The 57,331-nt window shown below is 58.0% G+C and carries 59 protein-coding genes (2 of these 59 cut by a window edge); 38 read left to right on the forward strand and 21 right to left on the reverse strand.

Annotated elements, in window-relative coordinates; genetic code table 11:
- From I5192_RS02245 to I5192_RS02255, 3 genes are all read right to left on the reverse strand, one after another.
- Positions 1–866, reverse strand: the 5' portion of a protein-coding gene (locus tag I5192_RS02245) for a type I glyceraldehyde-3-phosphate dehydrogenase (RefSeq protein ID WP_223117660.1). 124 nt of this gene lie to the left of the window's left edge; the window shows 866 of its 990 coding nt (coding positions 1–866); it begins with the start codon at positions 864–866; its stop codon lies beyond the left edge, outside the window.
- A gap of 54 nt (positions 867–920) precedes the next feature.
- A complete protein-coding gene (locus tag I5192_RS02250; protein ID WP_170397457.1) occupies positions 921–1,244 on the reverse strand; it encodes a hypothetical protein in 324 nt (107 codons plus the stop codon).
- A gap of 102 nt (positions 1,245–1,346) precedes the next feature.
- Entirely contained in the window at positions 1,347–2,180 is an 834-nt protein-coding gene (locus tag I5192_RS02255; RefSeq protein ID WP_170397455.1) for a bifunctional allantoicase/(S)-ureidoglycine aminohydrolase, read from the reverse strand.
- Between the two features lie 176 nt (positions 2,181–2,356).
- On the opposite strand from I5192_RS02255, the gene I5192_RS02260 reads away from it, so the two are divergent.
- The 5 genes from I5192_RS02260 (at position 2,357) to I5192_RS02280 (ending at position 6,627) form a co-directional block, all read left to right on the forward strand.
- Positions 2,357–2,713, forward strand: a complete 357-nt coding sequence (locus tag I5192_RS02260) for a hypothetical protein (RefSeq protein ID WP_170404458.1) — start codon at positions 2,357–2,359, stop codon at positions 2,711–2,713.
- Between the two features lie 222 nt (positions 2,714–2,935).
- Positions 2,936–4,171 carry an acyl-CoA dehydrogenase family protein gene (locus tag I5192_RS02265; protein WP_223117661.1) on the forward strand — a complete coding sequence of 412 codons (1,236 nt, stop codon included), beginning with the start codon at positions 2,936–2,938 and terminating at the stop codon, positions 4,169–4,171.
- A gap of 15 nt (positions 4,172–4,186) precedes the next feature.
- Positions 4,187–4,987, forward strand: coding sequence for a thioesterase family protein (locus I5192_RS02270; RefSeq protein WP_223117662.1), 801 nt, complete (start codon positions 4,187–4,189; stop codon positions 4,985–4,987).
- 69 nt (positions 4,988–5,056) lie between these two features.
- Complete coding sequence (locus tag I5192_RS02275) at positions 5,057–5,704, forward strand: DUF1007 family protein (RefSeq protein ID WP_223117663.1); 648 nt, start codon at positions 5,057–5,059, stop codon at positions 5,702–5,704.
- Positions 5,689–6,627 (forward strand): nickel/cobalt transporter, encoded by a 939-nt coding sequence (locus I5192_RS02280; RefSeq protein WP_223117664.1) that lies wholly within the window; start codon positions 5,689–5,691, stop codon positions 6,625–6,627. Before I5192_RS02275 ends, I5192_RS02280 begins: the two co-directional genes overlap by 16 nt.
- Before the next feature lie 2 nt (positions 6,628–6,629).
- Here I5192_RS02280 and truA read toward each other — a convergent pair whose 3' ends face one another.
- Positions 6,630–7,397: a tRNA pseudouridine(38-40) synthase TruA gene (truA, locus tag I5192_RS02285; protein ID WP_170397443.1), complete on the reverse strand. Its 768-nt coding sequence runs from the start codon at positions 7,395–7,397 to the stop codon at positions 6,630–6,632.
- Positions 7,398–7,504: 107 nt separating this feature from the next.
- On the opposite strand from truA, the gene I5192_RS02290 reads away from it, so the two are divergent.
- The 11 genes from I5192_RS02290 to I5192_RS02340 all read left to right on the forward strand — a co-directional run bounded on the left by I5192_RS02290 (position 7,505) and on the right by I5192_RS02340 (position 19,202).
- The gene (locus tag I5192_RS02290) at positions 7,505–8,920 is read left to right on the forward strand and encodes a YcjX family protein (RefSeq protein ID WP_223117665.1); all 1,416 of its coding nucleotides are present in this window, start codon (positions 7,505–7,507) and stop codon (positions 8,918–8,920) included.
- Positions 8,917–9,372 (forward strand): GNAT family N-acetyltransferase, encoded by a 456-nt coding sequence (locus I5192_RS02295; RefSeq protein ID WP_170424344.1) that lies wholly within the window; start codon positions 8,917–8,919, stop codon positions 9,370–9,372. Before I5192_RS02290 ends, I5192_RS02295 begins: the two co-directional genes overlap by 4 nt.
- The gene (locus I5192_RS02300; protein WP_223117666.1) at positions 9,365–10,354 is read left to right on the forward strand and encodes a YcjF family protein; all 990 of its coding nucleotides are present in this window, start codon (positions 9,365–9,367) and stop codon (positions 10,352–10,354) included. The genes I5192_RS02295 and I5192_RS02300 overlap by 8 nt, the downstream gene beginning before the upstream one ends.
- A gap of 54 nt (positions 10,355–10,408) precedes the next feature.
- Positions 10,409–11,119 (forward strand): VIT1/CCC1 transporter family protein, encoded by a 711-nt coding sequence (locus I5192_RS02305; protein ID WP_170404431.1) that lies wholly within the window; start codon positions 10,409–10,411, stop codon positions 11,117–11,119.
- Between the two features lie 86 nt (positions 11,120–11,205).
- Entirely contained in the window at positions 11,206–11,406 is a 201-nt protein-coding gene (locus I5192_RS02310; RefSeq protein ID WP_223117667.1) for an NAD-dependent epimerase/dehydratase family protein, read from the forward strand.
- 14 nt (positions 11,407–11,420) lie between these two features.
- Positions 11,421–11,699: a DoxX-like family protein gene (locus I5192_RS02315; protein ID WP_255612131.1), complete on the forward strand. Its 279-nt coding sequence runs from the start codon at positions 11,421–11,423 to the stop codon at positions 11,697–11,699.
- Positions 11,699–12,178 carry a DUF2269 domain-containing protein gene (locus tag I5192_RS02320; protein ID WP_223117668.1) on the forward strand — a complete coding sequence of 160 codons (480 nt, stop codon included), beginning with the start codon at positions 11,699–11,701 and terminating at the stop codon, positions 12,176–12,178. Before I5192_RS02315 ends, I5192_RS02320 begins: the two co-directional genes overlap by 1 nt.
- A 101-nt stretch (positions 12,179–12,279) precedes the next feature.
- On the forward strand, positions 12,280–14,988 hold the full coding sequence (locus I5192_RS02325) for a DUF2339 domain-containing protein (protein ID WP_223117669.1): 2,709 nt from the start codon (positions 12,280–12,282) through the stop codon (positions 14,986–14,988).
- Between the two features lie 164 nt (positions 14,989–15,152).
- Positions 15,153–18,062, forward strand: coding sequence for an isoleucine--tRNA ligase (gene ileS, locus I5192_RS02330; RefSeq protein ID WP_170733274.1), 2,910 nt, complete (start codon positions 15,153–15,155; stop codon positions 18,060–18,062).
- 137 nt (positions 18,063–18,199) lie between these two features.
- On the forward strand, positions 18,200–18,658 hold the full coding sequence (locus I5192_RS02335) for a methylated-DNA--[protein]-cysteine S-methyltransferase (protein ID WP_170397424.1): 459 nt from the start codon (positions 18,200–18,202) through the stop codon (positions 18,656–18,658).
- Between the two features lie 76 nt (positions 18,659–18,734).
- Entirely contained in the window at positions 18,735–19,202 is a 468-nt protein-coding gene (locus I5192_RS02340; protein WP_170397423.1) for a hypothetical protein, read from the forward strand.
- Here I5192_RS02340 and I5192_RS02345 read toward each other — a convergent pair.
- The 4 genes from I5192_RS02345 to fsa form a co-directional block, all read right to left on the reverse strand.
- Positions 19,187–19,900 carry a phosphatidylcholine/phosphatidylserine synthase gene (locus tag I5192_RS02345; protein WP_170397421.1) on the reverse strand — a complete coding sequence of 238 codons (714 nt, stop codon included), beginning with the start codon at positions 19,898–19,900 and terminating at the stop codon, positions 19,187–19,189. The genes I5192_RS02340 and I5192_RS02345 overlap by 16 nt on opposite strands.
- Positions 19,901–19,954: 54 nt before the next feature.
- On the reverse strand, positions 19,955–20,875 hold the full coding sequence (locus I5192_RS02350) for a tyrosine recombinase XerC (protein WP_170397419.1): 921 nt from the start codon (positions 20,873–20,875) through the stop codon (positions 19,955–19,957).
- Complete coding sequence (locus I5192_RS02355; protein ID WP_170397417.1) at positions 20,872–21,579, reverse strand: DUF484 family protein; 708 nt, start codon at positions 21,577–21,579, stop codon at positions 20,872–20,874. Before I5192_RS02355 ends, I5192_RS02350 begins: the two co-directional genes overlap by 4 nt.
- 197 nt (positions 21,580–21,776) lie before the next feature.
- The gene (gene fsa, locus I5192_RS02360) at positions 21,777–22,430 is read right to left on the reverse strand and encodes a fructose-6-phosphate aldolase (RefSeq protein WP_170404410.1); all 654 of its coding nucleotides are present in this window, start codon (positions 22,428–22,430) and stop codon (positions 21,777–21,779) included.
- Positions 22,431–22,518: 88 nt separating this feature from the next.
- On the opposite strand from fsa, the gene I5192_RS02365 reads away from it, so the two are divergent.
- The 4 genes from I5192_RS02365 (at position 22,519) to I5192_RS02380 (ending at position 27,414) form a co-directional block, all read left to right on the forward strand.
- On the forward strand, positions 22,519–24,714 hold the full coding sequence (locus tag I5192_RS02365; protein ID WP_223117670.1) for a primosomal protein N': 2,196 nt from the start codon (positions 22,519–22,521) through the stop codon (positions 24,712–24,714).
- Positions 24,715–24,793: 79 nt separating this feature from the next.
- Complete coding sequence (locus tag I5192_RS02370) at positions 24,794–26,026, forward strand: MFS transporter (RefSeq protein WP_223117671.1); 1,233 nt, start codon at positions 24,794–24,796, stop codon at positions 26,024–26,026.
- A gap of 66 nt (positions 26,027–26,092) precedes the next feature.
- The gene (locus I5192_RS02375) at positions 26,093–26,965 is read left to right on the forward strand and encodes a 50S ribosomal protein L11 methyltransferase (RefSeq protein WP_170397408.1); all 873 of its coding nucleotides are present in this window, start codon (positions 26,093–26,095) and stop codon (positions 26,963–26,965) included.
- Between the two features lie 104 nt (positions 26,966–27,069).
- Entirely contained in the window at positions 27,070–27,414 is a 345-nt protein-coding gene (locus tag I5192_RS02380) for a hypothetical protein (protein WP_170397406.1), read from the forward strand.
- Positions 27,415–27,522: 108 nt separating this feature from the next.
- Here I5192_RS02380 and I5192_RS02385 read toward each other — a convergent pair whose 3' ends face one another.
- On the reverse strand, positions 27,523–27,738 hold the full coding sequence (locus tag I5192_RS02385) for a DUF1127 domain-containing protein (RefSeq protein WP_170397404.1): 216 nt from the start codon (positions 27,736–27,738) through the stop codon (positions 27,523–27,525).
- A gap of 333 nt (positions 27,739–28,071) precedes the next feature.
- On the opposite strand from I5192_RS02385, the gene ruvC reads away from it, so the two are divergent.
- From ruvC to I5192_RS02475, 18 genes are all read left to right on the forward strand, one after another.
- The gene (gene ruvC / locus I5192_RS02390) at positions 28,072–28,569 is read left to right on the forward strand and encodes a crossover junction endodeoxyribonuclease RuvC (protein ID WP_170818083.1); all 498 of its coding nucleotides are present in this window, start codon (positions 28,072–28,074) and stop codon (positions 28,567–28,569) included.
- Positions 28,566–29,243 carry a Holliday junction branch migration protein RuvA gene (gene ruvA, locus I5192_RS02395; RefSeq protein WP_170424326.1) on the forward strand — a complete coding sequence of 226 codons (678 nt, stop codon included), beginning with the start codon at positions 28,566–28,568 and terminating at the stop codon, positions 29,241–29,243. Before ruvC ends, ruvA begins: the two co-directional genes overlap by 4 nt.
- A 16-nt stretch (positions 29,244–29,259) precedes the next feature.
- Positions 29,260–30,279 carry a Holliday junction branch migration DNA helicase RuvB gene (gene ruvB / locus I5192_RS02400; protein WP_170626478.1) on the forward strand — a complete coding sequence of 340 codons (1,020 nt, stop codon included), beginning with the start codon at positions 29,260–29,262 and terminating at the stop codon, positions 30,277–30,279.
- Positions 30,280–30,343: 64 nt separating this feature from the next.
- Positions 30,344–30,967 carry a hypothetical protein gene (locus I5192_RS02405; protein ID WP_170397395.1) on the forward strand — a complete coding sequence of 208 codons (624 nt, stop codon included), beginning with the start codon at positions 30,344–30,346 and terminating at the stop codon, positions 30,965–30,967.
- Positions 30,964–31,347: a tol-pal system-associated acyl-CoA thioesterase gene (gene ybgC, locus I5192_RS02410; protein WP_170404386.1), complete on the forward strand. Its 384-nt coding sequence runs from the start codon at positions 30,964–30,966 to the stop codon at positions 31,345–31,347. Before I5192_RS02405 ends, ybgC begins: the two co-directional genes overlap by 4 nt.
- A 105-nt stretch (positions 31,348–31,452) precedes the next feature.
- Positions 31,453–32,148, forward strand: a complete 696-nt coding sequence (tolQ, locus tag I5192_RS02415) for a protein TolQ (protein ID WP_170397391.1) — start codon at positions 31,453–31,455, stop codon at positions 32,146–32,148.
- Between the two features lie 2 nt (positions 32,149–32,150).
- Positions 32,151–32,621, forward strand: a complete 471-nt coding sequence (gene tolR, locus I5192_RS02420) for a protein TolR (protein WP_170424320.1) — start codon at positions 32,151–32,153, stop codon at positions 32,619–32,621.
- Positions 32,622–32,636: 15 nt separating this feature from the next.
- Positions 32,637–33,740, forward strand: coding sequence for an energy transducer TonB (locus tag I5192_RS02425; RefSeq protein WP_223117672.1), 1,104 nt, complete (start codon positions 32,637–32,639; stop codon positions 33,738–33,740).
- Complete coding sequence (tolB, locus tag I5192_RS02430; RefSeq protein WP_170466163.1) at positions 33,737–35,056, forward strand: Tol-Pal system beta propeller repeat protein TolB; 1,320 nt, start codon at positions 33,737–33,739, stop codon at positions 35,054–35,056. Before I5192_RS02425 ends, tolB begins: the two co-directional genes overlap by 4 nt.
- 86 nt (positions 35,057–35,142) lie before the next feature.
- Positions 35,143–35,646, forward strand: coding sequence for a peptidoglycan-associated lipoprotein Pal (gene pal / locus I5192_RS02435; RefSeq protein WP_170397385.1), 504 nt, complete (start codon positions 35,143–35,145; stop codon positions 35,644–35,646).
- A 4-nt stretch (positions 35,647–35,650) separates the two neighbouring features.
- Positions 35,651–36,481 (forward strand): tol-pal system protein YbgF, encoded by an 831-nt coding sequence (ybgF, locus tag I5192_RS02440; RefSeq protein ID WP_223117673.1) that lies wholly within the window; start codon positions 35,651–35,653, stop codon positions 36,479–36,481.
- A complete protein-coding gene (gene tilS, locus I5192_RS02445) occupies positions 36,478–37,731 on the forward strand; it encodes a tRNA lysidine(34) synthetase TilS (RefSeq protein ID WP_223117674.1) in 1,254 nt (417 codons plus the stop codon). Before ybgF ends, tilS begins: the two co-directional genes overlap by 4 nt.
- Positions 37,732–37,808: 77 nt before the next feature.
- Complete coding sequence (gene ftsH, locus I5192_RS02450) at positions 37,809–39,725, forward strand: ATP-dependent zinc metalloprotease FtsH (RefSeq protein WP_170397380.1); 1,917 nt, start codon at positions 37,809–37,811, stop codon at positions 39,723–39,725.
- A 94-nt stretch (positions 39,726–39,819) separates the two neighbouring features.
- On the forward strand, positions 39,820–40,395 hold the full coding sequence (locus I5192_RS02455) for a sulfurase (protein ID WP_223117675.1): 576 nt from the start codon (positions 39,820–39,822) through the stop codon (positions 40,393–40,395).
- A 166-nt stretch (positions 40,396–40,561) separates the two neighbouring features.
- Entirely contained in the window at positions 40,562–42,238 is a 1,677-nt protein-coding gene (locus I5192_RS02460; protein ID WP_170404366.1) for a formate--tetrahydrofolate ligase, read from the forward strand.
- A 57-nt stretch (positions 42,239–42,295) separates the two neighbouring features.
- Complete coding sequence (locus I5192_RS02465; protein WP_170404363.1) at positions 42,296–42,601, forward strand: chorismate mutase; 306 nt, start codon at positions 42,296–42,298, stop codon at positions 42,599–42,601.
- Positions 42,602–42,654: 53 nt separating this feature from the next.
- The gene (folD, locus tag I5192_RS02470; RefSeq protein ID WP_170397373.1) at positions 42,655–43,545 is read left to right on the forward strand and encodes a bifunctional methylenetetrahydrofolate dehydrogenase/methenyltetrahydrofolate cyclohydrolase FolD; all 891 of its coding nucleotides are present in this window, start codon (positions 42,655–42,657) and stop codon (positions 43,543–43,545) included.
- 329 nt (positions 43,546–43,874) lie between these two features.
- The gene (locus I5192_RS02475; RefSeq protein WP_255612017.1) at positions 43,875–44,504 is read left to right on the forward strand and encodes a LytTR family DNA-binding domain-containing protein; all 630 of its coding nucleotides are present in this window, start codon (positions 43,875–43,877) and stop codon (positions 44,502–44,504) included.
- 3 nt (positions 44,505–44,507) lie between these two features.
- On the opposite strand, the gene pdeM is transcribed toward I5192_RS02475, so the two are convergent.
- The 12 genes from pdeM to I5192_RS02535 form a co-directional block, all read right to left on the reverse strand.
- The gene (gene pdeM / locus I5192_RS02480; RefSeq protein ID WP_170733264.1) at positions 44,508–45,170 is read right to left on the reverse strand and encodes a ligase-associated DNA damage response endonuclease PdeM; all 663 of its coding nucleotides are present in this window, start codon (positions 45,168–45,170) and stop codon (positions 44,508–44,510) included.
- 40 nt (positions 45,171–45,210) lie between these two features.
- The gene (locus I5192_RS02485; protein WP_223117676.1) at positions 45,211–47,622 is read right to left on the reverse strand and encodes a ligase-associated DNA damage response DEXH box helicase; all 2,412 of its coding nucleotides are present in this window, start codon (positions 47,620–47,622) and stop codon (positions 45,211–45,213) included.
- A gap of 49 nt (positions 47,623–47,671) precedes the next feature.
- Positions 47,672–48,979, reverse strand: a complete 1,308-nt coding sequence (locus tag I5192_RS02490; protein ID WP_170397365.1) for an ATPase — start codon at positions 48,977–48,979, stop codon at positions 47,672–47,674.
- A gap of 116 nt (positions 48,980–49,095) precedes the next feature.
- On the reverse strand, positions 49,096–49,641 hold the full coding sequence (locus I5192_RS02495; protein WP_170404351.1) for a prepilin peptidase: 546 nt from the start codon (positions 49,639–49,641) through the stop codon (positions 49,096–49,098).
- Positions 49,642–49,644: 3 nt separating this feature from the next.
- Positions 49,645–50,496 (reverse strand): lipopolysaccharide assembly protein LapB, encoded by an 852-nt coding sequence (locus I5192_RS02500; protein ID WP_170397362.1) that lies wholly within the window; start codon positions 50,494–50,496, stop codon positions 49,645–49,647.
- A gap of 30 nt (positions 50,497–50,526) precedes the next feature.
- Complete coding sequence (locus tag I5192_RS02505) at positions 50,527–51,069, reverse strand: tetratricopeptide repeat protein (protein ID WP_370644360.1); 543 nt, start codon at positions 51,067–51,069, stop codon at positions 50,527–50,529.
- A 52-nt stretch (positions 51,070–51,121) separates the two neighbouring features.
- Complete coding sequence (locus tag I5192_RS02510; RefSeq protein ID WP_170397360.1) at positions 51,122–52,099, reverse strand: type II secretion system F family protein; 978 nt, start codon at positions 52,097–52,099, stop codon at positions 51,122–51,124.
- An 11-nt stretch (positions 52,100–52,110) separates the two neighbouring features.
- Positions 52,111–53,079, reverse strand: coding sequence for a type II secretion system F family protein (locus I5192_RS02515; protein WP_170397358.1), 969 nt, complete (start codon positions 53,077–53,079; stop codon positions 52,111–52,113).
- A 12-nt stretch (positions 53,080–53,091) separates the two neighbouring features.
- Positions 53,092–54,531, reverse strand: a complete 1,440-nt coding sequence (locus I5192_RS02520; protein WP_170397349.1) for a CpaF family protein — start codon at positions 54,529–54,531, stop codon at positions 53,092–53,094.
- A gap of 17 nt (positions 54,532–54,548) precedes the next feature.
- Entirely contained in the window at positions 54,549–55,781 is a 1,233-nt protein-coding gene (locus I5192_RS02525; protein ID WP_170424297.1) for an AAA family ATPase, read from the reverse strand.
- Positions 55,782–55,982: 201 nt separating this feature from the next.
- Positions 55,983–56,609 carry an OmpA family protein gene (locus I5192_RS02530; protein WP_170397345.1) on the reverse strand — a complete coding sequence of 209 codons (627 nt, stop codon included), beginning with the start codon at positions 56,607–56,609 and terminating at the stop codon, positions 55,983–55,985.
- Positions 56,610–56,626: 17 nt separating this feature from the next.
- Positions 56,627–57,331, reverse strand: partial view of a type II and III secretion system protein family protein gene (locus tag I5192_RS02535; protein ID WP_170397343.1) — the 3' portion only. The gene runs 702 nt beyond the window's last position; only the last 705 of its 1,407 coding nucleotides appear in the window; the start codon falls outside the window, past its right edge; the stop codon is at positions 56,627–56,629.

Here is a 57,331-nt window from a genome sequence, read left to right on the forward strand (position 1 = left end):
ACTACCAGTGACTCAGGGCGGGACCGCAAATCAGATGACACCAAGGGCAGATCGGTCCATCCCAGCACGGCAGAAGCTGCGACCGCGTCGCGAAAGGCTTGGTCGAACTGCTCAGCGCTCATGCCACGTTCAAGCGTGGCGACAAGATCAATGGCAGATACGCTGGCCGTCGGAACACGCACCGCGGCCCCCGACACACGACCGGCCAGGTCTGGCAAGACGATATCAATCAAATGCGTCGCGCTCGAGGTCGTGGGCACCATCGACAATGCCCCGGCGCGCGATCGGGCCAAATCCCCGCGTGGCGCATCGACCATCGGCTGGCTGTTTGTATAGCAGTGGATGGTGGTCATGTGCCCGGACACAAGCCCGCCGATTTGATCAATCAGCTTGACGAGCGGCGCCAGCCCATTCGTGGTGCAGGATGCATTTGAAACGATCCGTGCGCTGCCCAATTGATCTTCGTTTGCCCCCAGTACCAGTGTGACTTCGGCAGCGGGTGACGGACCGGAAATCAACACTTTATCCGCCCCAGCAGTCAAGCCCCGGCTGGCCACGTCGGATGTTCGCGCGACGCCGGTGCAATCGAGCATGACATCGACGCCGGACAGATCGACCTGTGCCAAATCGGCGCTGTGAGACATCAGAATAACGCGGCCATCGATATTCAGTGCTTCACCTTCAGTCGTGACCGAACCCTGATAGGGGCCAAACGTGCTGTCATATTTGAGCAGGTATGCGCATGTTTCCAGCGGCGCGATATCGTTGATCAGCACCAGTTCTACATCCGAATGCTGCGGCAGGCTTAGGACCTGACGCAGAATGGTGCGGCCGATACGGCCGAATCCGTTGATCGCGAGTTTCATGCGCAAGCTATGGCAGGCAGATCAGGCGATCTCAATCAAAGTATTGTACCAATTTCAGTTGCAGCTGACCTGCGAAAAGAACTGGCCCGAAATGTTCTGATACATGCTGGAATAGATCGCCTTGCAGCCAGTCGCCTTCTGTATCGCGGCCATTGCCTGGATGGTGCGAAGACGTGGCGGCGGGCCAAAGGGGTTCAGATTGTTATTATCCCGCGTCGCCCGATAAACCACAGGCGCGTCCGAGACCTGCGTCACCGCCCATGTGCGGCTCATGACGAAAACGGATTTGGTTTCTTCCTTGGCTGCGACCGGGGCGGCGTTGAACGCCGAAAGGCCAAGGGTGGCAACCAGTGCAATCATCGTACCGCGCAGTAACATCGAACAATCTCCAGTGCTGAAAACTCATTTGATTTCATCAGATTCCAGCGATTCTGTGAACCCCTTTACCAGAACTTGACCCGGTAAAGCCCCGATCGTCAGCTACCTAGACGGTACAGACAACGGCATGTGCCTATTCACATCCTTGTACAACAGATAGCGAAACCGTCCCGGTCCGCCTGCGTAACAGGCCTGCGGGCAGAAAGCGCGCAGCCACATGTAGTCGCCGGCCTCAACCTCGACCCAGTCCTGATTGAGACGATAAACGGCCTTGCCCTCAAGCACATAAAGGCCGTGTTCCATCACATGGGTTTCGGCAAAGGGAATCACGCCACCAGGTTCGAAATTGACGATGTTGACATGCATGTCGTGACGCAGGTCCTGCGGATCGGTGAAACGGGTGGTAGACCAGCGGCCTTCGGTGCCGGGCATTTCGTTAGGTACCACGTCGCGTTCATTGGTGATGATCGGGTCAGGGGCGGGCAGGCCGGGCACTGCATCATAAGCCTTGCGCACCCAATGGAACCGGGCAACTGAATCGCCATGGTTGTGCAGCGTCCAGTCGCTGCCCGGGGGGATATAGGCATATCCACCGATCTCAAGAACATGATCCGCTTCGTTCAGGGTCAGCGTGACGCTGCCCTCGACCACGAAGATCACCCCTTGCGCATTTGGGTCGGTTTCGGGCGTATCGCTGCCACCGCCGGGCTGCACCTCCATTATGTATTGCGAGAATGTCTCGGCAAAACCACTCAGAGGCCGGGATAAGACCCAAAGACGTGTATTCTCCCAGAAAGGCAGAAAGCTGGTGACGATGTCGCGCATCGTGCCCTTGGGGATTACCGCATAGGCATCGGTGAACATGGCACGGTCGGTCAACAGTTGCTCTTGCCCCGGATGTCCGCCTGTCGGTGCATAATATTTAGGATGTGTCATCAAATGCCTCTGCTTCGTCTGGGCACAATATGAGGCGATCTCACGGGCGGACCTAGCGCCCGCCTTGCGAAAGGTTTGTTCGGGATAATTTGAAGGTGGCCAAGTGGGGCTTGGCCGCACACGCATAGAGGTATATCTATGGACGTGAAAGTCATTCAAATCGGCGAGGCCCTTTGATGAAAGCCTTTGTTTACACAGCGCTGGTTGCTGCACTTTTTCTGGGGGTGGGTGGAATAGCACAGGCTAAACCACTTTCCCGAATCATCGCGGAAATGGGGTTGAGCCCCGCTGACTTTGAGGTGTTGAACGACACCTCAAACGCGTTGCTGTCGACGGGCACTCCATCCGTGGGGCAGGAGAGGGCTTGGCTCAATCAGGACACCGGCTCGAAGGGGACAATCCGCGTGCAAAGCGTTCAGGGCAATTGTGTGATACTTCAGCACTTTGTGCAGCCTGAAGGTGCTGCACAGGCCCGCGATATCAGAACGCGCCGCTGCAAGACCGCTGATGGGAACTGGATCCTGACACCTTAAAGGCCGTTGCCTTGGCCAGCACCCGAACTAGCACAGCTGCACCCTTGTGATTTGCTCCAGCTAATTTTACCGCAGGCCCCCTGCTGGGCATCGCATTGATGCTGGACCGGGCTCAATTTGCGTGAATGACGTTCCGTCAATTAGCTGGACACGCTCATGGCCACTAAGCCATCCTCGGACCAAAGCCAAAGACCCGCATTGCGCCACAGGGAAGGAATAGACATGACCATGACTTTCGGATTGCGTGAGGAAAACCGCGCCCTGTTACAGCGGGTGAGAGATATGATTCACGACGAGGTCATGCCGCTTGAAGATGAGTATCAGGCAGAAATCAATAAAGGCGATCGTTGGAAATATACCGAGCGACAGGCCGAGATTCTCGAGGGGCTGAAAGCCAAGGCCAAGGCGGCGGGGCTTTGGAACTTCTGGCTGACAGACAGCGACAAAGGTTTTGGCCTCAGTACAGTTGAATACGCCTATTTCGCCGAGGAGATGGGCAAGACGCCCTTGGGGGCCGAAGTTTTCAACTGCTCCGCGCCCGATACAGGGAATATGGAGGTGTTTGAACGCTACGGGTCAGGCGCGATGAAAGAGCAGTGGCTGAAGCCTTTGCTCGACGGGCAGATTCGCTCGGCTTATCTGATGACCGAACCCGATGTGGCCTCATCGGATGCCACCAACATTTCGATGTCCTGCGTGAGGGACGGGGCCGAATATGTTCTGAACGGCGAGAAATGGTGGTCGTCTGGGGCGGGCGATCCGCGTTGCAAGGTCTATATCGTGATGGTCAAAACCGGCGGGGACGATCTGCCAAAGCACCAGCGCCAGTCGATGATCGTGGTCCCAGCAGACGCGCCGGGTATTGAGGTATTGCGCCCGATGGAGGTCTATGGCCACGACGATGCGCCCCATGGTCACATGCACATCCGTTTCACAGAAGTTCGGGTCCCGGCCGAAAACATTCTATTGGGCGAAGGGCGCGGGTTCGAGATCGCGCAGGGGCGCTTGGGGCCGGGCCGTATTCACCATTGCATGCGCGCGATTGGTCAGGCCGAGTCTGCGCTGGAGCAGATGTGCAAGCGTTCACTACAGCGCCAGGCGTTTGGGAAGAAACTGGCGCAGCTGGGGGCAAACTACGACATCATCGCCGAATGTCGGATGGAGATCGAAATGGCCCGTTTGCTGTGCCTCAAGGCCGCCTGGTACATGGATCAGGGCGATGCACGGGCGGCGGCCCCATGGATCAGCCAGATCAAGGTCGTTGCCCCCAAGGTCGCGCTGAAGGTGATCGATGAGGCCGTGCAAATGTTCGGCGCACAGGGGATCAGTCAGGATACGCCCTTGGCAAATGCATGGATCCATGTGCGCACCCTGCGTCTGGCGGATGGGCCGGACGCAGTGCATCGCCGTCAGGTCGCTCGCGCCGAGTTGAAGAAATACACGCAGGAAAAAGTCTGAGGCGACAGAACCACAATGACATCGGATGTGTTGGGGCAGGCGTATTTCCACCAAAATGCGCAGGGTGTGTTTGTCGGAAATGACCCCGCGCGCGGGCCTTGGTCGGCCGATCATTGCCATGCTGGGCCAGTCAGCGGATTGATCGTGCGGGCGGCAGAAACCGAAGTTGGCCCTGAGAAGATGTTGACCCGGTTGACCGTCGATCTGCTGCGTCCATTGCCTCTGGCTGGTTTGCGAGTCGCGGCAGAGACGACACGCCATACCAAGACGCTGGCGACCACACGGGTCACCGTACATGATCTGGACGACACGCTTTGCGCCACCGCCACAACCATGCATATGGTGCGCAAAGACCTTGGGGCCGTGCCCAATGTCGAACTGCCCGCGCCCAGGGTCGAAGATATGGTCGATGGCCCGTTTCCGATCGGTGAGATGCGCCATCAGTTGTCCGGTTTTGCCCATCACTCCCAGATCGGCTATCCCGCTGATGGCAAGCAAGGGGCAGGTCCGAAAACCGTCTGGATGCGTACACCTGCCTTGCTGGAAGGAGAGGACCCGTCGCCGATCCAAGCGCTCTGCCCGCTTGCAGATTGCGGCAATGGCATATCGTGGAACGCGCCCACATCTGAGATGGGTTTCATGAATACCGACCTGACTGTGCAAGTCCACCGCGAGCCTGTCTCGGACTGGCTGGCCTCTGACTCGATCTCGCACTGGCAACCCTCGGGGATCGGTATGTCGCAGTCAGTTCTTTTTGATACACAGGGGCCAGTTGGGACGGCTTTGCAGACATTGGTCTTGTTCCCGCCGGAGTAAATGGCGGGATTCTGCAGCCTGGTGTTTAGTCGGATTGCCGATACCCGCTGCGCATTCTATCTTTGCAACATGCGCTGGCTTGCCTTCTCCTTCACCTGCCTTCTGCCGATACCGGCACTGGCTCATCCCCATGTTTTTATCGACACGGGGCTAGAGTTCATGGTCGATGACGCAGGCAACCTGACCCATGTGCGTGTGACCTGGGCCTATGATGAGTTCTATTCATTGCTGGTTCTGGAAGACATGCGACTGGATCAGGATGCAGATGGCGTGCTGACCGAGGCCGAAGAGCAGTTTCTAAGTGGCTTCGACGCGCAGTGGGTCGAAGGTTACAATGGCGATCTGATCATCCGCATGGGCGAAAATGTGATCCCGCTCTCTGGCCCGCTTGAGCCGCAGGCCACGACCGAGGATGCCCGCATCGTGACCACACATCTGCGCGCGATCGAAGGAGACCCCGTTCCCGCGGATGCGCTGTCGATCAAAGCGTTTGATGAGAGCTTTTATACCGCATACGAAGTGACCCGCCCGGTTCTGGTTTCAGGCCCCACGACTTGTAATATCGAACGCAACGATCCGGATATCGACAACGAACTGGCCCAGATGCAGGCTTTTTTGCTGACGCTGGATGCCGAGTATGACCTTGAAGAAAATGATATCCCTCTGGTCGGTGAGAAATTCGCAACCGAGATTCGGCTTTCATGTCCAAATACCTGATCGTTCCCGTTGCCATCGCCTGCGGGGTGCTGCTGTGGTTCTGGGGCAGCGGTGGTTTTGACCATCTGGCCGCTTGGGCTGCCGGAGAGCAGCGCGAATTCCAGAACCAGATCGCCCGCGCCCTGCGCGCAGCACGCGCCGAGCAGCCCGAAGCTGTGGCAACGCTACTGACGGTCTGTTTTGCATATGGGTTTTTTCATGCCATCGGACCGGGCCATGGCAAGGTTCTGATCGGAGGATACGGGCTTGGCCGTCGTGTCGCGTTTTGGCGGTTGTCTGCAATCAGTGTCCTGTCGAGCCTAGGGCAAGCAGTGACGGCGGTTGTGCTGGTTTATGCCGGGGTATTGGTATTCCAGATGTCACGCGAGTCGCTTGTAGGCACGACCGAACAGGTCATGGCACCGATCAGCTACGGCGCAATTGCCGCTATAGGCCTGTGGCTGGTTTTTCGCGCCATCCGCAGTTTTGCGCGGCGTCACAAAAACCAGGCCTCTCAATCGCACGACCACCATCACCATGCGCATGATCACGACCACCATCATCACGACCACGAGGTTTGCGCTGACTGCGGCCACCGCCACGGCCCGACGGCCGATGAGGTCGCTCAGGTCGGCAGCTTGCGCGAGGCGTTGATCCTGATCGCTGGTATAGCCGCACGCCCCTGTACCGGCGCGTTATTCGTGCTGATCCTGACATGGCAGATGGGTATCGCAATGGTCGGCATCGCGGGCGCATTCGCCATGGCTTTAGGCACCGCAACCATCACCACTTTGGTCGGTTGGACATCCTTTGGGTTGCGCGGCGGGTTGCTGGCCTCAGCCTCGGCTACGCGCTTTGCATCGGTACTGGCCCCGACCATCGAACTGGTTGCGGGTCTTATCATCGCCGTGATTGCAAGCGGGCTGCTACTGCGGGCCTTGTAGACTTAGCCAAACACCGGTTCGGGATATCCTACCCGTGCCAGATACAATCCTTGCGGCGGGCATACCGGCCCACAGGCCGCTCGGTCAACCGCCTCAAGCGCATCGCGAACATCCTCAGGCGTCCATGCCCCAGCCCCCACACGCTCCAACGTGCCAACAAAGCTACGTACCTGATTGTGCAGGAACGATCGGGCGCGAACATGGAAGTGGATTTCGGCCCCCGAGAAGCCCTGAACCTGTTCCACCCGCAACTCATCCAGTGTTTTGACCGGGCTGGCGGCCTGACAGATGGATGAACGGAAGGTGGTGAAGTCATGTCGCCCGATCAGCATATCCGCCCCGGCCTGCATCGCTGCAACGTCCAGAGAATGATTGATCTGCCAGACCTGCCCCTTGTCGTGGGTTGCAGGTGCGCGACGCATCAGGATACGGAACAGATATTGCCGCTCAAGCGCCGAAAACCGCGCGTGCCAATCATCATCCACTCGTGCAGCTTGCACGATCGCGACAGGCTGCGGTTTGAGGTGATAATTCAACGCCTCGGACAGGCGGAACGGGTCCCATTCTTTGACCAGATCGCAATGCGCCACTTGTCCTAGCGCGTGAACCCCCGCGTCGGTACGACCGGCGGCGGCGATTGTGTGGTCTCCGGGTTCGATCCGCGAAAGCGCTAATTCGATCGCGCCCTGAACCGAAGGCAGCTCCTTTTGCCGCTGCCATCCGGCAAACGGTTCCCCTTGGTATTCGACTTGCAGCGCGTATCTGGGCATGGGGCGCTGGTATCGCGCCTTGGTCGGACGGGCAAGGGGGCGAAAGCTCTGGCAAGTGCCGCAACCGCTACCTATCTTGGGCAAAACGATAATTGCGGGGCGACAGCTTGGTCATCTCATCTTTGGCAGACAGTCTGGTGCGCGGCGTCGAATCCGTGGGTGACCGTGTGTCTGAGACATTCTTCGAACCGGTCATCCGGCTGGGCGTCACGGGATTGGCGCGGTCGGGTAAGACGGTGTTCATCACATCTCTGGTCGCCAACCTGCTGGATCGGGGCCGCATGACCGGTCTTGTGGCGCAGCAAGAGGGGCGTGTCACCGCCAGTTATCTGCAGCCGCAACCCGACGACACCGTGCCCCGGTTCGATTTCGAATCCCATCTGTCCGCGTTGACCGGACCAGCGCCGCACTGGCCGGACAGCACGCGTGCTGTTTCCGAGTTACGCCTGTCCTTCAAAGTCCAGCCCGCAGGTCTGCTTTCGGGATTGCAGGGCCCTCGAACATTGCATCTGGATATTGTGGACTATCCGGGTGAGTGGCTGCTGGATCTGGCCCTACTGGACAAACCCTATGAAGATTGGTCGCGGGACACGCTGGAGCATATTTCGAACCGTCGACAAGCCGAGGCATTTCTGGCAAAGGTTCAGGCGGCCGACCCAACCGCGCCACATGATGAGCCGCAGGCGCAGGATCTGGCTCGCAGCTTCACCGATTACCTGAATGCCGCGCGTGAGGCCGGGTTCTATGACTGCACTCCCGGTCGGTTTCTTCTGCCGGGCGATCTGGCCGGGTCTCCTGTGCTGACCTTCGCACCTTTGCTAGTGTCCGAGGCGTCACGCCGCCGGTCCCTGCACCGCGAGATGGAGCGGCGGTACGAGGCTTACAAAGCGCAGGTGGTTAAACCCTTCTTCCGCGATCACTTTGCCCGGATCGACCGGCAGATCGTTCTGGTCGATGCGTTGGGCGCGATCCACAAAGGCCCGCAAGCGGTCGAGGATATGCGCCGCGCGATGGCCGATATCCTGTCGGCCTTCCGCCCCGGTCGCAACGCATGGCTCAACAGGCTGCTGCTTGGCAAGCGGGTCGAGCGTATCCTGTTCGCGGCCACCAAAGCGGACCATCTGCACCATCTGCAGCACCCGCGCCTGACCGCGATCATTGAGGCCCTGACCCGTGAGGCCCACGACCGCGCCAGCTTTGCCGGGGCTGAAACTGCGGCCTTATCGTTGGCTTCACTTCGGACAACGACGGAAGAGATGCGCAGCCATAACGGCGTAGAACTGCCATGCGTGCGCGGCACTCTGCTAGATAGCGGTAAGCAGGCGGCCTTTTACCCCGGTGATTTGCCAGAGGACCCTGCCCATCTGCTGGGCCCCGCGCGCAATGGGGCCGAGGGATGGCTGGGCGACGACTATGGCAATATGGCCTTTGCACCCGCACATTTGACCCTGAATCCTGGTGACGGTCCGCCACATATTCGGCTGGACCGGGCTGCGCAGTTTCTGATCGGAGACCGGCTGTGAACGTGATCCTTCGTCCTGCTCGCAGTACCGATGCCGGAACCACAGGCGCTATTCTGCATGGGTTCGCCCGCGAAAACGACTGGATGCCTGAACTGCATTCTGAGGCCGAGACCATTGCGTTTTGCGGCAGGATGATTGATCTCGGCTGGGTCACGGTGGCCGAAAAGCAGGGGCAGGTGGCCGGATTTCTGGCGTTGAATGGGGACGAAGTGCAGTCGCTCTATCTGGCGGCCTCGGCGCGCGGGCAGGGGATAGGGCAGCAATTGCTGGGTCGTGCCAAAACGCAGCGTCCCACGCTCAACTTGTATGCGTTTCAGGCCAATCCTTCCGCATGCCGGTTCTATGAGCGCAACGGCTTTGTTGAGGTCGCACGCAGCGATGGGTCCGAAAATGACGAAAACCTGCCTGACATCAGATATGTCTGGACGCGCGAGGAGTTGGTCGATGGCTAAAGGCCCCGTTTTGATTGATCTGGAAGACGACGCCTCGGCAGTTGATGTCTCGACCGCGCCTCCTGTTCCGGACATCGCGCCTCCGCAGGGGCAAGCGATGCAGGCAGCGGTACGGTTCGCAGCGCGGAAACCTTCGGTTTTGGCGCGTTGGTTCTGGGGGTTGGCATTAGCCGTTGTGGGGGCGGTGGTCTCGGTCGCCGCATGGGATTTTGCCATCTCTCTGCTGGAACGCGCACCAATTCTGGGTTGGATCGTCACCGGTCTGATCGCAGCGCTTTTGCTGGTCGTCCTGATCATTGCACTGCGCGAGTTGGCCGCAATCAGCCGTCTGTCTCGTGTCGACGGGCTGCGGCGCGCGGCGGACACAGCTTTATCAGACGAGGACTTGTCGCAAGCCCGCGCTGTAACCACGCGGCTGGTTGCGTTCTATAAGGGACGCGATGAAACACGCTGGGGTCGCGACCGTTTGACCGAACGCATGGGAGAGCAATTCGATGCGGCAACCCTGCTGAGCTTGGCCGAAGACGAATTGCTGGCCCCGCTGGACGCTGCTGCCAGCCGCGAGGTCGAGGCCGCAGCCCGGCAGGTTGCCACCGTTACCGCTTTGGTTCCGCTCGCGCTGGCCGATGTCGCGACCGCGCTGGCAAGCTCATTGCGAATGATCCGACGTATTGCCGAAATCTATGGCGGTCGAGCAGGTTTCTTGGGCAGTTGGCGCCTAACCCGCGCCGTATTCGTGCATCTGATTGCAACTGGCGCGGTGGCAGTGGGGGATGATCTTCTGGAGCCGATTTTAGGCGGCTCGGTTCTCAGCAAATTGTCGCGCCGGTTCGGTGAGGGGCTGGTCAACGGCGCGCTCACCGCCCGCGTGGGTGTCGCTGCGATGGAGGTCTGTCGACCTTTGCCTTTCTCGAAACGCCACCAGCCCTCGACCCGTGGTATGATCAAACGCGCGCTCAGCGGGTTGTTCTCCAGGACTTGATCTGGCGCAAGGCCATGCCTGAACCTGTGCTGCATAAACAGGACGGAGCCAGCCATGACCGAACACGGCCACAGCCAGCAAGAGATTTTCGAACGGATCAATGCGCCTCCGGGTCGTGGGGTTCTGCGCGATGTGGTTTATGGCGGCATCGATGGCTCAGTCACGACATTCGCGATCGTTGCCGGGGTTGCCGGGGCAGGTTTATCGCCTTTTGTCATCGTGGCACTTGGGTTGGCCAACGTGCTGGCGGATGGTTTTTCGATGGCGGCGGGCAACTACTCGGGAACCAAGGCCGAGCTCGATAACATCCACCGTATTCGAGCCATCGAGGAACGGCATATCAAGTTGTATCCGGATGGCGAGCGAAAGGAGGTGCGCGAAATCCTCGCACAAAAAGGCCTTTCAGGCAGCGTTCTGGATGACGCGACGGCTGAAATCACTTCGAACCACGACAATTGGGTCGACCTGATGATCGAGGGCGAATACGGGCTGGGCAGCGTCGACCCGCATCCCCTCAAAGCCGCGATGGCGACGTTCTTTGCCTTTCTGATCGCGGGGATGATTCCGTTGTTGCCGTTCCTCTTATCCGTTGCAAATGCGTTCACGGTATCAGCCTGGATGACTGCGGGCGTATTCTTTGCCATTGGCGCGATGAAAAGCCGGTGGTCGCTTGCCCCCTGGTGGCGATCAGGCGGAGAAACCCTGCTGATCGGGGGTGCGGCGGCAGCTATCGCCTTCTGGGTTGGCTCGTTGTTTCACCCCTGAATGGTGCTGTTGTCGCGGACGGGGTGATCAGGCTGATCCTCAGAATCTGATCCGCTATGGTGTTGTAAACCAATGCGAGGCAACTCGTGGCAACGGATCGTCCTGAAAAAACTGTTTTGGTGCTGGGCGCTTATGGCTTCATCGGTGCTGCGGTCGTTCGGTCGCTGCATGCGGATGGCGCCTGTGTGAAGGGGCTTGTGCGCAGCCAGAAGATGGCTGAGAGGGTCCTTCCGGATATTGCGCTGATCTCGGGGGATCTACGTGATTTCAAGTCGGCGGTGGATTGACGGGGCTATCGCGGGTGGTCGAGATACTCTCGCGCAATGGTTGGCCCGTTGGGATTGCCAACGCGAGCGTGGTGTTTTGGTTGATGATCAATATCGCGCTGGGGCTGGCAATCTTGTGGCGTCCGTGGGCCGCGCGCGCTTGCCTCGCGCAGGCTGCAATCGCCGCTTTCTATCTGATCGCCGCCACGTTGACGGTGCCTGAACTGTGGCTCGACCCTTTGGGACCGTTGGTCAAGATAGCACCGGCTTTGATGCTATCACTGATCGCGCGACCCATGTTGGAGAGCCGCTGATGGACCCGGATCTGATCTTGCGTTGGCTTCACGTGATCGGAGCATGCGTTCTATTGGGCACTTGCGCGGGGATCGCCTTTTTCATGCTGATGGCGCACCGCACGGCAGATGCACGGGTGATTGCTCATACGGCGGGAATCGTGGTGCTGGCCGACACAGTTATTACGGCCACCTCAGTCATTTTCCAGCTGATCACCGGCGTGTTGCTGGCCTGGCAACTGGGCTGGTTGCTGTCGGAGGGTCGGATCGCGATATCACTGCTGCTTTACGTACTGACCGGCCTGTTCTGGCTGCCGGTGGTTTGGATTCAGGTGCGTCTGAGGGATTATGCAAGGCAGGCTGATCGGGATGGTACCTCCTTGCCAAGCAGTTACGACAAACTGTTCCGCAGATGGTTCGCTTGCGGTATTCCGGCCTATGCCGCAGTGCTGGCGATCCCTTGGCTGATGCTGGCACGCCCTCACATCCTGCTTTTCTAGGCCGATTACCTGAGCAGCAGGCGGTATCCATGCGGATTTCCAGACTATAAACTAGCCTGTCTGCACGGTACGTTTGGCGCATCGCATCCCGGAGGTTTCGGTTGGAATCCTTGCTTGTCCTTGTTGGTCTGATCGTTCTGGCCATTCCTGTTTCGATCATCGCTTTGCTGATTGGTCAATCGCGGTTGCGTAAGCGCGTCGAACAGCTTGAACGGCAATTGGCCAGGCAAATACCGGAAAGCGGCGCCGAAACCTCCAAGACATCAAGGCCGGAGCCGACGACGACGCAAACCAAGCATGATCCCTGGGCCGCGGCAAAAACTTCATCTGCCACTGACGAAAATCAATCGGATGTGCCGCAGGCCTCAGAGGCTGACGATCCTCCTGCCACCATCGTTTTTCGTGAGGAAAAGATTGCCGTGCTGGGCGCGTGGATGCGTGAAAACTGGTTCTACGCGGTTTCGGCGTTGTCACTGGCGTTGGCGGGGATTTTTCTGGTTCAGTACGGGGTTGAAAACGGACTGTTGCCACCGACAGCGCGCGTCATCGCGGCGTTGGTCTTTGGCCTTTTGCTGATCGGAGCGGGTGAAGTGATCCGCCGCCGCTTTGGCGACGATGAAAACTCATCTACTGCATACTTGCCGTCTGTATTCTCGGGCGCAGGTCTGGTGACCCTGTTCGGTGGGGTTCTGGCCGCGCGCCAGCTTTATGATCTGATCGGCCCCGAGGCCGCTCTGGCCGGTCTTGTTATCATCGCTCTGTTTGCGTTGGTCTTGGGATGGTTCCACGGGCCGCTGCTCGCCGCCGTAGGCCTAATCGGAGCCTTTGCCGCGCCCTTTATGGTTGGAGGCGCATCGGACGATCCCAGTTGGCTTTATGGTTATTTCTTTATCATCGCCATTTTGGGCTTGGGTATCGATACCGTCAGGCGTTGGGCATGGATTTCTATTCTGACGCTAGTGGGTGCATACGGGGCGGCGTTTTTGCTGGTGCTGTCTTCCCCCTCTACGGAACCGGGGTATCTGACCTGTGTGACAGCACTGGCGCTGATTGCGATGGCGATACCCGTACGCAGTATCTGGCCCGACCACACCGGCCCGATGATTGCCGAGGTCATCCGGCGACGGAAAGGGGATCCATGGCCCGAGTTTCCAACCCGAATTGCCTTTGGTGCGGTTCTCACCAGTTCCATCATCCTGTCGCTGCATTGGTCGGATTCAAGCGGTGAGTTTTGGCTGGGCGTTGCTCTGTTTACCGCTTTGATACTGGCGCTGATCCTTTGGACAAAAGCTGCGCGTGCTTTGCAGGATGTGACGGTGCTGCCTGCGTTGGGTCTGATCTGGTTTGTTCTGCTGCACGGGTTGGACGGTGGCTCCGTGTGGCGCGGCTTTGCCGACACATACGTGGAAACGGCCGAGGCCGATTATCCTTGGGTAGTCACGCTATTGGTTGCCCTCGGGGCCTTGATCAGCGTGCTCGCTGCGTGGCGGTCCTTCCACGCCGGGCGCTACGCTGTGGTCTGGGCCGGGGGTGCAGCCCTATATGCTCCGACGCTGGCGATCGCGCTTGAAGTCGGATGGCAGCCTGCAAACGTGATCGGAGCTTATGCGTGGGCCTTACACGCAATCGCATTAGGCGCGATGATGGTGGTTTTGGCCGAACGGTTTGCGCGGGCCGATGGTGAGAAACGGATGCGGCCTGCCCTGGCAACTCTGTCTGCGCTATCGTGCCTTAGCTTTGCTTGCATCATCGTACTCAGCTCTGCCGCTTTGACCGTAGCACTTGTCGCCATGATCGTTGTGGCCGCGGCGCTGGACCGGCGATTTGTTCTGGCTCCGATGAGTTGGTTCATTTGGGCGGGTGTGTTCACGGTGACCGTACGGCTGGTGCTCGACCCGGGGCTAGATTGGGCCGAAACCGCGCCGTTGATCGAAATGACCTTGGTCTATGCGGTGGCGGTTGCCGGGTTCATCATGGGGTGGGCGTTGCTAAGGTCCTTGGACCGCCCGATTGCCTCATTGCTGCTTGAAAGCGCGGCCTGGGCAACGGCGGGAATACTGCTATCGCTCTTGTTGCTGCGCTGGCTGGAAAGCTTCGGAGAAGGCGGCGCGACAGACAGCCATTGGGGGCTGGGGCTGCTGGCGGTGATCTGGTTACTGCTGGCTTTCGCACAAATACAGCGGTTCACGCTTGGCGGTAAGCTGAACTACGCACGTTACGCGCTGGCGGCGTTCTTTGCGGCGCATGGCGTAGTGCGTCTGGTTCAGGCTTTGTCCGACGCCAACCCGTTGCTCCACCCACTTGCCGACCCCGTACTCGGCCCGCCGGTGCTGAACACGCTGGCGGTGGCCTATCTGTTGCCCGCGCTGGCCATCGGCTTCTCGGCGTGGCGCGTCGTGACGCAACCCGTTCTGTTGAAGCAAATCAGCTATGGGGTCGCGGGTGCCCTGATCGCTTTTTGGCTGGGGCTTACAATCCGTCATGTCTGGCAGGGGGCGGGTGGCATGTATGAAGGCAACGGCGTCACCCAGCCCGAGCTTTATTCATACACCATCACCTTGTTGGTGGTCGGCGCAGGGTTGTTCTACCAGTCGTTGGCCCGCCGGTCCGATTTGATGCGCAAGGCCGGTTTGGCCGTGATTGGCCTCGCGGTGGCCAAGGTGTTTCTGATCGATATTGCCGGATTGGGCGGGCTGATCCGGGTGTTTTCGCTGTTGGCGCTCGGTCTCGCACTGGCGGGTCTCGCATGGCTCAATCGCTGGGCCAAGCTGCGCCATTCGTCGCAAGACCCGGAACCTCTGGACCATTGAGAGCAGGCGTCCTATAAGCGCGGCCATGTTTGACCGGCTGGCCATCATTATTCGAATTATATCCCCGGCGCTCTGATATCGCGAGACGCCGGGCAAAGGTGCTTGAGTTATCGCACTGACCGCTTCGATCCATACACGACCAGAACATCCTGAGGACGCCCCAAATGTGCGCCGAAACACCTGACTACAAAGACACGCTGAACCTGCCGAAAACCGAATTCCCCATGCGTGCAGGCCTGCCCAAGCGCGAGCCAGCATGGCTGGACCGCTGGGAGAAGATCGGCGTCTATGACCGCCTTCGCGAGAAAGAGGGCCGCAAGCCTTTTACCCTGCATGACGGCCCTCCTTACGCGAACGGCCACCTGCATATCGGCCACGCACTGAACAAGACCATCAAGGACATGATCGTTCGGTCCCATCAGATGATGGGCTACGATTCACGCTATGTACCTGGCTGGGACTGCCACGGTCTGCCCATCGAATGGAAGATCGAGGAACAGTATCGCAAGAAGGGCAAGAACAAGGACGAGGTGAACATCGTCGACTTCCGTCAGGAATGCCGCAAGTTCGCCGAAGGCTGGATCGACATCCAACGTGAAGAGTTCAAGCGTCTGGGCATCACCGGCAATTGGCCCGATCCTTATATCACCATGGATTATCACGCCGAGGCTGTGATCGCAGACGAGTTCATGAAGTTCCTGATGAATGGGACGCTTTATCAAGGCTCGAAACCCGTGATGTGGTCGCCCATCGAGAAGACGGCTCTGGCCGAGGCCGAGGTCGAGTATCACGACAAGGAAAGCTTCACCATCTGGGTGAAGTTCAAGGTTGTGAACACCGGCGATGTGACGCTGGACAACGCTTATGTGGTGATCTGGACGACGACCCCATGGACGATGCCCTCGAATAAGGCCGTGGTCTATGGCGAGGGTATTTCCTATGGCCTCTACGAAGTCACTGGACGCCCCGAGGAGTGCTGGGCGCGGATCGGTGAGCGTTACTTGCTGGCCGATGACCGCGCCGCAGATGTGTTTGCGCGCGCGCGTCTGGATGACACGATGTATCGCCGTCTGTGCGATGTAACGCAGGAAGATCTGGCCAAGATCCAGCTGACCCACCCGCTGGCCGGGGCCGAAGGTGGCAACGGCGAATGGGACGACATTCGCGATTTCCGCGCCGCTGAGTTTGTGACCGACACCGAAGGCACCGGCTTTGTCCACTGCGCGCCGTCGCACGGGATGGAGGAATTCGAGCTTTACCGTGATCTGGGGATGTTGGAACAGGTCATCACTTACAACGTGATGGATGATGGCAGCTTCCGCGCCGATCTACCGTTCTTTGGCGGTAAATACATCCTGTCCCGCAAGGGCGGTGAAGGCGATGCGAACAAGGCCGTCATCGACAAGTTGGCCGAGGTTGGCGGGCTGCTGGCGCGTGGCAAAATCAAGCACAGCTATCCGCATTCGTGGCGCTCGAAGGCGCCGATCATCTACCGCAACACGCCGCAGTGGTTTGCCTCGGTTGACCGCAAGCTGGAGGACGGCATGGGCGAGATGGGCGACTCCATCCGTGAACGTGCCCTGCGCTCGATTGATGAACTGGTGAAATGGACGCCGCAGACCGGCCGCAACCGTCTGTATTCCATGATCGAAGCACGCCCGGACTGGGTTCTGTCGCGCCAACGCGCCTGGGGCGTGCCGCTGACCTGCTTCACCAAGAAGGGGGCATTGCCGACCGATGCGGACTACCTGCTGCGCAACGACGAACTTAATGCGCGTATCAAGGCGGCGTTTGAGAAGGATGGCGCAGACGTCTGGTACACCGACGGGTTCAAGGAGAAGATCCTCGACGGTATCGCGAACCCCGACGACTACGATCAGGTGTTCGACGTGCTGGATGTGTGGTTCGACTCTGGCTCGACCCACGCCTTTGTGCTGCGTGATCGTGAGGACGGGACCGCGGACGGTATCGCTGACGTCTATATGGAAGGCACCGACCAGCACCGCGGGTGGTTCCATTCGTCGATGCTGCAGGCTTGCGGCACCAAGGGGCGTGCACCATACCGCAACGTAGTGACCCACGGATTTACGCTGGATTCCAAGGGCAACAAGATGTCCAAATCGCTGGGCAACACCATCGTGCCGGAAGAGGTCGTTAAACAATACGGCGCCGATATCCTGCGCTTGTGGGTGGCTCAGACCGATTACACCGCCGACCAGCGGATCGGACCGGAGATCCTGAAAGGGACAGCCGACAGCTATCGCCGCCTGCGCAATACCATGCGGTTCATGCTGGGCTCGCTGGCGGACTTCACCAAAGCGGATCGGGTTGCGCCTGAAGATATGCCGCGCCTGGAACGCTGGGTGTTAAGCCGAATGGCCGATTTGGATGAGCAAGTGCGCAAAGGTTATGCAGCATTTGACTTCCAGGGTGTATTCAGCGCCGTATTCACCTTCGCCACGGTTGACCTGTCATCGTTCTATTTCGATGTCCGCAAAGACGCGCTTTATTGCGACGGTGACAGCCTACGCCGCCGTGCCGCGCGGACTGTGCTGGATATCCTATTCCACCGTCTGACCACATGGCTGGCCCCAGTTCTGGTCTTCACTATGGAAGAGGTCTGGCTGGAACGGTTCCCGGCCGATGATAGTTCGATCCATTTAATGGATTTCCCTGAAACGCCCGCTGATTGGCGCCATGAAGAACTGGAAGCCAGCATGGCCAAAGTCCGCCGCGTGCGCCGCGCCGTGACCGCTGCGCTGGAAATTCAACGTCAGGACAAGGTGATCGGATCCAGCCTTGAGGCCGCACCGATCGTGCATGTCGAAGATCAGGAAACCCGCGATCTGCTTGCGACCTTCGACGTGGATGACATGTGCATCACTTCTGGTCTGGCCGTCACAGGCGATCCGGCCCCGGCCGAGGCGTTCCGAGTGCCGGAAATCGAGGGCGTAGCTGTAGTGTTCGAAAAAGCCCAAGGTGACAAATGCCAGCGCTGCTGGAAAATCCTTCCTGATGTTGGGCTGCACGCCCATCCGGGCGTATGCGGGCGCTGTAACGAGGCGCTGAGCTGACATTCGAACGGAGCGCGAGAGAGAGATCGCTGATGCGAGGCTCTGCCTCGCGCTCCGAGGTATTTTTGGCCAGATGAAGAGGCGGATCGTCAGGATTCGGGTTGCAGGTGAGGTGAAACATCTGCAACCGTTCTCTTATGCCGATGATCGCCGTAGAAACTCAGTTTGGTTGCCTTGGTGTCGAAGAGACCAGCGGCGCCATCACGCGTCTTGTCTGGAATGGCCGTGACGAAGGTCTAGCCACCCCGGTTCTGCGAGAAGCGGCGGCGCAGTTGCGTGCCTATGACGAAGGGCGTTTGCAGCAGTTCGAACTGCCCTACCGGATCAAGGGATCGGAATTTCAGCGTCAGGTGTGCGATGCAATGTATGCTATCCCATTTGGTGATACGCGCACCTATGGCGAGTTGGCTAACGACCTTGGCTACTCGGCGCAGGCGGTTGGGCGCGGATGCGGGGGAAATCCCATCCCCATCATTATTCCCTGTCACCGGGTTCTGGGTGCAGATGGGAAGATGGTTGGGTTTTCAGGCCACGGCGGTGTTGAGACCAAAGTGGCTCTGCTGCGTCACGAAGGTGCTGCCAGCCTGTTGATCTGATCGGTACTTATCTGTTGCAATCGGAGCGGCACGGCCCCAACCTATATCGAATAGTGAATTTGAAGGACCGAATTGAATGACCGGCCAGACAGACCCCGCCGCACGTAAGAAAGCCATCATCGATCATCTGATGTCTTTGGAAGAACAGGAACTGGCAACCGCACAGGCACACTATGATGCCTTCCTTAAGGACTCGCAGTTGGATGACCGAGAAGGGCATGACAAGGACGACATCGCTGCCTCGCGCGAGAATGCAGATCTGGCGGCCGCCTTTGATGCGCCTGTTCATGCGCATCACGCCAAGATTGACGTGATCGAGAACACCGATTTTGGCCTCACGGATACGGTGCAGCCCGGCGCCGTAATCAAGTTCAACAATCGCCGCTTCGTCGTATGTGTCTCAACGACTCGGTTTGAGGTGGACGGCAAAACCTACATGGGCATTTCGACCCAAAGCCCGATCTATCTGGCTATGGTTGGCCTGCAAGAGGGTGACGTGTTCACCCATAACGGGACTGAGTTCGAGGTTCAGGAAGTCTTGTAATCCCGGGCCTTGCGCGGCGGAATGATCTGCTGCGCAATACCGGCCGAGACCAAATACAAGCTGGTGATCACCAGCCCCCAATGGGCCCAGCTTTCGGGGTGAAAGTCGACCCAGGCGGCCCAGCCTGCAAAGAATGTCCACGCAAAAGCCATAGGCAATGACAGGGTGCGCCAACGCTCGGTCCGGACTGGGTGAATGAATTTCAGCGGCAGGAACATTGCGACAGACAGCAAGGTGACCAGCAGCAGGATGACCCAGAAGTTGGGCTCCAGGGCGAAGATCACAATGACGAACATGTTCCAGCAGCCTGGAAAGCCAGAGAAGGAATTATCCTTGGTTTTCATGCGGGTATCCGCAAAGTACATCGCGCTTGCAAAGGTGATGACGATGATTGCAAACCAGCCGGTCCAACCGTCCATCAGACCCGATTTGAACAGGGCAAAGGCAGGGATGAAAACATAGGTCAGATAGTCAATGATCAGGTCCAGCAAGACTCCGTCAAACTCGGGTGCGTTCTTCTTAACGTGATAGTGCCGCGCCAGCGGGCCATCGATGCCATCGACGATGAACGAGACAACGAGCCAGAGATACATCAGGCTCCATTTCTCTTCGACTGCTGCCAACATGGCGAGCATTGCGAAAACGGCACCTGTGGCGGTGAAGAGATGAACGGAAAGCGCTTTGAATCTGAGTGTCATGGTGGTGTCATGACGGAAGCAAGGCGCAGATGCAAAGCAAAAAGGGTCTTTGCTTCAGGCTTTTGGGTGCGTGCGGTTATAGACTTCCATCAACCGGGCCGTATCGACTGCGGTATAGGTCTGCGTGGTTGAAAGCGAGGCGTGACCCAAAAGCTCTTGGATCGCGCGCAGGTCGCCGCCCGCAGACAGCAGATGGGTGGCAAAGCTGTGGCGCATCGCGTGCGGGGTGGCTGTTGCGGGAAGGCCAAGTTGCATCCGTGCCTTGGCGACCACAGCCTGAATGATTCCGGGGTTGAGCGGGCCGCCCCTGACACCTCGGAACAACGCCTTATCAGGGGATTGCGGATGTGGGCAGAGGTGAAGATAGCGATCCACCGAAGCCCGAGCGGCAGGCAAGACCGGTACGATTCTTTCCTTATCGCCCTTACCCGATATGCGCAGCGTTTCTGGCAGAGGAGCGTCCACACCGGTCAAAGACAACGCCTCGGAAATCCGCAACCCGCACCCGTAGAGGAGCGTCACAACTGCAACATCCCGTGCAGCGACCCAGTCCGATGAGGATTGTAGCTCGACCGTGTCGATCATTGCGCGCGCGGCATCTTCGGCCAGAGGTCGGGGCAGTTTCTTGGTAAATTTAGGCGCTCGGGTGGACAGCACCGCAGTAGGTTCGAACCCTTCGCGTTCGGCCAACCAGCGATAGAAGGTTTTGACGGCTGAAAGCTTGCGCGCCAGAGATCGCGCGCCGACATCAGAATTTCGCTGCTCTGCCATCCAGGCCCGCATGTCAGAAACGCTGATGCGTTCCAGCGCGGCCAGCCCTTGGCGCTCGCTGTGATGCAAGGTCATGAAGGACAGGAATTCTGTCACGTCGCCGCGATAGGCGTTGAGCGTATTTTCAGACCGCCCCGCCAGCGCCCCCAGACTGTCCAGCCAATGCTGCAGAGCATCGCGGCAGGCTGGGGAAATCAGGCTCACGACAGCCAGTGGCGCATAGAGCGTTCGAACACGCCGGCAAAGAAGGCAAGAAGATCAGTGCCAAGCTGAGGTGAGAAATGCCTCGGATCGCGCGCGCCCATGACAATCATGCCGGGTAGGCGGCCAGTGCCAAGATCGAGTTTCAGGCAGGCCTCGGATCGTAGCTGATCGGCTTGTTTACCGTAAACTTGCGGATTGGGATGGCGGATTTCGCGCAAGGTAACCTCGCGCGGCTGACCGTTGCGGTCAGCGGTCAGATAGCTATCGATAAAACCAGGCTCAGCCACAGTCAGCACGCCGCCGAGCTGGTTCACCACCGGATCATCACGTACGACGGTTGTTTCGAGGACCAGAGTGATGTGATCGACACGCAGGATTTCGGCCACGTCATTGCCTAGCGCGCGCAGGAAATCCTCGAACACGGTTGGCTCCAACAGGCGAAGAATGGCGCGATGCACCTGATTTGTGCCCGCCAAGTTCTCATACGCCGCCGCGATGACTGAGCGATGAGTGTCCTCAAGGCGGTCAAGACGCGCCTCAAGCCGCTGCATGGCGATACCGCGCAGGTCGATAACGTTGTCACCACGCGCCTGCTCATTTGCAGCCACCAAGGCCTGCATCAGGTCTTTGTCATCCAGCACGGCGTCAGGCTCAGCCAGAATTGCGGCGCGGAGATTGTCCTTGAGTTTAGGATCGCTGCTCATGTCCCGTCCGGTCGTTTTTTTTGTTTGGCGGGCTTATAACATGGGTTGCTGGATTTGCCTTGGGAAAAATGCACGCGAAAGGCGAATTTCATCGCTGCTGTGGCGGGCGCTCCCGCCTGCCCGGCGCTGATCAAAGATCAGCTTTTGCCGTTGGGCCGGGCGCGGTGCCTGATGGTACCGCGCGGCAATGCTTGGGATCAGAGGATTTTCTGACCTGTCTTGGCCCAGTCGGCAAGGAAAGTTTCAAGGCCTTTGTCGGTCAGCGGGTGGTCGGCCAGTTTTTTGATCACGCCCGGAGGTGCTGTAATCACGTCAGCCCCGATGCGGGCACTGTCGGTCACGTGGTTTACGGTGCGGATCGAGGCGGCGAGGATTTCGGTCTCGAACCCGTAATTGTCATAAACTTGGCGAATATCTGCGATCAGGTCCATGCCATCGAGGTTGATATCATCCAGACGTCCGATGAAGGGCGAGATGAAGGTCGCGCCCGCCTTGGCGGCCAGAATGGCCTGATTGGTCGAGAAGCACAGGGTCACGTTGACCATCTGGCCTTCGTCGGTCAGTGTTTTACAGGTTTTCAAACCAGCCCATGTCAGCGGTACTTTGACTGCGATGTTGGGCGCGATCTTGGCCAGCTTACGGCCTTCGGCGATCATGTCTTCGGCCTCGGTGGCGACAACTTCGGCCGAGACGGGGCCGTCGACCAGATCACAGATCTCTTTGGTGACTTCCAGAATGTCGCGGCCCGATTTCAGGATCAGCGAGGGATTGGTGGTTACGCCGTCCACCATGCCCAGATCGTTCAGTTCGGCGATGGCATCGATCTCGGCGGTGTCTACGAAGAATTTCATGAGGGCAGTCCTTTGATGGGTTGGCCTTGGTCGCGGATGGCTTTACCTCAAAGAGACCCATGCTGGAACCCCCTGCGAAGGATATACCGTGAGCGCTAACGGATTTTTCGACGAAGGAGAGCTGGTTGCGGTGCTGACTACGCAGCCGCTGGACCGGACGTTGGATTACAAAGCGCCCGAGGGCGGGTGCTTTCTTGGGGCGTTTGTCGAGGTGCCTTTGGGCCCGCGCAAAGTCTTGGGTGTGGTTTGGGGGCCGGGGCAGGGTGGTTTTGATCTGGCCAAGGCGCGATCGGTGAACCGGGTGCTTGAGGTCGCGCCGATGCGTGAAGAAATGCGGGTGTTTCTGGGGAAAGTGGCTGATTACACCCTGACGCCGATGCCTGCGATGCTGCGGCTAGCAACGCGCGCGCCGGGGTTGGGCAATCCGCCCTCGATGCGCAAGGTTTATCGTTTGGGCGGTGGTCAACCGGACCGAATGACCGACGCACGAATGCGGGTACTTGAAGTTTTGCGAGACTATGGCGGCTTGGCCTTTACGCTGAAGGAACTGGCCGAGCAAGCGGGGGTCACATCTTCGGTCATCAAGGGGTTGGTCAAACAGAACGCTGTGCGTGAAGAGGACAGCCCGCGTGATCTTCCTTATCCTCATCTTGATCCTGAATTGCCGGGAAAGGACCTGACCGAGGATCAGGCGGAGGCCGTGATGCGGCTTCAGACCGGGCAACGGACGGGAGATTATGGAACGACTCTTCTGAAGGGAGTGACGGGCTCGGGCAAGACCGAGGTTTATCTTGAGGCGGTCGCCGAAGCCCTGCGCGTGGGGCGGCAAGCACTGGTCTTGCTGCCCGAGATCGCGCTGACGGCTGAATTTCTGACCCGTGTCGAGGCGCGATTTGGTGCGCGTCCGGCTGAGTGGCATTCGGGCGCGACCATGACTGAACGTCGCCGGGTTTGGCGGATGGTCGGTCAGGGTGATGCGCAACTGGTCGTTGGTGCCCGGTCAGCACTGTTTCTTCCATTTCGCGATCTTGGTCTCGTAGTTGTCGATGAAGAACACGACACCTCGTACAAACAAGAAGATGGGGTGCATTATAGTGCGCGGGATATGGCCGTTCTGCGTTCGGCCATCTGCGGAGCGCGGGTGATTCTGGCCAGCGCGACGCCTTCACTGGAAAGCTGGGCCAATGCCGAGGCGGGTAAATACGAACGGCTGGACCTGACCTCGCGTTTTGGTGCAGCAGTCCTGCCCGAAATGAAGCCGATCGACATGCGCGCCGAGCAGATGCAGGCCGGGACTTGGATTTCCCCCTCGCTGCGGCAGGCGGTGCAACAGCGTATCGAACACGAAGAGCAGTCACTGCTGTTCATCAACCGCCGTGGCTATGCGCCCGTGACACTATGCCGGGCGTGCGGGGAGCAGATTGCCTGCGATCATTGCGACGCGCGAATGGTTGAACACCGGTTCCTCAAGCGTCTGATGTGCCATCAATGTGGTGAGACCAAGCCAATGCCAGAGGCCTGCCCATCCTGCGGGGTCGAGGGTAAACTGGCACCGGTCGGACCCGGGATTGAACGGCTGGCAGAAGAAGCCGAGGCGGCGTTCCCCGAAGCCAAGATCGCTATGCTCAGCTCTGATCTGTTTGGTTCGGCTCGTGCCCTGAAGGCCAAGATCGAAGAGATTGCCGAAGGCGATGCGGATATCGTTATCGGGACGCAGCTGGTGGCCAAAGGACATAACTTTCCAAAGCTGACACTTGTAGGGGTGATCGATGCGGACCTCAGCCTGCATGGGGCTGACCTGCGCGCGGCGGAACGAACTTTTCAATTGATGCGGCAGGTGGCGGGCCGGGCAGGTCGTGCGGAAAAACCGGGGCAGGCGTTGTTGCAGACATTCCAGCCGGAACATCCGGTGATCCGGGCGATTCTATCGGGCGATGAAGAAGGGTTCTGGAAGGCTGAAGCCGCCGGGCGTCAGGCCGCCGGGGTGCCGCCGTATGGCCGCATGGCCGGGATTGTCCTGTCTGGCCCCGAGGTCGGGCCGGTCTTCGACATCGGCAACGCCATGGCGCGCAACGATGCGCCGTTGCGCGATGTTGGTGCTCAGGTATTTGGCCCGGCTCCAGCCCCGATCGCGCGCATACGTGGGCGTCACCGCGTCCGGCTGTTGGTCAAAGCCCCGAAAGGTGCGCCTATTCAGGACGCCATCGCCCGCTGGATCGCCCCGTTGAAGTTGAAAGGCGATATCCGCCTGACCGTGGATATCGATCCGCAAAGCTTCTACTGACCCCTGCATCAGTGCAGAGCCGCTGTGCGCCTGCCGCTTTCCCCTCGCCAAAAAGTACAAATGGGCGTAGAGCATCCTCATGCTGAAACCCATGCCCTTGTCTGAGGCGCAGAGTCTTCCGCTCTGGCGCCGCCCTATGACGCTCTTGTTCGTGATGGCGTTGACCATGCCGATCGCGTTCAACGCGTGGAGTGCATTGCTGAACAATTTCGTCATCGAGGCGGCGAACTTCGACGGGGCGGATATCGGGCTTTTGCACACGGTACGCGAGATTCCGGGCTTTCTGGCCGTTGGCGTGATTGCGGTGATCATTTTCATCCGCGAGCAGGTACTGGCCATGATCTCATTGATGATGTTGGGCGTGGCGACGGCGGTGACGGCCTGGTTTCCTAGCCTTGGCGGGCTGCTGTTTGTGACGCTGTTCAGCTCGATCGGGTTTCACTACTATGAGACGGTGAACCAGTCACTGCAGCTGCAATGGCTGCCTAAAGACCGTGCGCCGCAGGTGCTTGGCTGGCTGGTGGCTATGGGCTCGGCTGCGACGGCTGTAGTCTATGGGTTGATCGTTCTGACATGGGACCGCTTCGACCTGTCCTATAACTTCGTGTTCATGGCGGCAGGCGGCGTGACAACTTTGCTGGCATTGTTTTGCTTGATTGCTTACCCGCAATTCGACGCACCGACGCCGCAGACCAAGAAGCTGATCCTACGCCGCCGCTACTGGCTGTATTATGCATTACAGTTCATGGCGGGCGCGCGGCGGCAGATTTTTGTAGTGTTCGCCGGTTTCATGATGGTCGAGAAATTTGGCTTTGAAGTACACGAACTGACCAGCCTGTACCTGATCAATCTGATGATCAACATGATGGCGGCTCCGCTGCTGGGCAAGGCAGTCGCGCGGTTTGGCGAACGCCGCACGCTGATCTTTGAATATGCCGGGCTCGCCATCGTTTTCGCAGCCTATGGCGGCATCTACTGGTTTAACTGGGGCGTGCTGCTGGCGGCGATTCTCTATGTGATCGACCATGTGCTGTTTGCTCTGGCGTTGGCTTTGAAAACTTATTTCCAGAAGATCGCCGACCCGGCGGATATTGCACCCACTGCGGCGGTGGCATTTACCATCAACCATATCGCCGCTGTTTTCTTGCCAGCACTTTTAGGTCTGCTATGGGTCGTTTCGCCCGGCGCTGTGTTTGGTTTGGCCGCTGCAATGGCGATCATCTCGCTTCTGCTGTCATTACTGATCCCGCGTCATCCGGAACCGGGCAACGAAACCATCCTGTCGAAATACGCCCCCGCGCCCGCCGAATAAGCGACTCCGCTTGACCTTGGCGGTCGGTGCCCCTAGGCGCTGTTTCGATCGAAACAGGAGGCCCCCATGCCAACATTCACTGCTCTGACCACTTTGACCGGCAAGAAAGCCGCCGAAGGATTGGGCGAGGCGATGGAACGGCTGGACCCGGAACCAACCGGCGTCGGCGTGTTCGAGGTCGAGGATGGCTCGGGCCTGTGGGAGGTCGGCGGCTATTTTACCGAAACCCCGGATGAAACCGCGCTGGCGGTTCTGGCCGCCGCGTTCGAGGCCAAGCCCTTTGTGGTCTCGGAACTGCCCGAAACGGATTGGGTCGCCCATGTCCGCCGCGAACTAGCCCCGGTCGAGGCCGGCCGGTTTTTTGTCTATGGAAGCCATGATGCCGACAAACTGCCCGAAGGCCGCATTCCGCTGCTGATCGAAGCTGCGATGGCATTTGGCACAGGGCACCATGGGACAACGCTTGGCTGCCTCAAGGCTTTGGACCATCTTCTGGATCATGGGTTCACGGCCACCAAAGTTGCCGATATCGGCTGCGGTACTGCCGTGCTGGCGATGGCCGCAGCTCGGGTTTGGGATGGCGATATCATCGCCAGCGACATTGATGAGGTTGCCGTCGACGTGGCCGAGGCCAACCTTCGGGCGAACGGTATGGCGGGTGCGGTTAAATGTGTTGAAGCTGCAGGTTTCGATCACCCGGATCTGAAGGCGCATGCGCCTTACGATCTGATATTCGCCAATATCCTAAAAGGTCCGCTCGTGGCCCTTTCGCCTGAAATTTCGGCGAACCTGCGGGGGGGTGGACAAGCGATTCTATCGGGAATCCTCAATGAACAGTCCGATGACGTGATCTCGGTTTATCTCCAAAACGGCTTCAATCTGGTTCGCCAGGATCGGATTGGTGAGTGGACGACGCTAATCTTAAGCAAACAGGGCTGAATTTAGGCCATTTACGGGAGTTTTGTGGATTTTTGCCACGTTTTTGTCGCATTCTCTAATTACCGTCTTTCAATGCACTCGGGGGGCGGTTTTCGGAGGCTGCCATGACAGGAAAACAACTCGAATTCGATCAACGCATCTCGCGTTTGAACAAAAAGCACCAGAAACTCAGCCGCGGCTATCGTGCCACGTTGCGCTCAGACGGGCTGGTGGTGATGAAACCACAGCGTATGCGTTCAGCAGTTCCAGCGAGGGTTTTGTTACTGTGTTTGGTTGGCTTCTTTGCCTTCAAGGCCTTTTTACTGTCTCATCTTGGCCCGACTGCGTACGAAACGCGTGTTGAAAGCCTGAATCAGGGCACGCCGGTTGAGAAAGCTGGCGCCTGGATCATGCAGGCCGATCCGGTGACCGCGTTTTTCTCGAGCCAACTGAACAAGGTTTGGTTCTAACCGGATATCTTGCACCCTCCTAACAAAAACACCGCATGCCTCACGGCGTGCGGTGTTTCTGTTTGCCCCACAGGGAGGAGGAAGGGGCGTATGCGGTAGTCCGTTATCTCAGTAACGGCGGCCTTCGGCGACAACGTCGATGTCGCCGCGGCATAGTCCGATATCGTCCAGTTCGCGGTCAGAAAGACCGTTCAGCGCGTTACGGGTTGCGCGGGCGTCATTCCATTCAACAACGGCGTTTACAACCGATGCAAAAAGTGCGCCGATACGGCCGACGAGGCCGAATGAGCCAGTGGTGGTGCGGGTGGTATCCAGTGCAGCCATATCCTGTTTCCTTCTGGTTTGTGTTAAACTCTGATCTTGCGATCTGAGCGGCATCTAGTGATGAGTTTCGCCGTGCGCAAGCTCAGAAATTGCATGTGTCCTATGCATTTTTTGCAACGCTCGAAATTGATGAAAACCCCTTAAATCATTGGTTAAAGTTCGATCGGATAAGCGTCGAAAACGAACCTAACCCGGTCGCAAACAGGCCGCGAGGAACCGGAGGCGACATGAATGTCGGTTTTGGACCCTGAGTTGATTTCCTTGGAAAATGTTCACGCTTCGTGCTAGTCGATGAAAAAAGATCACACAAACCCGAGCAGGCCGAGACAAAACATGCGAATTCTGGGCATTGATCCAGGGCTTAGAACCTTGGGATGGGGCGTCATCGAATCGCATGGCAGCCGCCTGAGCCACATTGCGAATGGATTGTGCAAATCCGATGGTGATGATCTGGGGGAAAGGCTGCTGTCGCTACACAATCAAATCGTCGAAGTCATCGCCGAGCACAATCCAGATCAGGCGGCAATTGAACAGACCTTCGTCAACAAAGATGGGGCCGGTACACTGAAACTGGGTCAGGCGCGTGGTGTTGCGCTTCTGACGCTTGCGCAAGCGGGTTTGCCGGTTGGCGAGTACGCCCCCAACCGCGTCAAGAAAACGGTGGTGGGCGTCGGCCACGCCGAAAAAGAGCAGGTTCTGCATATGGTCAAACTTCAACTGCCCGGTTGTTCCCCCAAAGGGGCGGATGCTGCGGATGCATTGGCGATTGCGATCTGCCATTCCTACTATGGCGCCGCACCGCAGGCACGGATGAAAGAGGTACGCGCATGATCGGCAAGCTCACTGGACGGCTGGATTACCGCGCGGCGGATCACGTTCTGATCGACGTGCGGGGGGTCGGCTATATCGTCTATTGCTCGGACCGGACCATGGCGGCCCTGCCGGGGGTGGGTGAGGCAATGTCAATCTACACCGATATGGTCGTGCGCGAAGACCTGATGCAGCTTTATGGTTTTCTGTCCTTGGTCGAGAAGGAATGGCACCGTCTGCTGTGCTCGGTTCAGGGTGTGGGTGCGAAGGTATCGCTGGCCATTCTTAGTGCGCTGGGGCCCGATGGTGTCAGCCGCGCGATTGCCTTGGGCGACTGGGGGGCCGTGAAGGCCGCAAAGGGTGTCGGCCCCAAGACCGCGCAGCGGATCGTGCTTGACCTCAAGGACAAGGCCCCGGGTGTGATGGCGATGGGCGGCACGGTGACCGAAGCGATGGATGGCCCGGCACTTGAAGTGGTTGAGACGACCGAGCCTGCGCCTGTTCCGAAACGGGTGGCGAAACCGGCCTCGGGCGCTGCCGCTGCTTCTGCGGATGCGCTGTCGGCGTTGGGCAATCTGGGCTATGGACCGTCCGAGGCGGCATCGGCCGTGGCCGAGGCAGCGGCCAATATGCCAGATGCGGGCGAGGCCGATCTGATACGCGCCGCGCTGAAGCTACTGGCCCCCAAGGGCTGAGTGAAAGGGTAACTGAATGGTAGACGCTGATCCCGCCCTGCGAGCCGAACCGATGCCCGAGGACAATGACCGCGCCCTGCGCCCGCAGGGGCTGGATGAATTCATTGGTCAGGCCGAGGCGCGGGCCAACCTACGCATCTTCATCCAGTCGGCCCGCCAACGCGGTGAGGCGATGGATCACACGCTGTTCCATGGTCCACCTGGATTGGGTAAGACCACGCTTGCGCAGATCATGGCGCGCGAGTTGGGAGTGAATTTCCGCATGACCTCGGGGCCGGTTCTGGCCAAGGCGGGGGATTTGGCGGCGATTCTGACCAATCTGGAATCGCGGGATGTCTTGTTCATCGACGAGATTCACCGTCTGAACCCGGCGGTCGAAGAGGTGCTGTACCCCGCGATGGAGGATTTCGAGCTGGATCTTGTCATTGGTGAAGGTCCGGCGGCACGGACTGTACGGATCGAGCTGCAGCCATTTACGCTGGTCGGGGCGACAACGCGGATGGGGTTGCTGACCACGCCGTTGCGCGATCGGTTTGGCATCCCGACCCGGCTGCAGTTCTATACGGTCGACGAGTTGCACGAGATCGTCACCCGCAATGCCCGCAAACTGGGCGCACCTGCGGATGACGAAGGCGCGCGTGAGATCGCGCGCAGGTCTCGTGGAACACCACGGATCGCCGGTCGTCTGCTGAGACGCGTAGTGGATTTTGCCATTGTTGAAGGCGATGGGCGGATTACGCGCGACTTGGCGGATGGGTCACTGACCCGGCTGGGGGTCGATAACCTTGGTCTGGACGGGGCCGACCGCCGGTATTTGAAGCTGATTGCCGAGAACTATGCGGGCGGGCCAGTGGGGATTGAAACACTCTCGGCGGCGTTGTCCGAAAGCCGGGATTCGCTGGAAGAGGTGATCGAGCCTTATCTCCTGCAGCAAGGCCTGATCCAGCGCACTCCGCGCGGACGGATGCTGGCGCAAAAGGCATGGACGCATCTGGGGATGGCTGCACCCAAAGGACAAAGCGATCTGTTTGGTTGAAGTGGGGCGCATTAGATTTTAAGCCTCAGGCGGTCGTATCTAAATCGAGAAGAAGGACTGGGGCGTGACACCCGATGAGATTGAGGCGCTGTTCACACGCGATAGCGGTGAGTTTCTGTTTGCGCGCTGGGGCAGACCCATCGTGCCCATCGTGTTTGGTGTCGAGGATGAAACGCTGTCGACCGTAAAAGGTGCGTTCGAGGCGGTTGTCACTCTGGCAAATCACAAGATGGCCGAGACGGATCCCGAACTGGGTGCCAATTGCATGGTGTTCTTCTTCCGTGAGTGGCAGGAATTGTTGGACGTGCCCGATCTGGATCGCCTGATCCCGGATCTGGCTCCACTGGTTGACCGGCTGGTGGCTGCCGATGCCAATCAGTATCGCATATTTCGGTTCGAGGATGACGGCGCTATCCGCGCGGCATTTGTGTTTTTGCGCATGGACAAAGAGCTGTCGAAAGTGCCGGCAGAAACGCTGGCGCTAAACCAGGTCGTGCAAACGATCCTGCTTTGGTCCGATACTGCCTTTCGCAGCGCCTCACCTCTGGCGATTGCTGGTGACGCGACGATCTTGCGGCCTGATATTGCGGCCTTGATCCGCGCCGCCTACGATCCTGTTCTGCCCGGTGCCGCGCAGGACCCCTCTCATGCGTTGCGCTTGTTCGCCAGATTGGAGCCGTCGCAATGAAGCATCACTACCCGGTCCGTGTTTATTACGAAGACACCGACATGGGAGGCGTGGTCTATCACGCAAATTATCTGAGATTCATCGAACGCGCCCGGTCGGACTGGGTGCGTAAACTGGGTAATGATCAGAACGCGATGCGGGACGCAGGCATTGTCTGGGTCGTGCGGCGGATCGAGGCGGATTATCTCGCCGCCGCTAGGTTTGAAGACGAGCTGATGGTCGAGACCGAGATGGTTTCGCTATCGGGCGCTCGGTTGACAATGTCGCAATTGGTCAAGCGTGGCGAGACCGAGATTTTCCGCGCCGAGGTAACGGCTGTCTGCATGAACGCGCAGGGTAAGCCCGTGCGCCTTCCGGCAGAGATTCGCGCATTGATGTAACATTTTCAGCCTCCGGGGTGGTTCTGTTGGCTTTTCATCTCCATCTGCGTTAGCGTTTGGCAAAACAAGGCCAAATGGCCATCAGGCAAAACAAAGAGCAGGTTCATGGAAGCTGAAACGCTGGCGCTGGCGCAGGAGATCGATTTCTCCATGTGGGGGCTGTATGCCCGCGCGACCTTTATCGTCAAACTGGTGATGTTGATGCTGATCGGTGCATCCATCTGGTCCTGGGGCATTATCATTCAGAAACTGATCAACTACCGAGCCGCGCGGCGCGAGGCGCAGGTATTCGATGAAAGCTTCTGGTCTGGCAATCCGCTAGATGAGCTGTTCGAGCAGATCGGAACCCAACCCGATGGCAGTTCCGAGAAGATTTTCGCGGCGGGGATGATCGAGTGGCGACGCTCGCACCGCACCGATGGCGGCTTGATCGCGGGGGCGACGGCGCGGATCGATCGCTCGATGGACGTGGCGATCGCGAAAGAGGCTGAGGGGCTGCAAAAAGGGTTGCCCATTCTGGCCACTGTCGGATCGACAGCGCCGTTTATCGGCCTGTTTGGCACCGTTTGGGGCATCATGAATGCCTTTATCGAGATTGCCGAGCAGCAGAACACAAACCTCGCCGTTGTCGCCCCGGGTATTGCCGAGGCGTTGCTGGCCACCGGTCTTGGCTTGCTGGCCGCGATCCCGGCGGTGATATTCTATAATAAACTCAGCGCAGACAGTGACCGCATCGTCGGCGGCTACGAGGCCTTTGCCGATGAATTCGCCACTATCCTGTCGCGTCAGTTGGATAGCTGACGATGGGTGCGGCAGTTCAGCAAAGCTCGGGCGGGAACGGACGCAGGCGCGGACGGCGGCGCGGGCGCGCCCAACCGATGGCCGAGATCAACGTGACGCCCTTTGTTGATGTCATGCTGGTGTTGCTGATCATCTTTATGGTGGCGGCCCCATTGTTGACCGTCGGCGTACCTGTCGATCTGCCCAAGACTGCCGCAAGTGCCTTACCCGGTGACAACGAAGAGCCGCTGACTGTGACCCTGACCGCAGATGGGCGCGTGCAGATCCAGACCACGGATGTGCTGCGCGAAGAACTGATCGGTAAGCTGCGCGCGATCGCAGCTGAGCGCAGCAGCGACCGTGTGTTCTTGCGTGCTGACGGCGCGATTCCCTACGCGCAAGTGATGCAGGTCATGGGCGCTTTGAACGCGGGTGGGTTTTCCAACGTAGGCCTTGTGACCGATACCGGCGGGCCAACGCTGGACGAAGGGTGAGAGTGAGGCTGCGCGGTGGATACCGGCACCAAGATTTCGGCAATTGCGCATGTCAGCCTGATTGGCTGGGCGCTGATCGGCGGGACCTTCCGGTCCGAACCGCTGCCGATGGCTGTACAGGATGTCTCGGTGATCTCGGCTGAGCAGTTTGCGGCCATGACCGCGCAACGCGAGGCACCCGAGGTGCCGACTGACCCGGCTGAACTGCAACAGCCTGCAGAACCTGATGAGATCGAAATACTGGACCCGACGCCGGAAGATACGCCCGAACCTGAGCAGGTTGCTCAACCCGAACCGGATCCGGAACCGGAACCAGAACCAGAAACAGTGGAAATCCCACCTGAACCCGAACTGATAGAACAGCCTCCAACGCTTGAAGAGCCCGAGCCTGAGCTGGCGGCGCTTCCTGCGCCTCCGGGCCCAGAGGCCGAACCAAGCCCTGCGGATAAGATCGCGCCCGAGCAGATTGCTCCTCCTCCGCCCGAGGCCAAGCCGGATGACATTGAAACCCCTCCGGTTTCGCTGGATGAAGGGGCGGAAATCCAACAAGAACAGCAAGATCAAACGGCACCGGAAGAGGCCGCGCCCGAGATTGTGACCGAGGCGGAAGAAGTCGAAGATCCGGCCCCGCGAACTTCTCCTCGTCCGCGCGTGCGCCCGAACCGGCCGGCACCCAAGCCAGAGCCTGAGGATGCAGAAACGCCCGAGCCCGCGCCGACTGAACCTGCGCAAAACGAGCAAGCGATAAATGACGCCTTGGCCGAAGCATTGGGCAATGGCACCGAACCTTCGGGGCCACCACTGACAAGCGGTGAAAAAGACGCGATGCGGGTTGCGGTGTCGCGGTGTTGGAATGTCGGGTCCCTGTCGACGGATGCGCTGGAAACCGTGGTTGTTGTCGGGTTTTCGTTGACCAGAGATGGCAAAGTGGTTGGCGGCAGTTTGCAGCTACTCGACAGTTCAGGCGGCTCAGCCGCATCAGCAAAACAAGCCTACGAAGCCGCGCGCCGCGCAATTTTGCGCTGTGGGTCTAAAGGATATGACCTACCTGCTGACAAATACGATCAATGGCAGGATATTGAGATTACATTCAATCCCGAGAGGATGCGGATCAAATGATGAAACTTCTGACCAGCCTCTTAATTGGCCTGACCCTTCTTTCGACCTCGGCTTACGCCCAAAGTGGCCCGCTGCGTCTGGAAATCGATGAAGGGATCATCGAACCTATGCCGTTTGCCGTGCCAAGCTTTGTGCCTGACGGTCCCTCGGCGGCACAATATGCACAAGATATCTCGCGGGTGGTCGTGTCTGACCTGACCGGAACGGGCCTGTTTCGTGAAATCTCGTCGGATGCATATATCAGCCGCGTCAGCAGTTTTGACGCGCCGGTACAGTTCGCTGATTGGAAGGCGATCAACGCTCAAGCACTGGTGACAGGGGCGGTCAACGTGTCGGGCAAGCGCCTGACGGTCCGGTTCCGGGTCTGGGATGTCTTCTCGGGGCAGGAACTCGGCAACGGTTTGCAGTTTGCAGGAACAACCGACGGTTGGAGGCGCATGGCGCATAAGGTCGCGGATCAGGTTTATACCCGGATCACGGGAGAGGGCGCCTATTTCGACAGCCGTGTCGCGTTCGTGTCGGAGAGCGGCCCAAAGGATCAACGGCGCAAACGGTTGGCCATAATGGATTACGACGGCGCTAATGTGCAGTATCTGACCGACAGCGCAGCGATTGTTCTGGCGCCTCGGTTCTCACCGACGGGCGACCAGTTGCTCTATACCAGCTACGAGACCGGTCAGCCGCGTATTTACGTTCTGGATGTCGGCCGCGTGAAGCGGCAGGAGTTGAAAACGCAGGAAGGCACCATGAGTTTCTCACCGCGCTTCTCTCCGGATGGTCGTTCAATTGTTTATTCGTTGACCCAAGGCGGAAACACGGATTTGTGGAAAATGGATCTGGCCTCGGGCCAAAGCGTGCGACTGACCAATACGCCCGCGATTGAAACTGCACCAAGCTATGCGCCAGATGGCAGTCGGATCGTGTTTGAAAGCGACCGGTCGGGCACTCCGCAGCTTTACATCATGCCCGCCAACGGAGGCGAGGCAACGCGGATCAGTTTTGGGCAAGGCCGCTATGGCACGCCGGTCTGGTCTCCGCGTGGTGACTTGATTGCCTTTACCAAGCAGAACAAAGGTCGCTTCCACATCGGTGTTATGCGCACAGATGGCAGCGAAGAGCGCCTTTTGACCGCCTCGTTCCTGGACGAAGGTCCCACTTGGTCGCCAAACGGGCGGGTCATAATGTTCACCCGCGAAACTCAGGGGGCAAGCGGTCGATCGACGCTTTACTCTGTGGATATTTCGGGCCGTAACTTGCGTCCTGTTAGAACGCCGGATGGCGGTAGCGACCCGTCTTGGGGGCCACTGCAGAATTGATTGGAACAGACCGCAGGTAAAGTTCACAACAAACCCGCAATGTGATAGAAGCGCGGCAATAAACAACGAAACACGAGGCACTTGAGATGAAACTGTTGAGCAAAGTCGCGGCAATTGGGGCGCTGACCCTGATTGCGGCCTGTTCCAATAATGATCCGTCGGCTCTGGGTGGCGGCGCTGGTGGCAGCGGCGCACTGGTTCCGGGCTCACCCAGTGATCCGCGTTCGCCAGCCTATTTCCAGCAAACAGTTGGTGACCGGGTTCTGTTCGCGGTCGATCAGTCCACGCTCAGCCCGCAGGCGCAGACGATTCTGCAAGGGCAGGCCGATTGGCTGCTCGCCAATCCGGATTTTGTCGCCAATATCGAAGGCCATGCGGACGAGCAGGGCACGCGCGAATACAACCTTGCGCTTGGAGCTCGTCGGGCCAATGCGGCGCGGGAGTATCTGATCTCGCGCGGGGTGGCAGGCAACCGGTTGACCACCGTCAGCTATGGCAAGGAACGCCCGATCGAAATTTGCAGCACCGAGGATTGCTATTCGAAAAACCGCCGCGCGGTGACGGTGCTGACCGGTTCAACCTTGGGGTAAGATGATGCGAATTGCATGTTTGGTTCTGGCGGCGGTCGTGACCGTCGCTGGTATGGCACAGGCACAGGATCAGCAGACTTTGGCGGATATCCGTCAGGAATTAACCGTACTGCATGTGGAAATTCAGCGTCTCAAGCGCGAGTTTTCAACCACTGGGTCCCCCGCGCCAAACCTGTCTGGCAGTTCCGTGCTTGAGCGCGTTGATGCGATCGAGGCAGAATTGCAGCGCCTGACACGCCAGACCGAGCAGTTGAACCAAAGGGTGCAGAATGTCGTGACCGATGGCACCAACCGTATCGGTGATTTGGAGTTTCGTCTGGTTGAACTTGAAGGCGGTGATCTGAGCGCGTTGGGTGAAACCTCAACGCTGGGTGGTGAGACATCGACCGATGTGGCTGTGGCACCCACCCTCAACCCTACGCAACCCACGGTCACTGATCAGGGTGAGCTTGCAGTCGGTGAACAAGCGGATTTTGATGCCGCTTCGCAGGCCCTGGTGGATGGAGATTTCCAGACCGCGGCCGATCTGTTTGCGCAATTCGACCAGTCCTATCCGGGCAGCCCGCTGGCGAGTCAAGCCAACCTGCGGCGCGGGCAGGCGCTGAAAGGGGTGGGCGATACACGCGAAGCGGCGCGCGCCTTTCTGGCCAGCTTCACGGGCGACTCCGAAGGGCCTCTGGCACCCGAGGCGTTGTTTGAGTTGGGCGCAGCGCTTGGACAGCTGGGCCAAACCGATCAGGCTTGCATCACTCTCGGCGAAGTTGGCGTACGGTTTCCGGCATCGGCACCAGCTGCTTCGGCCACACAAGAAATGGCAACACTGGGCTGTTCTTGACCTCTGACGCCGATACGCTTCGGGCAAATCTGCGGGCGGGTCTGCCGGATCCACCACCGCGCCGGCTGGGGGTGGCGGTATCAGGGGGCAGCGATTCGACCGCCCTGTTGCATTTGCTGGTTGATATTGCGCGACAAGAGAATATCGAGTTATTTGCAGCGACCGTTGACCACGGTCTGCGGCCTGAATCAGCGTCAGAGGCCTTGGCTGTCGCAACCCTGGCGCAGCGCTTAGGCATTCCTCATGAAACGCTGAAATGGCAGGGGTGGGATGGATCCGGAAATCTGCAGGATCAGGCGCGGCGTGCGAGATACCGGTTGCTGGTCGCGTGGGCCGAATCGAAGGGCCTAGAGGCAGTTGCGCTGGGCCACACGGAGGATGATCAGGCTGAAACGGTACTGATGCGGCTGGCCCGTGCTTCGGGCGTTTCGGGGCTTTCGGCCATGGCTGTATCGCGAAAAGAAGGTCTGGTCACATTGCTGCGCCCATTGCTGTCCACGACACGCTCCGATCTTCGGGAATATCTGACTGTGCAAGGTATTTCGTGGATTGATGATCCGTCGAATCAGGACCCTCGTTTTGACCGGATCAAAGCCCGCCAGGCACTTTCCGGATTAAATCAAATCGGGATCACGGCAGAGTCATTATCACGGGTCGCTGAAAATATGGCGCAAGCGCGTGAAGCATTGGCGCAATACGCGCAAGAATCCGCTTTACGGTGCATGACGGTGACGGATGGCGATCTTTGCATTGATCGCGAAGGTTTCGAAACTCTGCCCGAAGAAATCCGTCGTCGGCTTGTGACCGCGTCTGTTTCATGGATCGCAGGGGGAGAGTATCCGCCACGACACAAAGCGGTGGATCAAGTGTTGGATGCGATTTCGTCTGCTCAGACGGCCACCCTGGGGGGATGCATTTTAATCCCGGAAGGCAAAAAAACTTGGATTTGCAGAGAGCTAAACGCCGTCAGCAATCAGCACGCGCGCCCCTCAGAACCTTGGGACAGGCGTTGGATTATATCCGGGCCAAAAACTGAAGATGTGGAAATCCGGGCGCTTGGTGAGGATGGTATATTGCAGCTGGAAAACTGGCGCTCTGTGGGCAAACCTCGCGCTGCAGTGTTGTCGACGCCCTCGGTCTGGGCCGAAGGCACTCTATTGGCTGCACCCCTGGTCGGTTTTGCAAACGAATGGCGGGCTGAACTACTTCCAGAAAGGTCCGACTTTGATGCGGTGATTTTATCTCATTGAACCTGCCACAATCCTCTCTATTTTAAGGAACAACCCCGGCAGGTCCCCACCTGCCGAAACCTTTCGGGAGATTTTCCTTGGGCAACGCTCGCAACATCGCCTTCTGGGTCGTTCTGTTTCTGCTGATCCTGGCACTGTTCAACCTGTTCAGTGGACCCAGCGGGTCGCTTCAGAACAATGAACGCACCTATTCCGAATTCGTCAGCGCCGTGGACGCCGGAGACGTCACCAGCGTCACGCTAGATGGCGAACAGATCCGCTATCGCACGAATGAGAATCAGGACTTTGTCACCATCAAACCCACCGATGCCGAGGTGACGAAGCTGCTGATCGACAAGAACATCCCCGTACGTGCTGAAAAACAGCAGCAATCGGGTTTCCAGTCGTTCCTGATCACGCTGCTGCCCTTCCTGCTGCTGATCGGTGTCTGGGTCTATTTCATGAACCGGATGCAAGGTGGTGGCAAAGGTGGCGCGATGGGTTTTGGCAAGTCCAAGGCCAAGATGCTGACCGAAAAGCATGGCCGGGTGACGTTCGACGACGTTGCGGGCATCGACGAGGCCAAGGAAGAGCTGGAAGAGATCGTGGAATTCCTGCGCAACCCGCAGAAATTTTCGCGTTTGGGCGGTAAGATTCCCAAAGGCGCGCTGCTGGTTGGCCCTCCGGGCACTGGTAAGACGCTGCTTGCCCGTGCGATTGCGGGCGAGGCGGGTGTGCCGTTCTTTACGATCTCGGGTTCCGATTTCGTTGAAATGTTCGTTGGTGTTGGTGCATCGCGTGTGCGTGACATGTTCGAGCAAGCCAAGAAGAACGCGCCTTGTATCGTCTTCATCGACGAAATTGACGCCGTGGGGCGCCATCGTGGTGCTGGCTATGGCGGCGGTAACGACGAACGCGAACAGACCCTCAACCAGCTGCTGGTTGAGATGGACGGTTTCGAGGCCAATGAAGGCGTGATCATTCTGGCTGCCACCAACCGGAAGGACGTTCTGGACCCCGCGCTGTTGCGTCCGGGCCGGTTTGACCGTAATGTGACCGTCGGCAACCCCGACATCAAAGGCCGCGAAAAAATTCTGGGCGTTCACGCGCGCAAGACGCCTCTGGGTCCCGATGTCGATCTGCGCATCATTGCGCGCGGCACGCCGGGCTTTTCGGGTGCTGATCTGGCGAACCTCGTGAACGAGGCCGCATTGATGGCCGCCCGCGTCGGTCGTCGCTTTGTCACCATGGAGGACTTTGAGAACGCCAAAGACAAGGTGATGATGGGGGCTGAGCGCCGTTCGATGGTGCTGACGCAGGACCAGAAGGAAAAAACCGCCTATCACGAGGCCGGCCATGCCGTTGTGGGTCTGGAACTGCCGCTGTGCGATCCGGTCTATAAGGCGACCATCATTCCGCGCGGTGGTGCGCTGGGTATGGTTGTGTCACTGCCCGAAATGGATCGTCTGAACTATCACCGCGATGAGTGTGAGCAGAAGCTGGCCATGACTATGGCAGGCAAGGCCGCCGAGGTGATTAAATACGGCGAAGATCACGTGTCGAACGGCCCTGCGGGCGATATCATGCAGGCCAGCCAGTTGGCCCGCGCCATGGTGATGCGCTGGGGCATGTCGGACAAGGTCGGCAACATCGACTATGCCGAGGCGCATGAAGGCTATCAGGGCAACACCGCCGGGTTCTCGGTATCGGCTCATACCAAAGAGCTGATCGAAGAAGAGGTAAAGCGCCTGATCCAGCAAGGCTATGAACGCGCGCACAAGATCCTGACCGACAAGAACGAGGAATGGGAGCGACTGGCGCAAGGCCTGCTTGAGTATGAGACCCTGACCGGCGAGGAGATCAAGCGCGTCATGAATGGCGAACCGCCCACCGAAAGCGATGATGAGGGTGACAGCCCCGATGAGGGCAACGCCCCCAGCGTAACTGCCATCCCGAAGACCAAGTCCAAGAAATCGCCGCCAGATGGCGGGATGGAACCAGAACCCACTGCATAATTGCAAAACCCGGAGCCAGCCTCCGGGTTTTCTCTTTTCATCAGGGCGTTGCTGGGCATTATGCCTGCTAACCTGTCATTGAAGGGGGCGCCTCATGCCATTCTTGCGTGAAACAGAATATTCAGCCGAGGTGGTATGGCTGGGCTATGTTCCAGCAGGCCAGTCTTTGCGGGCCAAGCCTGTCAACGCTTTGGATCTGAATTTTGATGGCGTTCAGGGGGAACGGCATCAGGGGCTCAATCGGGCGTCCTGTGTTCGGGTAGCGAATCTCTATCAAAAGGGCACCGAGATCCGGAATGTGCGGCAACTGTCAGTGCTGTCGGCAGAGGAATTGGGTGATATTGCGGCTGAGATGGAGTTGGCAACGCTTGATCCGTCTTACCTTGGGGCTTCGATTGTCCTAAAGGGCATTCCCGATTTCTCTCATATCCCTCCGTCGTCGCGGTTGAAGGCCGAGAGCGGGTTGACGATCACCGTGGACATGGAAAACGCCCCCTGCGTTCTTCCGGGCCGCGAGATCGAGGCGGATCACACCGGTTACGGGGCGGTATTCAAACCTGCGGCCAAAGGGCGACGCGGGATAACGGCTTGGGTCGAACGCCCGGGGGCTCTGAAACGCGGCGACAAGATGCAATTGTTTGTGCCGGATCAGCCCCTTTGGAACCCATAGGTTCAATCCGTTTCCGATTTGCGCATTACGATTTCTCGCAACGCCGTTTCGCGGCATGAAAATGTCGGAATCCTTAGCCATCAGAGTTGTGTACGTCAGTATATGTTGCGCAGCGCCGACGCCCGTGCGTCGGTTTTGCACGGAATTCAATCAGGGACCCTGCCCAATGAGCTACAAATCCGACATTGAGATTGCCCGCGAGGCGAACAAAAAGCCGATTCAGGAAATCGGCGCGAAGCTGGGTATCTCCAGCGATGATCTGCTGCCTTACGGCCATGACAAGGCCAAAGTCAGCCAGGACTTCATCAACTCGGTACAGGACCGCGAAGACGGCAAACTGATCCTGGTGACCGCGATCAACCCAACTCCCGCAGGTGAAGGCAAGACCACCACCACCGTAGGTCTGGGCGACGGCTTGAACCGCATCGGCAAGAACGCGATGATCTGTATCCGCGAAGCTTCGCTTGGCCCGAACTTCGGCATGAAGGGCGGCGCCGCAGGTGGCGGTTACGCGCAGGTTGTTCCGATGGAAGAAATGAACCTGCACTTCACAGGTGACTTCCACGCCATCACCTCGGCCCACTCGCTGCTGTCGGCGATGATCGACAACCATATCTATTGGGGTAACGAGCAGGAAATCGACACACGCCGCGTTGCATGGCGCCGCGTCGTCGACATGAATGACCGTGCTCTGCGTCAGATCACGGCGTCTCTGGGCGGCGTGTCGAATGGTTTCCCGCGTGAAGCAGGCTTTGACATCACCGTGGCGTCCGAAGTCATGGCGATCCTCTGCTTGGCAAACGACTTGAAAGATCTGGAGAAGCGTCTGGGCGACATCATTGTTGCTTACCGCCGCGACAAGACCCCGGTTTACTGCCGCGATATCAAGGCAGAAGGTGCAATGACCGTTCTGTTGAAAGACGCGATGCAGCCGAACCTGGTGCAGACGCTGGAAAACAACCCGGCTTTCGTCCACGGCGGCCCGTTTGCAAACATCGCGCACGGCTGTAACTCAGTCATCGCAACCAAAACCGCTCTGAAAGTGGCCGACTATGTTGTCACCGAAGCGGGCTTTGGTGCTGACCTCGGTGCCGAGAAGTTCATGAACATTAAGTGCCGCAAGGCGGGTATTGCTCCGTCGGCAGTGGTACTGGTTGCCACCGTGCGCGCGATGAAAATGAATGGCGGCGTGGCCAAGGCTGACTTGGGTGCGGAAAACGTTGACGCTGTGAAGTCAGGTTGTGCCAACCTGGGTCGCCACATCGAAAACGTCAAATCCTTCGGTGTTCCGGTTGTCGTCGCGATCAACCACTTCGTCACCGACACCGATGACGAAGTTCAGGCGGTCAAGGACTACTGCGGCGAGCATGGTGTTGAGGCGATCCTGTCGCGTCACTGGGAGCTGGGTTCGGATGGCTCTGCGCCTCTGGCCGAAAAAGTTGTCGAAATCGTCGAAAATGGTGCCGCGAACTTCTCACCGATCTACCCAGACGACATGCCGCTGTTCGAGAAGATCGAAACCATCGCCAAGCGTATCTATCGCGCCGACGAAGTTCTGGCCGACAACAAGATCCGCAACCAGCTGCGCGAATGGGAAGAAGCAGGCTACGGCAATCTGCCGGTCTGCATGGCGAAAACCCAGTATTCGTTCTCGACCGACCCAACCCTGCGCGGCGCGCCTACCGGACACTCGGTTCCGGTGCGTGAGGTTCGCCTTTCCGCTGGTGCCGGTTTCATCGTCGTTGTCTGCGGTGAGATCATGACCATGCCCGGTCTGCCGCGCAAACCAGCCGCCGAAACCATCTGCCTTAACGACGCAGGTGAGATCGAGGGCTTGTTCTAAGCGCTCAAATAAGACATCTCGTGGTCCGGGGATATCCCCGGGCCGCAGGAGACCAAAATGCCCACTCTGATACCTCCGCAAGACTGTCATTCGATGCAGGAATTGCGGCCTCAGATCGACAAGCTGGACCGCCAATTGATTGGATTGCTGGTAACGCGCGCAACCTATATCGACCGCGCGTCGCAGCTGAAACCCGGCGAGGGCCTGCCAGCCCGCATCCCGGAACGTGTCGAAGATGTGGTGCAGCGCGTCCGCAAGAGCTCGGATGAGTTGGGTATGGACCCCGATCTTGCCGAAAAGCTCTGGCGTATACTGATTGATTGGTCGATTGCCCGCGAAGAACGCGTGCTCGGCCCAGACTGAAGAAACGGGCGCCTAGTGCGCCCGATCCGTTTTGTGAAAGAAGGGATCAAAGAATGGTAGCGCAGGTTATCGACGGAAAGGCCTTTGCCGCCAAAGTGCGCGCGCAGGTGGCTGACCAGGTTGCAAAGCTGAAAGAAGAGAACGGCATCACCCCCGGTCTGGCGGTGGTTCTGGTGGGCGAAGACCCGGCCAGCCAGGTCTATGTCCGTTCAAAGGGCAAGATGACCGTCGAGGTCGGCATGAACTCGTACGAGCACAAGCTGGATGTGGACACGTCCGAGGCGGACCTGCTGGCGCTGATTGACAAACTGAACAATGACCCTGCGGTGCACGGCATTCTGGTGCAACTGCCGCTGCCCAAGCATCTGAACGAAGATCTGGTGATCAACTCGATCGATCCGGCAAAGGATGTGGACGGGTTCCACATCTCGAATGTGGGCCTGCTGGGAACAGGTCAGAAGTCAATGGTGCCGTGCACTCCGCTGGGCTGTCTGATGATGTTGCGCGATCACCACGGCTCTTTGTCCGGCATGGATGCTGTAGTGATCGGTCGGTCGAACATCGTGGGTAAGCCGATGGCGCAGTTGCTTCTGGGCGACAGTTGCACCGTGACCATCGCGCATAGCCGCACCAAAGATCTTCCCGATGTTGTGCGTCGTGCTGATATTGTGGTCGCCGCAGTTGGTCGCCCCGAGATGGTTCCGGGTGACTGGATCAAGGAAGGCGCAACCGTGATCGATGTCGGCATCAACCGGATCGAACGCGACGGCAAGAACAAGCTGGTTGGCGACGTTGACTACGCCACTGCGGCAGAACGCGCTGGTGCGATTACCCCCGTTCCCGGCGGAGTTGGCCCTATGACGATCGCCTGCCTTCTTGCGAACACGCTCACCGCGGCTTGCCGCGCAAACGGCTTGCCTGAACCGGAAGGCCTGACTGCCTAATTGCAAACTCCGAGTTCAATCCGGGCGCAACGTCCATGATTGAATTGGCCGGAGAGCGAAAAGCTCTCCGGCCTTTTTCATTAGATTAGGATATTTATATAACTACATCTTGACTTGACCTAGCGTCGGTCGGTGATAATCCTTCTATTCCAGCCGTTTAAGGGGTTATAATCCTGTCTGTTCGTGTTTCATGGTTTTACCTTTGGCGAGGTGCGTTACCTGGTATGATGAAGCTGAGTCCGATCTTCTCGTTAATAAGCCTTCAACGGGTAGTGGCCGGCCTCGTTTTTATTCCTTTATTGGCGTATTCCTTTGCCCCCTTTCGGGATATGACACTGCCATTCAGTCAGCGGATGGTGTTCTGGACAGGTGTTATGCTGCTCGCGCTTGCAGCGACTTGGTCGGCTGGAAAGCTGGTACGCGAACGGCTAAATCGATCCGGATTGCTGGTCCGTGATTTTGCCTTCGTCCTGTTGATCCTGACATTGTTTGCACCATCACTGTGGTTTCTGACCTGGATTCTGTTCACGCTAAATGGATTGATGGCACCGGGCATATTGAAAGTCGCCCCTTATGGTCTTCTCTTCGCCACCGGACTTTTGCTGGTGCGTCAGCGGGAAGAAACCGCAGCACCGGTATTCGAACCCAGACCACGTCTTTTCAATCGTTTGCCCGCCACTTTCGAGGGGCAGGTTTATCGGTTAACCGTGCGCGATCACTATGTCGACGTGGTCACGTCCGATGGTACGTTTACAATCCGCTCGCGCTTTACCGACGCGATTGCCGAGATGGAGCCGGTACAAGGCCATTGTACGCACCGTTCACACTGGGTCGTGGATTCGGCGATTGTTGGGGTCGAAAAAGAAAAGGGAAAATCCTTTTTGCACCTAAGCAACGGCGATCAGGTTCCTGTCAGCAGGAAATACAAGCAACAGCTTGTGGACGACGGGTTGCTCTAGAACCTATCTGGGCATCGGGATGAGTTGTGGCTGCGCGCCGGTCAGAATTGCCCGCGCATCCGGTGCCATGATGCCGCTCAGAGCCTCTGCTGAACTGCGCAACCCCCCGGTGTAAGCGCCATAAGCTGGAAGGATCAGACGTGATTGATCCAACAAAAAAGCTGGGCGGGTGATCGAGCGCCCTCGGGCATTGAGGTTAACTTTGGGGTGGTAGTGGCCCGAGACTTCACCTGGACTGTTTTGCTGGGCGATATGGCGAAAAATCAGATCGTGGCAAGCCCACTCGGACAGATGTGTGCCGCCCATTTCTACCGGGCCGGGGTCATGGTTCCCCTCGATCCAGATCCAACGTCGACCAGCCTGCATTGCGGTGATCTGTTGCCTATCCTCAGCAGCCAACGCGCCCGAGGCATCGAGATCGTCAAAGCTGTCCCCCAAACAGATGACCGTCGTGGCACCGGTACTGGCAAGATCACTTGCCAATCGGGTCAATGTTTCGCGGCTGTCATACGGCGGCAATGTCGGGCCGCCCCTGCGGGCGATCCGTTCGGATTTGCCTAAATGCAGATCGGAAACACAGAGCAAGCCCTGTTCCGGCCACCATAGTGCGCCCGACCCAAGCGCAGCCAGGTCTTGGCCAGAAAATGAAAACGCGATCTTGTTCATGATCCGTTCTTCATACGATTTTGCGGATTGCGCAAGTGGTTTATGCCGGTTGCAATCCGGCGGCCTGCAGTAACCGGGCACTTTCTTCCGCAAGCAGGCGTTCCTCGGCTTCACCCTTGACGGGGACTTTGCCAACTTCGAGGAACAGAGGCGCCGCCAGGGGTGAGACGCGGTCTAGCCGCAGCAGGTCAATGCGGTCTCCGATCCGGGCGACCATGGCTTCGATCCGTCCGAAATCGACCAACCCGCGCATGGCCTCTTCGCGGGTGATTTGCATCAGCAGATGTTCAGGATCGTATTTCAGCAAGGTGTCATAGAGGATATCTGACGAAAATGTCGCCTGCCGACCACTCTTGCGCTGCCCACCAGTGTTGCGTTCGATCAAGCCCGCGATTGTGGCCGAAGCACGAAATGTGCGTTTCATCACGGCGTTACCCGCCAGCCAAGTCTCCAATCCTTCTCGTAGCGCGTCCAACTGAAATAGTGGGCGCGGATCGGTCACCGCATCCAGCCCCCAGATTAAGGTGGCATAGTCAGTGGCTACAAATCCCAGCGGCGCAAGGCCGGTTTCCTCCATGCGTTTGGTCAACAGCAAGCCCAGCGTCTGTTGCGCATTGCGGCCGGCAAATCCGTAGACGCATAGATGCTCGCGCCCCCTGTCAGGGAAGCTCTCAATCAACAGGCGGTCACTTTGCGGCAGGCGTGATATCTCGCGCTGAAGACCCAGCCATTCGGCAGTATGTCCGGGCAGTTGAGGCCAATCCGGCTGTGCGAACATCCGTAGGATTCGGTCGCTCAGCTGGGTGGACGTGGCGAACTTAGTACCCGAAAAGGTCGCGATCTTGGGCTTGCGGTCAGCGCGGCGGCTGACTTCGACCACCATCTCTCGCAGACCCTCATAGCGGACGATCTGACCACCGATCAGGAAGGTATCACCAGGGGTTAGCGAGGCCGCGAATCCCTCCTCTACCTCACCCAGAGGCTTGCCCCCGCGATTGCGCTTAAGCCGAACCTTCAGCGTGTCGGTGTCCTGAATCGTGCCAAGGTTCATGCGGATACGTTGTGCCGCCCTCGGGTCGCGCAATTGCCAGGCTCCATCCGGGCGCTGCTGTAGCCTCTGCCACCGATCATAGGCTCGCAGAGCATATCCACCGGTGGCGCAGAATTCCAAACAGGCATCGAATTCAGCACGGGTGATCTGTGCATAAGGCCCGGCAGCCGTCATTTCGGCGTAGAGTGCATCTGCATCAAACGGTCCCGCTGCGGCGGCGATCAGAATATGCTGGCACAAAACGTCCCTGGGTCCTGGCCCGCGGGGGTCGCCATCCAGATCATGTTCTTGCACAGCTTCCAGTGCAGCAACACATTCGACCACTTCGAACCGGTTGGCTGGGACGAGAATAGCTTTGGAAGGGGCATTGTAGCGGTGATTTGCGCGCCCGATCCGCTGCACCAGCCGCTTGACGTTCTTCGGCGCGCCGATCTGGATCACCAGATCCACATCGCCCCAGTCGATCCCCAGATCGAGGCTGCCGGTACAGACAATTGCCCTCAGATCACCCCTGACCATCGCGGCCTCGACCCGTTCGCGTTGTTGCCGATCCAGGCTGCCGTGGTGAATGCCGATGGGCAGAGCGTCGTCGTTGGCGAGCCAAAGGTTGTGAAAGAAAATCTCGGCCTGCGCCCGAGTATTGTGAAAGATAAGTGTCGTCTTGTGCTTTTTGATCTGCTCCATCACAGCGGGGATGGAATAGGCTGCGCCACCGCCCGACCATGGCGGCATCTCTTGTGTTTGCAGCATCGAGATATCGGGGTCAGGGCCGGGATCAGCCTGAATAACTCGGCAAGGATCGGGATTGCGGGCTAGAAATCGTGCGATGCCTTCGGGGTCTTCAACCGTGGCGGACAAGCCTACGCGGCGCAGATCGGGGCAGAGTGTCTGCAATCGTGCCAGCGCCAGCATCAATTGATCCCCCCGTTTGCTTTCTGCCAGTGCATGTATTTCGTCGACAACAATGCGCTGGACCCCAGCAAACATGCGCGGAGCATCTTCGTATGAAGTAAGTAACGCCAGACTCTCGGGCGTGGTCAGAAGGATTTGTGGAGGATCGGCGCGCTGGCGTTTCTTCTGCGTGGCCGATGTGTCGCCGGTGCGATCTTCGATCCGAATTGGCAGGCCGATTTCCTCGACGGGAACGCGCAGATTGCGCCTGATATCCGCTGCCAGCGCCTTGAGAGGAGACACATAAAGCGTGTGCAATCCGTCATGCTGCCCTTCGGCCAACTCGGCCAGGGAAGGTAGAAAACCGGCCATGGTTTTGCCGCCACCAGTTGGAGCGATAAGAAGGGTCGCGGGATCATTCGCCCGCTCAAACATTTCTTGCTGATGCGGATGAATCGACCAGCCTTTGTTCGAAAACCAGTTTTGGATTGCCGGAGGAATCTGCACCATCCGACGAACCTAGCGCAGCCCTCAGGCCATGGAAACCAGGACCAGGGGATCAGTGAATGATCTTTTCTTCCTTCACGAACATGTTGGCCCAGGCTCGGTCGATCAGGTCCGGACTCATCTGATACGGGATACCCTCAAACTCGCAGATTGAGATCATCTGGTCGATCAGGAAGATCGGCTGATAGTTTGCGTAGATGTTGTTGATGGTCGGGTATTTGACCTTCAGCAAATGCACTAGCGCCGCCTCGTCTAGTGGCATACCGCGCTTGCGGGCGACCATGGCAAAGATCTTCAGGAAGTTCTCTTGGTTCGGGCCGTCGATTTTGATCTTGAAGAAAATCCGGCGCAGGGCCGCTTGGTCGAAAATCTCATTCGGGTGGAAGTTGGTCGAAAATATAACCAGCGTGTCGAATGGTACTTCGAACTTCTCACCCGATTGCAGGCCAAGGATATCCTTGCTTTCTTCAAGCGGAACAATCCAGCGGTTGATCAGGGCCTGAGGGGGCTCTGCCTGACGTCCAAGGTCGTCCACGATGAAGATGCCGCCGGTGGATTTCAGCTGCAGAGGCGCCTGATAAGTACGCGCAGTGGGGTTGTAGACCAAATCCAGCATGCTCAGTGACAGTTCACCACCAGTCACAACGGTGGGGCGTTCGCATTGAACATAGCGAGTGTCGAACCGCTTGCGGCGGCGCAGACTGTTGGGATCGTCCTCTTCTTGCTCGATCGCGGTGTGCACGATCGGGTCGTAGACCGTAATCACCTGACCGGCATATTCGATTGCGCGCGGAACATAGACGTTGTCCCCCAAAGCATCGCGAATGCCGTTCGAGATCGAGGATTTACCATTGCCCGGAGGGCCATACATCAGAATTGAGCGACCGGCGCTGACCGCCGGGCCCAGATGATCCAGCAGGCTGTCGGGCAGAACAAGATGGCCCATCGCGCCGGTTAGCTGGTCGCGGGTGACTTGAATGTTGCGGATGGACTGGCGCTTGACCTGCTCGCGGTAAACATCGAGCGGCACCGGCATCGCACCGAAATATTCAGACTGGCTCAACGCATCCAACGCCCGCGCTTTGCCTGCATCGGTCAGCTGATAGCCCATTTCATTGCCGGAGTTGGCGTTCAGAGTCCCGGTCGCTTCAAGCAGTTTCTGCTCGCGTGCGATATCAACTAGTTCCTGTGTCACGGACCCGGGCAAACAGATGGCACCCGCGATTTCGCTGACCGTATCCACGTTCTTGCGAAAGACGGTCTTCAACAGAATGTCCCGCATCATCACCAGCGGAAGTTGCATTTCTCCCAGGCCTTTAGGGGCAGGGGGGGCAATCACAGAGGAGGTCTGCATATTCATGAGCGGGGCTCGTCCATCCAAAAATCACGCAAAAGGCCCTTGCGGGGCCGCTTTGGAAGAATTTGGCGCGGATTTGTGGCAGGACAAAGGCGCGGGCAAGGCGCGCTGATGATTGTTCACGATCCGTGGATTATGCCCAAAATCAAATAAACAACGAGGCTGCCAGCCAGCGTCAGACCCATAGGGAACTGTTTGCCGCGATCCCAGCTTTCCCAATGTGGTGCGATCTGGCGCAGCCGGGTGTATTTCGCCAACCGGTGGGCAAAGAACGCTCCCAGCAGAGTTGCCGTCAGAATCACCATGACCCACATCAGGTCACCGACCCAGACAAACGCTGCGGCAGCGGCACAGAACTTCGCGTCTCCGGCCCCCATCACACCAGCTGCATTTAGCACGATGCCGATAACAAGAACGACAACCATGTGAAGCAGCTGCCATCCGTAGACAGGCAGGGTCAGGGTTAACGGCCCGATGTTGCCGGGGATCCACGGACCGGACCACGGTGGCAATGCGATAAGCCCGACGATGAGATAAACAACCGCCAGCGCGACGACAGCGTGGTTCTTGATCCGCATCTCACGCATATCCGTAAAGGCAACGTAGAAACAGATCGGCAGAACAAAAGGTAGAAACCACGCCGCCGCTGCCGCTGGTATGATCATGGATCAGGCGTCCTCAAGGGCCCGAAGCGAGCGGACCGCCTCGTCATAATGCTGCGGGTGGGTGGAAATCGCCTCGCGATAGAGGTTCTTGGCCAGGTTGATATTCCCCTGTTTCACGGCTGAAATGGCCATGGTGTTCAACAGTTTCGCCCGTTCGGTCTGCGTCATTGGGACAACAGGAACGCTGTAGTTGCCCTGTGCGCTGCGCGCCAGAACAAGGTTGTTTTTGGCGGTGAACATAGAATTGTCCTGCCTAATGGCGTCGGTAAACAGCCGCTCGGCTTCCGCATATTGCCCGCGCGTTAGTTTGGAATAGCCCCAGTTGTTCATGACTCCGGCAGGGCGGGTCGTCAGGCCCACCGCGGTTTCGTAGTAATGGTCGGCGCGATTCCAGTCTTTTTTGGCATCTGCCACCAGCGCTTCAAGCCGATACCGTTTAAAGGTTTCATATGTAGGGGGGATCTTGTCCAATGTCGCCTTTGCGCCGTCCCAGTTGCCGCTGCGAATCTGCGCATCAGCGTATTCGACACGGTCGGCGTTGTTGGCCCCTTTCATGCTCAGCACTCGTTTCCACGCGGCGGAAGCTTCAGTGCTGCGCTTGGCACGGGTCAGCGTGATCGCTAGTCCTCGTTGCAGGTCGATGCGGTCAGGGTTCTTGGCGGCCGCACTTTGGAAATAGGTCACCGCCTCATTGGGATCGGCCGCATTCAGCATCACGTCATTCAGGTTGGTCTCGTCGATGACGTTCACTTCCTGAAAAGTACGTTCAACCTTTTCCTCTTCGGTTTCCTTTGCGCAGGCGGCCAAAACCAGCCCGCACGCCAGCATCGTCGGAATCAAGAAGGGTTGGCGCATTTTTGTGCGTCCTTTACTGCTCTGCCTCTATTACTGGATTTTACGCAGAACAAATTGCCCGTTGCCGCGCTGCTCCAGTTCAAATTCTTGTTCTTGTGGGGTATTATTAACAGGATTTTCCATTTTTGCGAGTGCTAACCGCAGATTGTCGCGGATTGCGTCACTTTCGCCATTGTCCAGCGCATAGGCTCTGCGGAACATCTGCGCGGCTTCGGCATATTCGCCCGTTTCCACCAAGAAAACACCCAGGTTGTTCCATGCCACAGGCCACTCGGGATCGTCCTCGACAGCACGACGCAATAGCGGTTCAGCTTGGCCAATCCGGCGCAATCCCAAATTAGCTGTCCCAAGCGAAGTCAGGATTTGCGGGGTCATACCCTGTTGCAACGCGGCACGAGTGAAGGATTCAAGTGCAAGCTCATATTCGCCCGCCGCCATCAATCGGTTTCCGACCGTCACCTCATCTACCGCAGGCCCATCAGGGTCGACGCCAGGGGCAAACGGATCGTCTGTCGCGCCTGTTTCAGTGCAAGAGGCCACCATGGTGAAAACCATGGCGGCCTGAATTGTCATACGAAGGTGCCAACAACCTGATTTGGCAACCCAGCGAAGAAGCGGGAAGGCGTTATCGGTTTCCAAACTCCATAATACCTTTTGCCGAAGGTCCAACAAGGATGACCAGCAGAGGAGGGACGGTCAACATCATTGTCGCAAGCGTCATTTTGGTTGGCAACTTATTCGCTGCCTCTTCGGCGCGCATCACGCGTTTGTCACGCATTTCATCGGCATAAACCCGCAACGCTTCGGCAATGGATGTCCCGAATGTCGCTGATTGGATCATCACGGTGACGAATGCGCTAACGTCCTGAACGCCGCATCGCGTCGCGAAGTCGCGCAAAACGGTGTCCTTTTCTTTACCGGCTTTCATTTCGTAGGCGACTACCTCGAACTCAAGCGCGATGTCTGGGTAAGATGCTTTCATCTCAGACGCGACCCGTACAATGGCCTGATCCAAGGACTGCCCTGCCTCGACGCATACCAACATCAGATCGAGCGTATCAGGGAAACCATTTACGATCGCTTCCTTGCGTTCCTCTACTCGCCGCGTGATCCAGTATTTGGGCACGAAGTAACCCGCAATACCAGGTCCCAGAACGCGAATGAGGATTTGTGTCGAGTCAAATTCCTGATCGCCCGCAAACACGGTAACCAGCGAGACGCCGATCAGGATCCCGATTATGCCCAATGCGAACTGAGCGAAGTGATAGAAACGAACCGCGTCCTTGGACTGATAGCCGGCTTGCCTCAACTTGAGTTGAACGGCGGTATACTCTTCTTCGTTCTTTGGTTCTAGAAAGTTGGCGAACTTCTCAAGCTGTTCGTTCCGGCTGGCTGTTCTGAGACGCTCTTTCTTTTCTTTCTTGTTGTTTTTTGGCGGTGAATTTGACCGCTGCAACTTCTTTAGTGGGTCTTCCGGCTGGTTCAGCATCAGCGGGATTGTGACGAGGATCATGAACAATCCCAAAACGCCCACGACAATCAGCGGACCGAATTCACCCAAGTTCTGCTTCAACAGTTCATTGATCTGGTTCAAAAATTCCATCTTTGGGCCTCTTAAACCTTAATGTCGGTCAGGATACGCATGACGATCAGGTTCAGGGTCAGCGTGATGCCGACAAAGAAACATGCCGGAATGAAAAGCGGATCGTCGATTACGGCGTCGTAGTAGTTCGGGTCCTTAACCATGATGAACAGAAGACAGGCGACCGGGAAACCCGACAGGAATTTGCCTGACCATTTGGCTTCGGCGGTGATAGCGTTCACCCGGCGAAACAGTCGGAAACGCGCGCGGATCACCTTGGCCAACCCGGCCAAAATATCGGCAAGGTTACCCCCCGATTGCTGCTGGATCGAAACGGCGACGGCCAAAAACCGTAAATCCTGCATGTCCAGCCGCTCTGCCATATCCTTGAGTGCTTCACCGACATCCCGGCCATAAGCGGATTCATCCGAGATAACACCGAACTCTGTCGCAAGGGGGTCCTCGACCTCGTTAGCAACGATTTGGATCGAGGAAACAAATGGGTTTCCGACGCGAAGTGACCGAACCATCAGTTCCACCGCGTCGGGCAATTGTTCTTCAATCAAGGCCATACGTTTATTGGCTTTGTTATTGACCCAAGCGTACACCGCTCCGACCCCGATCGCGACCGATAGAGCCGCCCGAAGCGTCGGTTCGGTCGCTGTTCCTACGCTCAAACCTACAAAAGCCAGCCCTGAAACCAGCGCCATGATCACAATCAACTGCCGAGGAGAGAAGGCGATCGCCGCCTTCTGCGCCTTGTCTGCCAATAGCGAGTAGAGCGGTATGCTCTGCGACTTCATGTGCTGCTGCATTTCCTTGCGCAGCTGCTCCAGTACTTGCTCGCGCCCGACGCCCTTATCGATCATGTCCAGCCTGCGATTGACGCGGCTGTTCAGGCTGATCGATTTTCCGAATGCGACGAGATAGATACCTTCGACCAGGGCAAAGACCCCGACGAAAATCACGATGTAGATGAGCGCCTCGACAGGCAGTTGCATATCTTGGTTCTCCTACATCGTGGTTGGATCGTAGATCGAGGCGGGCAGATCGAAGCCCCACAGACGGAAGCGCTCGGAATAGTGGCTGCGCACACCTGTGGCGGTGAAATGACCGATGATCTTGTTGTCGGGGGTCAAGCCAACCCGTTGAAATTTAAATATTTCCTGCATCGAGATGACGTCACCTTCCATGCCGGTAATTTCGGTGATTGATGTCATCCGGCGCGAACCATCCTGCAGACGGCTGGCCTGAACGATCAGATTCACAGCCGACGAGATCTGGCTGCGGACCGCCTTGATCGGCATTTCGATCCCCGCCATGGCGATCATGTTTTCAAGACGCGAGATACCGTCACGGGCCGAGTTCGCGTGGATCGTGGTCATTGATCCGTCGTGGCCGGTATTCATGGCCTGCAGCATATCGATCACTTCGGCGCCACGGGTCTCGCCCACGATGATGCGGTCGGGGCGCATCCGCAGGGCGTTTTTCAAACAATCGCGCGGACTGACCTCGCCTTTGCCTTCAACGTTGGGCGGACGGCTTTCCATCCGACCCACATGGGTCTGCTGCAGCTGAAGTTCCGCGGTATCCTCAATGGTCAGAATGCGCTCGGCGTCGTCGATAAAGCTCGACAGCGCGTTCAGCGTTGTCGTTTTACCGGAACCGGTACCGCCCGAAACAATGATATTCAGACGAGTCGACACGGCGGCTTGCAGATAGGCTGCCATTTCTTCGGTAAACGCACCGAAATTGACCAGATCGTCGATGCCGAGCTTGTCTTTCTTAAACTTACGAATGGAAACAAGCGAACCATCCACCGCGATCGGCGGCACCATCGCATTGAAACGTGAGCCATCAGCCAAGCGGGCGTCAACATACGGGTTGGATTCATCGACACGGCGACCAACGGCAGAAACGATCTTGTCGATGATCCGCATCAGGTGCTTTTCGTCTTTGAACGTGATGTCGCTGATCTCAAGCTTACCGGCCCGTTCGACAAAAATCTGCTGGGGGCCGTTGACCAGAATATCGTTGACCGAGTCGTCTTGTAGCAGCGCTTCCAGCGGCCCGAGACCGGTGACCTCGTCATAAAGCTCTTTGTTTAGCTGGCTGCGGTCTTCACGGTTCAGAACGATGTTGCGGGCTTCCAGAACTTCGCTGGCAATCGCGCTGATTTCTGTCCGCAGTTCGGATTCTTCGGCTTTTTCAAGGGCTGCGAGGTTCAGGTTTTCAAGAAGCTCGCGGTGCAGCTCAAGCTTGATTTCGCCCAGCCGTTCCTTGCGCTTGCGTTCCTTGTCGTTTCCAACAACTTCTGCTGCCTTTTTCTTGACCGGCTTGCGCGCAATTGCGTTGGCAGCTGGTGCCGCAGCTGCCGCTGCCGGGGCCTCGACTTTCGACGCCTGGGTTTCAACCGGCTGCGCCGAAGGCTGTTTTTTGTATCTTGAAAACACGGCAGCTCCCCTTTGAGTTATGCGGCTTCGGCGTCACTGCTGCCAAGGCTATGAAGCGATTGAGCCAATTTGGCGATTTCCCGGCGCAGCGGGTTCTTGGCCGCTGAATTTGCCAGCGGTAAACCGTGGTCGCCGCTTTGCATGACGGGTTTGCCGCCATCGGGCAGAAGCAGATCAATGGAAATACCCAGACTTTCGCCCATACGTTTAACCCGGCTTTTACCGTTGAGATCGGTAAATTTCGGAGCCCGATTCATAGCAAACCGCAGTTTGTTGAAGGGTAATTCCTCGGCCTGCAGTGCCCGTTTCAGACGCAATGCATTCTGGGCCGAGCGCATATCCAGCTCGAGCAAGGCAAAATAGACATGGGCGGCCTGCAGAACCGTTTCTGACCAGTGAACAAGTGTTTTTGGCATGTCTATGACGACATAATCAAAATTCGCGCGTGCGGTGTCGATCACTCGCTGAATGTCCTCAGGCGTGATGATGTCCAGCGGCACCATGTCAGATGGCGCTGTTAGAACTTGCAGCTTCTCTTCAAACGTCTGGAGCGCCTGTCCGAAAGAGTCTTCGTCCATCGAATCCGTGTCTGAGAGCATTTCGAACACGGCTTCATGACGAGGCAGATCCAAATAGGTCGAAACTGTGCCGTATTGCAGATCCAGATCGATCAGGCACACTTTCGGGGCTTCTTTGGCTGAAACCGTTGCAAGTTCCCATGCCAGATTGACCGCCATGGTTGTAGAACCGACACCACCTGCCAGGCCCTGCACGACAAAAAGCGCCCCTTCTTTCGAGGAGCCGTTCGTCGCAGTAGGCGCTGCTTGTGGTGCCACAACCGGATCGGGTTGTTGCATACGATCGATGGCTTCCTGAAGTTCATTTTCGGGAAGCGGGTAGGGGACAAACTCGTCCGCACCTCTGCGTAGCAGCTGATGCAATGCGGCAGGGGTGACATCCTCGGCGATCAAGACAACCTTGATGCCTTTTTCCTTGGCCTGAGTGATGATCTCACCCATCAGTGTCAGGTTGTCTTCGTCATCGCCGTCCAGCGCCAGCGCTACAAATTGAAGCGTCTTGGCTTCGGGTTGGCTAAAGAACGCAAGCGCTTCGGCAAATCCAAGATCACCCCAGCGTTCGCCCAGCGCAGCTTCCATATCCTCGATCAAAAGGTCGAAGTTCTGGACATCACGGCTGATGGTACAGGCCAAAATGGCGTTATTATCGTCTTGCGGCGTCGCGCTCGTCATTAACACAATCCTCATCGAGAGGGCTGAGCAAACCATTTGAACGCGAGAAGATTCAGTTCTGGTATGCTGTCGCCCGATGCGGTCGATTTTGGCCGCAGGTCACCCAATTGTTCACAAAGTGGCTTGGAAGTTAGGCAAGAATTGGGCGCAAAAGAACCAATTGTAGGGAAATGGGCGACAATGCCGCCCATTTCCTATTTATTAGTCGCTGGTACCACCGGCGTCTTCTTGCCGTTGGATATCGCTTATCGGGATCGCGCTTGAGATGTATTCGCGATAGATCACGTCCGCATATTTTCCATCCAGAATATTTGGATGCCGGTCGAAGAAGCCGGATACCTCGGTCACTGTCCGCCGATTGCGTCGATCCCGATCTTGGGTGGCAACCAGCGGCCTGGATTTGCCAAAGGAAACAACGGCTTCCAACCGTGAGCGCGATATTCCTTGTCGTGTCAGGAATGCAACGGCGGCATTGGCGCGGCGCTGGCCCAATCGCTTGTTATATGCCTCAGAGCCAACGGCATCCGTGTGCCCATAGACACGGAACCGCGCCTCGGGGAACTGTTTGATCCAGGCCGCCTGCTGCAACAGGATTCGTTGCGCCGAAGCGTCCAATTGCGCGCTATCGAAGGCAAAGTTGATCTGTGTTGGCACCTCGGCAGCGAAACGCCGCGCGAGGATTTGGCCATACGTCAACTCACCATTCATGACCTGAATGTTGTTCAGTGTAGCGTTACCAAACGTGCCCTGATCGATTTCGTACCCGGCCTCGCGTGTACAACCGGCGACAGCAACCGAAAGACCCAGTGTGATGATCCACTTTTCCATTGGTTCTATCCTCTCTATCAGTCCAGCACGTAGCCGTAAGAGGTGCCAAAATCCTGATTGGCAACTTCAGAGGCTGCACCATTTCCGGCGCGTTCAGTCCGAGAGATCTTGCCGTTTACGAACAGATCGAACTCGCTGGGCGGTTTCACACGATCGGTCGGCAGGGCAAGCGCCTCGCCACGAGTGGGCGACACCAGATGCGCGGTAATGATGATGATCAATTCACTCTGCTCACGCTGATACTGAGCGCTCCTGAACAACGCGCCCAATACAGGCACATCGCCAAGCCAGGGAACCTGGCTGTTCAGATCCGTGAAATCATCCTGGATTAGGCCCGCAATGGCAAAGCTCTCACCGTCGCGCAACTCGATGGTTGTCCGGGTTTGACGCGTGATGAAGCTGGGAACATTGTCGCCGTTGATCGTGAAGTTCGCACTCTGGTCGATGCTCGATACTGATGCACCCAGTTCCAGGTTAATCAGGTTGCCATCGACGACGCGCGGAACAAACAGCAGCTGTACGCCAAACTGACGATACTCGATCGCAACGACACCGTCGCCTTGGGGTACTGGGATTGGCACCTCACCACCGGCAAGGAACTCCGCCTCTTGGCCAGACAGTGCAGAAAGATTCGGTTCTGCCAAGCTGCGAACCAAACCCTTGGTTTCAAGGGCTTCCAAAAGCAGTCTAACCTGCGTTGAACCCGCGCCGAAACCGAACAG

It is taken from the genome of Ruegeria sp. SCSIO 43209, assembly GCF_019904295.1.
Classification (GTDB): domain Bacteria; phylum Pseudomonadota; class Alphaproteobacteria; order Rhodobacterales; family Rhodobacteraceae; genus Ruegeria.

Excerpts from the sequence above, each read along its gene's own strand:
- I5192_RS02250 (WP_170397457.1), bottom strand. The coding sequence starts at position 1,244 with ATGTTACTGCGCGGTACGATGATTGCACTGGTTGCCACCCTTGGCCTT.
- I5192_RS02255 (WP_170397455.1), bottom strand. The coding sequence starts at position 2,180 with ATGACACATCCTAAATATTATGCACCGACAGGCGGACATCCGGGGCAA.
- I5192_RS02260 (WP_170404458.1), top strand. The coding sequence starts at position 2,357 with ATGAAAGCCTTTGTTTACACAGCGCTGGTTGCTGCACTTTTTCTGGGG.
- I5192_RS02265 (WP_223117661.1), top strand. The coding sequence starts at position 2,936 with ATGACCATGACTTTCGGATTGCGTGAGGAAAACCGCGCCCTGTTACAG.
- I5192_RS02270 (WP_223117662.1), top strand. The coding sequence starts at position 4,187 with ATGACATCGGATGTGTTGGGGCAGGCGTATTTCCACCAAAATGCGCAG.
- I5192_RS02275 (WP_223117663.1), top strand. The coding sequence starts at position 5,057 with ATGCGCTGGCTTGCCTTCTCCTTCACCTGCCTTCTGCCGATACCGGCA.
- I5192_RS02280 (WP_223117664.1), top strand. The coding sequence starts at position 5,689 with ATGTCCAAATACCTGATCGTTCCCGTTGCCATCGCCTGCGGGGTGCTG.
- truA (WP_170397443.1), bottom strand. The coding sequence starts at position 7,397 with ATGCCCAGATACGCGCTGCAAGTCGAATACCAAGGGGAACCGTTTGCC.
- I5192_RS02300 (WP_223117666.1), top strand. The coding sequence starts at position 9,365 with ATGGCTAAAGGCCCCGTTTTGATTGATCTGGAAGACGACGCCTCGGCA.
- I5192_RS02305 (WP_170404431.1), top strand. The coding sequence starts at position 10,409 with ATGACCGAACACGGCCACAGCCAGCAAGAGATTTTCGAACGGATCAAT.
- I5192_RS02320 (WP_223117668.1), top strand. The coding sequence starts at position 11,699 with ATGGACCCGGATCTGATCTTGCGTTGGCTTCACGTGATCGGAGCATGC.
- ileS (WP_170733274.1), top strand. The coding sequence starts at position 15,153 with ATGTGCGCCGAAACACCTGACTACAAAGACACGCTGAACCTGCCGAAA.
- I5192_RS02335 (WP_170397424.1), top strand. The coding sequence starts at position 18,200 with ATGCCGATGATCGCCGTAGAAACTCAGTTTGGTTGCCTTGGTGTCGAA.
- I5192_RS02340 (WP_170397423.1), top strand. The coding sequence starts at position 18,735 with ATGACCGGCCAGACAGACCCCGCCGCACGTAAGAAAGCCATCATCGAT.
- I5192_RS02345 (WP_170397421.1), bottom strand. The coding sequence starts at position 19,900 with ATGACACTCAGATTCAAAGCGCTTTCCGTTCATCTCTTCACCGCCACA.
- I5192_RS02355 (WP_170397417.1), bottom strand. The coding sequence starts at position 21,579 with ATGAGCAGCGATCCTAAACTCAAGGACAATCTCCGCGCCGCAATTCTG.
- fsa (WP_170404410.1), bottom strand. The coding sequence starts at position 22,430 with ATGAAATTCTTCGTAGACACCGCCGAGATCGATGCCATCGCCGAACTG.
- I5192_RS02370 (WP_223117671.1), top strand. The coding sequence starts at position 24,794 with ATGCTGAAACCCATGCCCTTGTCTGAGGCGCAGAGTCTTCCGCTCTGG.
- I5192_RS02375 (WP_170397408.1), top strand. The coding sequence starts at position 26,093 with ATGCCAACATTCACTGCTCTGACCACTTTGACCGGCAAGAAAGCCGCC.
- I5192_RS02380 (WP_170397406.1), top strand. The coding sequence starts at position 27,070 with ATGACAGGAAAACAACTCGAATTCGATCAACGCATCTCGCGTTTGAAC.
- I5192_RS02385 (WP_170397404.1), bottom strand. The coding sequence starts at position 27,738 with ATGGCTGCACTGGATACCACCCGCACCACCACTGGCTCATTCGGCCTC.
- ruvC (WP_170818083.1), top strand. The coding sequence starts at position 28,072 with ATGCGAATTCTGGGCATTGATCCAGGGCTTAGAACCTTGGGATGGGGC.
- ruvA (WP_170424326.1), top strand. The coding sequence starts at position 28,566 with ATGATCGGCAAGCTCACTGGACGGCTGGATTACCGCGCGGCGGATCAC.
- ruvB (WP_170626478.1), top strand. The coding sequence starts at position 29,260 with ATGGTAGACGCTGATCCCGCCCTGCGAGCCGAACCGATGCCCGAGGAC.
- ybgC (WP_170404386.1), top strand. The coding sequence starts at position 30,964 with ATGAAGCATCACTACCCGGTCCGTGTTTATTACGAAGACACCGACATG.
- tolQ (WP_170397391.1), top strand. The coding sequence starts at position 31,453 with ATGGAAGCTGAAACGCTGGCGCTGGCGCAGGAGATCGATTTCTCCATG.
- tolR (WP_170424320.1), top strand. The coding sequence starts at position 32,151 with ATGGGTGCGGCAGTTCAGCAAAGCTCGGGCGGGAACGGACGCAGGCGC.
- tolB (WP_170466163.1), top strand. The coding sequence starts at position 33,737 with ATGATGAAACTTCTGACCAGCCTCTTAATTGGCCTGACCCTTCTTTCG.
- pal (WP_170397385.1), top strand. The coding sequence starts at position 35,143 with ATGAAACTGTTGAGCAAAGTCGCGGCAATTGGGGCGCTGACCCTGATT.
- ybgF (WP_223117673.1), top strand. The coding sequence starts at position 35,651 with ATGCGAATTGCATGTTTGGTTCTGGCGGCGGTCGTGACCGTCGCTGGT.
- I5192_RS02455 (WP_223117675.1), top strand. The coding sequence starts at position 39,820 with ATGCCATTCTTGCGTGAAACAGAATATTCAGCCGAGGTGGTATGGCTG.
- I5192_RS02460 (WP_170404366.1), top strand. The coding sequence starts at position 40,562 with ATGAGCTACAAATCCGACATTGAGATTGCCCGCGAGGCGAACAAAAAG.
- I5192_RS02465 (WP_170404363.1), top strand. The coding sequence starts at position 42,296 with ATGCCCACTCTGATACCTCCGCAAGACTGTCATTCGATGCAGGAATTG.
- folD (WP_170397373.1), top strand. The coding sequence starts at position 42,655 with ATGGTAGCGCAGGTTATCGACGGAAAGGCCTTTGCCGCCAAAGTGCGC.
- I5192_RS02475 (WP_255612017.1), top strand. The coding sequence starts at position 43,875 with ATGACACTGCCATTCAGTCAGCGGATGGTGTTCTGGACAGGTGTTATG.
- pdeM (WP_170733264.1), bottom strand. The coding sequence starts at position 45,170 with ATGAACAAGATCGCGTTTTCATTTTCTGGCCAAGACCTGGCTGCGCTT.
- I5192_RS02485 (WP_223117676.1), bottom strand. The coding sequence starts at position 47,622 with ATGGTGCAGATTCCTCCGGCAATCCAAAACTGGTTTTCGAACAAAGGC.
- I5192_RS02490 (WP_170397365.1), bottom strand. The coding sequence starts at position 48,979 with ATGAATATGCAGACCTCCTCTGTGATTGCCCCCCCTGCCCCTAAAGGC.
- I5192_RS02495 (WP_170404351.1), bottom strand. The coding sequence starts at position 49,641 with ATGATCATACCAGCGGCAGCGGCGGCGTGGTTTCTACCTTTTGTTCTG.
- I5192_RS02500 (WP_170397362.1), bottom strand. The coding sequence starts at position 50,496 with ATGCGCCAACCCTTCTTGATTCCGACGATGCTGGCGTGCGGGCTGGTT.
- I5192_RS02505 (WP_370644360.1), bottom strand. The coding sequence starts at position 51,069 with ATGACAATTCAGGCCGCCATGGTTTTCACCATGGTGGCCTCTTGCACT.
- I5192_RS02510 (WP_170397360.1), bottom strand. The coding sequence starts at position 52,099 with ATGGAATTTTTGAACCAGATCAATGAACTGTTGAAGCAGAACTTGGGT.
- I5192_RS02515 (WP_170397358.1), bottom strand. The coding sequence starts at position 53,079 with ATGCAACTGCCTGTCGAGGCGCTCATCTACATCGTGATTTTCGTCGGG.
- I5192_RS02525 (WP_170424297.1), bottom strand. The coding sequence starts at position 55,781 with ATGACGAGCGCGACGCCGCAAGACGATAATAACGCCATTTTGGCCTGT.
- I5192_RS02530 (WP_170397345.1), bottom strand. The coding sequence starts at position 56,609 with ATGGAAAAGTGGATCATCACACTGGGTCTTTCGGTTGCTGTCGCCGGT.